This window comes from Chelatococcus sp. KU-N122, from assembly GCF_055391085.1.
In genome coordinates this window covers 1391281-1446580 of the sequence record NZ_AP043981.1, presented here as the reverse complement: position 1 = coordinate 1446580, position 55300 = coordinate 1391281, and the positions used below count along the sequence as shown (strand labels likewise).

Below are 55300 nucleotides of genomic sequence, written 5' to 3'. Positions count from 1 at the left end.
ACCCATGGGCGTGCGCCTGACGCCGCGGCTGCGGTCCGTCAACGGAGGCTCGCATCGGCGCGCGATGCGCCATAGATTAGGCGCGAACGGCGTGCCGTCACGCGCGGCAGGAAGCGGCAACGCCCCATCGGTAGAACAGCGGAGTTCGCATGGCACGTCGGCGGCTTTCCAATGGGGCGATCGCGGCCCTCGTCGGCTCGGCATTGCAGGCGGGTGCGCTCGCGGTCCCGGTCGGGGCGTCCGCCCAGACCGTTCAACCGGCGCCCGCGGCGGGCGAGACCGCGCCCAAGCCGCCGGCGGCCGCTCCGGCGCCCACCCCGCCGAGCGCCGACCAGCCGCCGGCACCGACGCCTGCGCCCGCGCCGCCCGCGGCCGCCGACGCAGGTCAGCCACAGGCCGCCGCCGGTCTGCCCACGCTGGTCCCCGGCCCGACCGATTCAGGCAATATCGACGAGGTGGTGCTGCCGGCGAAGCCCGTGGCGGTGCTCTCGGGCAAGGCCACCTGGGACGAGGGCTTCAAGACCATCTTCGATTCGTTCAAGACCATCGAGGCGGAGCTCGCCAAGGCCGGCATCAAGCCCGCCGGGCGGCCGCTCACCGTCTTCATCAACACCGACGACAACGGCTTCAACTTCGAGGCCATGGTGCCGATCGCGGCTGCGCCGGAGGGCAAGACCGAGCTCACGCCCACCATCAAGTTCGGCACCACGCCGTCGGGCAAGGCGCTGCGCTTCACCCACCGCGCGCCCTACGACGATATCGACAACACCTACGAGGCGATCACCGCCTACCTCGACGCCAAGGACATCGCCGTCAAGGATTCGTTCATCGAGGAGTACGGGACGGACCCGAAGGACCCGAGCGACCCGGACCTGCAGATCAACATCTTTGTCCAGCCAAGCGAGTGAGCGCGGGGTCGCGTCTTGAGTTGATGGATGGCCGGGTCAAGCCCGGCCATGACGCGGCTAGGTGCGGGCCCTTCGCTCCCGCCGTCATGGCCGGGCTCGACCCGGCCATCCATCCTCCAAGGAAGCCGTCCCGTTCTCCAGCGCCGGCACCTCCATCACTTCACCCGGCCTGAGCGCGCGGAACCGCTCGGGGGCGATGCCGGCGGCGGCGAGCGCCTGGGCCAGCGCCTCCGGCGGCCGCTCGATGCCCTCGGCCGTGAGGCGGAAGGTGCCCCAATGATGGCCGGCGGCGGAGCCGGCGCCGCAGGCCTCGAAGATCGCCACCGCCTCGGCCGGCTCGACGTGCTGGTCGCGCATGAACCAGCGCGGCTCATAGGCGCCGATCGGCAGATTGGCGTGGCGGATGCGGCCGAACCGGCGGCGGACTTCGGCAAAATGGCGGCCGTCGCCGAAGCCGGTGTCGCCGATGTGGTAGATCGCGCCGTCGGGCGTCTCCAGCACGAAGGCCGCCCACAGCGCCATGCGCCGGTCGCGGACGCCGCGGGCGGACCAATGCACCGCCGGCACCAGGTTGAGCGTCACGTCGGCGCTCAGGGCGACGCGGTCGCCCCAGTCATAGGCCTCGGCTTGGAGCGCGGCGCCGCGCGCCATGATCGCGTCGTTGCCGAGCGGCGTCACGATCCGCGGCCGGTGGCGGCGCGCGACCTCGGCCAGCGTCGCCAGATCCAGATGGTCGTAGTGGTTGTGGGTGACGAGCACGACGTCGATGGGCGGCAGGTCGTCCAGCGCGATGCCGGGCGGGTTGACCCGCCTGGGGCCGGCGAAGCGAAACGGCGAGACGCGCTCCGACCAGACCGGGTCGGTCAGGATGTTGAGGCCGCGGGTCTGCATCAGCAGCGTGGCATGGCCGACCAAGGCGACGCGCAGCCGGCCGCCGTCGACCCGCGCGGGTGGCCGATCGCGAAACGGGCTCGGGAAAAGCTTCGGCCACGGTTCCTTCGGCGCCAGCGTCAGGGCGCGGACGGCCTGCGCGAAGGTCTTGTTCCAGGGCTGCTCGGGATTGAAGAAGCGCGCGCCGTCGAAATGGTCCGAGGCCGGGCCCCGGTAGTAGGGTGGGGTCGCCGCGGCGCGCCGTCTGGACGAGATGGTGTGATCCGCCATGGCGCTAAGGTATATGGGAGCGGCGTCGGAACAAGACGGGAGAGCGCCGGTGATCCGCGTGAAGCGTGTCTATGCGCCGGCCACGGCGGAGGACGGGGCGCGGATCCTCGTCGATCGGCTGTGGCCGCGCGGCTTCGCCAAGGCGTCCGCGCCCTGGGAGCGCTGGATGAAGGAGATCGCGCCGTCCGATGCGCTGCGCAAGCGCGTCCACGCGCTCTCCGAGGCCGGACATGCGGAGCAGGCCTGGGCCGAGTTCGTCGCCGCCTACAGTGAGGAGCTGGACGACCGGCCCGCCGCCGTCGAGGAGCTGCGGACGATCGCCGCCGAGGGGCCGGTGACGCTGCTCTATGCGGCCAAGGACGAAGAGCGCAACAATGCCGTGGCATTGGCGAACTATATGAAGCGGAGGGGGCGCCGCGCCGACTGATCCGGCCGGGATGCGGGCGTGCCGCGGGAAGACCGTCGAACCAGGGAGCAAACGCATGTCGGACACCCAGGGCCGTTTCGTCTGGTACGAATTGATGACCACCGACCGTGCCGCCGCAGAGGCGTTCTACCGCAATGTCGTCGGCTGGGGCGCGCAGCCCGCGCCCAACTCCGAGATCCCCTACGTGCTGTTCACGCACGCGGATATGCCGATGGCCGGGATGATGGACCTGCCGGAAGAGGCCCGCGCCATGGGCGCCCCTCCGGGCTGGATCGGCTACGTCGCCGCCGCCGACGTGGACGCCATGACCGACAAGGTCAAAAGCTTGGGCGGAGCCGTGCACGTGCCGCCGCGCGACATCCCCAACGTCGGCCGCTTCTCCATGGTCGCGGACCCGCAAGGCGGCGCTCTCGGCCTGTTCAAATGGGCCAACCCGATGCCGGAGGCCACGGCCGCGATGGGCGCGCCCGGCCATATCGGCTGGCACGAGCTGATGGCGGCCGACTGGCCGAAGGCCTTCGCCTTCTACAGCGAGCTGTTCGGCTGGACCAAGTCGACGCCGGTCGACATGGGACCGATGGGCACCTACCAGCTGTTCCAGATCGCCGGCACCGATGCCGGCGGCATGTTCAACAAGCCCGAGGCGGTGCCGCAGCCGTTCTGGCTCTACTACTTCAACGTCGACGACATCGACGCGGCCGCCGCGCGGGTGACCGCCGGCGGCGGCCAGATCGCCAACGGGCCGATGGAGGTGCCCGGTGGCGGCTGGATCCTGCAGGGCATGGACCCCCAAGGCGCCATGTTCGCGCTGTTCGGCCCCAAGGCCGGCTGACACGGCAGCGTGCGGACCGGCGAGGACGACGCTGCCTTCGAGCCGTATCTGGCGCGCTGGCGCCTGGTACCGGACGGGGAGCCGATCGTCACGCCCAGCAGCCGGCTGCTGCCGGTCATGCGCGACGGCGAGCCGCTCATGCTCAAGGTCGCCGTCGCGGCCGACGAGAAGTCAGGCAACCGCCTGATGTCCTGGTGGGACGGCGTCGGGGCAGCGCGCGTGCTCGCCGCCGCCGGCGCCGCCATCCTGATGGAGCGCGCCACCGGCGAAGGCTCGCTCGCGCGCATGGCCCGGGACGGACGAGACGAGGAGGCGACGCGGGTGATCTGCGCGGCGGCGGCGCAGGTGCACGCGCCGCGGGCCGTGCCGTGGCCGCAGCTCGTGCCGCTCCCTCAGTGGTTCCGCACGCTGGGTCCGGGCGCGGCACGGCACGGCGGCATCCTCGATCGGTGCGCCGCGGCCGCCGGCGAGCTGCTGGCCTCGCCGCGCGACGTCGGCGTGCTGCACGGCGACATCCACCACGGCAACATCCTCGATTTCGGCCCGCGCGGCTGGCTGGTCATCGATCCCAAGGGGCTCGTGGGCGAGCGCGCCTTCGATTTCGCCAACCTGTTCTGCAACCCCGATCACGCCGTGGCCGCCGATCCGCGCTGCTTGCGCCGCCGCCTCGCCATCGTCGCCGCGGCCGCCCGGCTCGAGCCTCGGCGGCTGCTGCAATGGCTGCTCGCCTGGGCCGGCTTGTCGGCGGTCTGGTCCATGGAGGACGGCCTGTCGCCGGCCACCGCTCTGGCCGTGGCGGAGCTCGCGGCCGCCGAGCTGGCGCGCTGATCCGCCCGAAGAGCAAGGCGTTGCTTGACTTTGCCGGCGCGAGCTTCCATAGAGCCGCGATATTTGCCCGAACTTCCCGTTCGCGAGCCGCCGACCGGTTTGGCCCCAGGCCTGCCGGAGGTCAACGTCCGACAGCGCGTTGCGCCCTCGGGCGCGATCGGTGTTTGGGCCAGAGCATTTCGCCCGCGGATGGTCCCATCCAATGGCGAAACGCTCATAACGTCTTGAGTCTGGAGCGCTTCTCTTGCGATTGGGTGATCCCGCCCAATCGCAAAGCGCTCCGGGGCATGGATCTTCGGGCCGGACACCTGCGCAGGCGGGGCCGAAGGCCTATATGCCCGTTTCGAGAGGTCGGCGAGGCGCCAACGTGGATACGAAGCCGCAACTGCGGATCGAGGACGCCGTGAACGAGACCTGTCCGTGGTCGGGACGCCCGATCGCGGCGGATTCGCTCACGCGCTATCGCGGCGCCGTGGTCGGCTTCTGCAATCCGGGCTGCCGCGACAAGTTCGAGGCGGCCCTGCGCCACTTCGAGGACGCGCTGGCCGCGCGCCGGGCCGAAACGGCAGGGAACGCCGAATAATGTTCGAGACGCTTTCCGAGAGACTATCCGGCATCCTCGATGGGCTGACCCGCCGGGGCGCGCTGACCGAGGCCAACGTCAACGACGCGTTGCGCGAGGTGCGCCGTGCGCTGATCGAGGCGGACGTGGCGCTCGAGGTGGTGCGCTCGTTCACCGACCGGGTGCGCAGCCGGGCCGTGGGCGCCGAGGTGGTGCGCTCGGTGACGCCCGGCCAGATGGTCGTCAAGATCGTCCACGACGAGCTCGTCGCCATGCTGGGGGCCGACGGCGCCACCATCGATCTGGATGCCGTCCCGCCGGTGCCGATCCTGATGGTCGGCCTGCAGGGCTCGGGCAAGACCACCACCACCGGCAAGATCGCCAAGCGCCTCACCGAGCGCGGCAAGCGCAAGGTGCTGCTCGCCTCGCTCGATACCCGCCGCCCGGCCGCCATGGAGCAGCTCGCCGTGCTCGGCAAGCAGGTGGGCGTCGACACCCTGCCCATCGTCGCCGGCCAGTCGGCGGTGCAGATCGCCAGGCGGGCGCTCGAGGCGGCCAAGCTCGGCGGCTACGACGTGGTGATGCTCGACACCGCCGGCCGCGTCACCATCGACGAGGGGCTGATGGCCGAGGCGGCCGAGGTCAAGGCCGCGACCCAGCCGCACGAGGTGCTGCTGGTCGCCGACGCCCTGACCGGCCAGGACGCCGTCAAGACGGCGCGCGCCTTCGAGGACCGGGTCGGCCTGACCGGCATCGTGCTGACCCGCATGGACGGCGACGGCCGCGGCGGCGCCGCTCTGTCCATGCGTGCGGTGACCGGCAAGCCGATCAAGCTGGTCGGCACCGGCGAGAAGCTCGACGCGCTCGAGGAGTTCCATCCCTCGCGCGTCGCCAACCGCATCCTCGGCATGGGCGACATCGTCTCGCTGGTGGAGCGGGCGGCGGAGACGATCGACGTCGAAAAAGCCGAGCGCATGGCGCAGAAGATGCGCAAGGGCGCCTTCGACCTGGAGGACATGGCCGAGCAACTGGCGCAGATGGAACGCGTCGGCGGCATGAAGGGCGTGCTCGGCATGCTGCCCGGCATCGGCAAGATGAAGGCGCAGCTCGACAACGCCAACCTCGACGACAAGGTCTTCAAGCGCCAGCGCGCCATCATCATGTCGATGACGCCCAAGGAGCGGCGTAACCCCGACCTGCTCAAGGCGTCGCGCAAGAAGCGTATCGCCGCCGGCTCCGGCACCAAGGTCGAAGACGTCAACAAGCTGCTCAAGATGCACCGGCAGATGGCCGACATGATGAAGGCCATGGGCAAGGGCGGCCGCGGCGGCCTGGGCGCGGCGCTCGGCAACATGTTCGGCATCGGCGGTGGCATGCCGCAGCCGACGCCGGAGATGCTGGAGCAGGCGCAGAAGGCGATGGGCAAAGGCGGTCTTCCCGGCCTGCCGGGTGGCGGCCTGCCGCCCATGCCGCCGGGCCTCGCCGGCAAGGGCCCGACGATCCCCGGCTTCCCTGGCCTCGGCAAGCCCGGCCTGCCCGGTCTCGGCGGCTTTCCCCTGGGCAAGAAGAAATAGGCTTTGGCGGATCCGCGGCCCGCGTTGCCGCCGACCGCATCCATGCAACCCCGAACGCGACGTCCAAAGACACCGAAGGAGTAACTCATGTCCCTGAAGATTCGCTTGGCCCGTGGCGGCGCCAAGAAGCGTCCCTATTACCGCATCGTCATTGCCGACGCCCGGTCGCCGCGCGACGGCCGCTTCATCGACCGCATCGGCGCGTACGATCCGCTCAAGGCCAAGGACGATGCGGCCCGCGTCGTGCTCGACGTCGAGAAGGCCAAGGACTGGCTCGCCAAGGGCGCGCAGCCGACCGACCGTGTCCTGCGCTTCCTCGATGCGGCCGGCGTGCTGAAGCGTCCCGCCCGTAGCAACCCCAAGAAGGGCGAGCCGGGCACCAAGGCGAAGGAGCGCGCCGCGGCCGCCGCCAAGGCCGCCGGCGGCGAAGAAGCCGCCGCGTAAGCCCCCCCGCGCCCGTGCGCTCGCGCCGTCCGCCGACCGCCAGGCCCGCGCCCAGCGGCGACGCCGCGCGCCGTCCGGTCCGCGCGGGGCCGGGCGCCGACGCCGCTGCGCCGCAGCCCGGCGTCGATCTCGCCGGGCATGTGGTGGTGGCCGAGTTCGGCCGCCCGCACGGGGTGCGCGGTGAGCTCCGGCTCAAGTCGCACACCGCCGACCCGATGGCCGCCAGCGGCTACGGCCCGCTGCTTGGCCGGGACGGGCGCAGCTTCGTCCTCAGCGACTGGCGTCCGGCGCCCGGCGGCGAGGGCGACATGTTCGTCGTGCGCGTCGCGGGCGTGGCCGACCGGACGGCGGCGGAGGCGCTGACACGGCTGACGCTCCACGTGCCGCGCGAGCGGCTGCCGGCCTTGACGGACGAGGACGAGTTCTATCTCGCCGATCTGGTCGGGCTCGCCGTGGAGCATGGCGGGGAGCGGCTCGGCCGCGTGCTGGCGGTGCATGACTTCGGCGCCGGCGACGTGCTCGAGATCGCCCGCGCCGACGCCGGCGCCGATGCTCGACAGACCAGCGTGATGGTGCCCTTCACCAAGGCTTTCGTGCCGACGGTCGACATCCCCGGCGGGCGCCTGGTGGTGGCGGCCGACCCATTCGCGGCCGCTGAGACGGCGGAGCGCGAATAGGGCGATCCGCCCCTGACGTCGACTTGCAGGCGCAACGCAAGCTGGACCGCCCCCACCCTGACCCTCCCCGCCGGACGGGTGCTTGAGGCAGCCGCCTCAGCGCGCCGGCTCGGGGCCGCAGATCAGGCCGATACCGGTCTCCGCGATCGCCTCCAGCTCGGCGCGGCCGTCGCCGGCGCGTGAACGGACGGCGAGGGTATGCAGGATGGCGGAGGCGATCTTGGCCAGGCTCGCCGGATCCGCCGTCGCGGCGATCTCGCCCCGGTCCCGCGCCAGCCCCAGGCGCTGCTCGAAAGCATCGTCGATCTGGCGCAACGCATCGCCCAGAAACGCGCGCACCTCCTGCCGTTGCACGGCCTCGGCCGTCGCCGTGCCGATCATGTAACAGCCGGGGGAAGGCTCGCGGTGGAAGTAGAGGTGCAGCGCATGGCCGTAGACGCGGCGCAGGCCCTCACGCACCGGCAGCTCCGGGGCGAGCGCCTGCGCCATCCCCACGGCAGCCTGGTCGCGGTAGCGCTCCAATGTCCTGAGGTAGAGCGCGTGCTTGTCGCCGAAGGCGCCGTAGAGGCTCGGCCGGCTCAGCTTCGTCGCGGCGCTGAGGTCGTCCAGCGACGTGGCACCGTAGCCGCTGCTCCAGAACGCTGCCGTCGCGTCGCCGAGCGCGGTGTCGGCGTCGTAGCTCGGCGGGCGTCCGCGACGCCCTTTTTCATTTTGTACCATATCGCATAAAATCCTTGACGCTCCATTTATGTGCGATACGGTACAAAAATGAAAGAGGAGGACGTCATGGAGCTGTTCTATTCCCCGCTCGCCTGTTCCCTGGCCAGCCGTGCCGCATGCTACGAGGCCGGGGCGCAGCCGACCTTCACCGCCGTCGACCTCAAGACCAAGCGCACGCGGGCGGGCGAGGATTATCTCGCCATCAATCCCATGGGGCAGGTGCCGGCGATCCGCACCGACAGCGGCGAGATCCTCACCGAGAACCCGGTGGTGCTGCAGTATGTGGCTGACCGCCACCCGGACGCTCATCTGGCGCCCACGGATCCGGCGGGCCGCGCCCGGCTGCAGCAGTGGCTGAGCTTCATCGGCACCGAGCTGCACAAGGTGGTGTTCACCCCGCTGCTCGATCCCGCCGCGCCGGAAGATGCCAAGCGCTATGCGCGGGCCAAGGCGGGACCGCGCTTCGCGGTGCTCGACCGGCACCTGGATGGCCGCGACTACCTGCTCGACCGCTTCAGCGTCGCCGACGCCTATCTCGCGGCGATCCTCAACTGGGCGTCCTTCGTCAAGATCGATCTCGACGAATGGCCGGCACTGAAGGCCTACCGCGACCGCGTCATGGCGCGTCCGTCCGTGGCCAAGGCGCTCGCCGAGGAATACACGCAATACCAGGCGGCCTGACGTGAGCCGTGCAGGCCTGGTGCGCGGCGGTTTGACCGCGCGCGCCCGGCGCGCCACAAGGCGGGCATGAGCGGAGACGACATCCCTTTCGCGGGCGATGACGCGCCTGGCGCGATCACGCCCTGGCGGGCAACGGTGCTGACCCTGTTCCCCGACATGTTTCCCGGCCCGCTCGGCCAGTCGCTCGCGGGGGAAGCGCTGCAGCGCGGCGTGTGGCGGCTCGACGCCCGCAACATCCGCGACCACGGGCTCGGCCGGCATCGCGCCGTCGACGATACGCCCTTCGGCGGCGGCCCGGGCATGGTGCTGCGCGCCGACGTGGTGGCGGCGGCGATCGACGCGGCCTGCCCGGCCGGCGACGCGCGGCCGCGCCTGCTGATGACGCCACGCGGCCGCCCGCTGAAGCAGGCGCGGGTGCGCGAGCTCGCCGCCGGGCCCGGCGTCGCCATCATCTGCGGCCGTTTCGAGGGCGTCGACGAGCGCGTGATCGCCGCCCGCGGGCTCGAGGAGGTGTCGATCGGCGACTACGTCCTGTCCGGCGGCGAGATCGCGGCGCTCGCCGTGCTCGACGCCTGCGTGCGGCTGCTCCCCGGTGTCATGGGCGCGTTCGCCTCCGGCGCCGACGAGAGCTTCGAAGGCGGCCTGCTCGAGTACCCTCACTACACGCGGCCGCGGGACTGGGACGGCCTTGCCGTGCCGGAGGTGCTGATGTCCGGCGATCATGGCCGAATCGAGCGCTGGCGGCGGCAGCAGTCTCTGGCCGTGACCCGCGCCCGCCGGCCGGACCTGCTCGGTGCCGAAAACGCCGCGGGCACGCCGTCGAAGCCCGATTAGGTCGTTCGACCGTTGCACGGCGAACACGCCGCCCGGGAAGATGTCCCGGGGGGCCGCGATCGGACCGTTTATTTACGGATCTGACATTTCTCGCCGGTACAGAGCATGTCATGGGAAGGGCGTGGCGGGGCTGCCGCGAACGTCCTCCCGAGACAGCGACTCGCCCAACAAGAGAGCGCCTCAATGGCCGTCAATACCGCTTGTTTTGCCTTGATCACCCTCGTTACCCTGGCCCTGATCCTCGTCCCGCGTCTGCTGCCGGCCCTCGGCTGATCTCAACGCCCCCGGAGCATTTGCCGATCGGACGCGTTCATCCGATCGGATGGGACATGCTCAAGATCCTTGAAACTGGAGCGGTTCTTTCGCGCGCGGGTGATTCCACCCGGGCGTAAGACGTTCTAGAGCGCCGGGCCCAGAAGTCGACGCCGGTTTTGGGTTCGACGCCAAGATTAAAGCGTTAGAGCGGCTGCTCCAATTCCATCGGAGCTGCCGCTCCAACAGCTGCCTCCGGCGTGCGCGTTCCCTGTCCAGGCCGATTCGAGCTGGGCCTGGCATGGAATTGCGAAATGCTCCAGGCGCGCAAAAATCGGGCACCGCTCTTGCGGCCGGTCGCCGGGACAGCGACATAGGCGAGAGCCCGGATGCCGTTGGAACACCTGCCGCCATAGGCGGTGTGGAAATCCCACGGCTGCATTTGTTGCAGTGCGGCAATCCGGAAAACGTGCTAATGTCGGCCTATGAAACAAAATCGCAAAAGCCCTGAAAATCTGCCGCCTATCAAAGTTCGGCACGAGCCTCCGACCATCGAGGAGGCGCTGGCCGCGGCGAGCGATCTCAGCGACGATTTCGAGCAGCGCATCGAGATCGCCGCCGGGCTCATGGGCATCTCGATGGACGAGGTCCGGCCCCATGCCGCCATCGCGAGGCGGCCCAAGGCACCGACCGTCACGATCGCCCATCGCACTTCCGTTCGCCAGGTCGTGGTGGAGCGCAAGCCCAGCCGCTCGATCGGCTCGCGCCTGCGCTGAGCGTCGGCGCCCGACCAGAAGATAGGTCCCACGACTTTCTGTCCGCCGCAGGAGAGGTCATTGGCCGGCCGGACGACACCCATCGGCACGGACATCGTCGCGAGGGCGCCTCCCGGGCAGCGCATCTACGCCATCGGTGACGTGCATGGCCGCGCCGACCTGCTCGAACGCCTCCTCGGGCTGATCGCCGCGGATCTGCGCCAGGCCGGCAAGCCCGGGCTGATCGTGCCGCTCGGCGACTATATCGACCGCGGCCCGGCGTCGGCCGAGGTGCTGCGCCGGATCGTCGAGGCGGACTTTCCCGCGCCGATCCACCCCTTGTGCGGCAATCACGAGGAGATGCTGCTCGACTTCCTGGAGGACGCCGCGGTTCTGGAGCATTGGGGTCGCAACGGCGGGCTCCAGACGCTCGAATCCTTCGGCATCGACGGTGCGGACCTGGTGCGCCGCGGCGGCTACGAAACGGCGCGCCGGGCTCTGCTGGAGCGGCTCGGACCCGCCGCCATCGCCGTTCTGCGCGCGCTGCCGCGGAGCCTGCGACTCGGCGACTACTTCTTCTGCCACGCCGGCGTCAGGCCCGGCGTGCCGCTGGACGCGCAGCAGGCGGACGACCTGGTGTGGATCAGGCACGAGTTCCTGCTGTCGACCGAGGCGTTCGGCGCCGTCGTCGTGCACGGGCACACGCCGGCGGCACAGCCCGAAGTGAGGCCCAACCGCATCAACATCGACACCGGCGCCTTCGCCACCGGCGTCCTCACCGCCCTGGTGCTCGACGGCGCCGATCGCGGCTTTCTGTCCACGGGATCGTGAGCGGCGCAGCCCCCGACTTCGTCCCGCTCAGCAGCGCAGACATCAAACCGCGGCGACGACGCCCGTCTTGAGGTCGTAGACGGCGCCGACCACCTTCACCTTGCCCTCGCTGACCATTGGCGCAAGGATAGGTGTTGCCTCCGCCAGGCGCTTCACGTTGAGGCGCACGTTCTCGGCGATGGCTGCTTCCAGCGGGTCTTTGGCGGTCTTGGCGGCCTCGGCCGCGGGCCTGATCGCGGCGACGAGGGCGGGCAGATGCCCTGGCAGCTCGATGCCGTCCTTCACCGCCTTGAGGGTCGAGTCGACGGCGCCGCAATTGCTGTGGCCGAGCACCATGATGAGCGGCACGCCAAGGACCTTGCTGCCGTACTCGAGACTGGCGAGCCCGTCCTCGTTGACGAAGTTGCCCGCCACGCGCACGACGAACAGCCTCCCCGGCCCCTGATCGAAGGCGAGCTCAGGCGCCACGCGCGAATCGGCGCAGCTGAGGATGGCGGCGAACGGGTACTGCACGCGCGCCCGCGCTGCGCGCCCGGCGGAAAAATCCTTGTTGGCCGACGTATTCTTCGCGTAGCGCTTGTTGCCGGCCATGAGCCGCTTGAGCGCCTCGTCGGGGCTGATGGCGTTGGGCGCGTCGGGCAGCGCCGGCGCTTCCGCCCAGGCCGGAAGGGCGAACGCCCCCGCGCAGGCTGCCGTCGCTCCCCCCAGCAGCAGACGCCGTCGTGACAGGCCGATTCGATGATGTTCGCACATGGCGGATCCCCCCTTTTTCCGGTCGTGTGCCGGATCGGCTCAATGTGCTCCCCTGCGATTTCAAGCTCAAGCGCGACCGATCGATCGACTTATATGCTATAGTTGTAGACAAGCTGAATCAGGCGCGCTCCGCGTCCGGATGAGCGGCGCCAGACGCGAAACGCTCTCGACAATCGGGGCCGGGCGTCGGGCGCGTGCGTGGGGGGAGACGGCGTCATGGTCTATCTCGTGGCCGCGGTCGCGGGGCTGGCGGGCTTCCTGTTCGGCTTCGACGAAGGCATCATCGCCGGTGCGCTGGGGCTGCTGCGCAGCCAGTTCGGCATCACCCCGTTCGTCGAGGGCGTGGTCACCTCCGCCGTCCCCTTCGGCGCCCTGTTCGGGGCGCTGGTGGCAGGCTCGCTCGCCACGTCCCTCGGCCGGCGCAAATCGCTGCTCGTCGCCGGTCTCATCTTCGTCGCGGGCGCCGTGCTCGCGGGCGCCGCCAACGGCGTCTGGACGCTGGCCGCGGCCCGGCTCGTCCTCGGCTTCGCCATCGGCCTCGCGGCGATCGTCGCCCCGCTCTACATTTCCGAGAACGCCCCGGCCCGGCATCGCGGCATGCTGGTCTCGATCTACCAGCTCGCCATCACGCTCGGCATCCTCGGCGCCTATCTGATCGGCTACGCCTTCTCGGAGTCCTGGCGCACCATGTTCACGTTGGGCGCCGTGCCGGGGCTGGCGCTGGCGCTCGGCATCTTCGCCATGACCGATACGCCGCGCTGGCTCGCCTCCAAGGGGCGGCTCGGCGAGGCGCGCGCCGCCATCGCCCGCATCCGCGGCACCGATGCCCAGGATGCCGCGGTCGATGCGGAGATGAACGCCATCGCGCAGACCGTCCAGGCCTCGGCGGCGGAAGCAACCTGGTCGGACCTCTTCGCCCCGCTGGTGCGTCCGGCTCTCGTCGTCGGCATCGGCCTGTTCCTGCTGCAGCAGGTGAGCGGCATCAATGCCGTCATCTACTACGCCCCCACCATCTTCCAGGCGGCCGGTTTCACGTCGAGCTCGGCGCAACTCCTGGCCACGGCGGGCATCGGCGTCGTCAACGTGCTGATGACCTTGGTCGGCATGGCCCTGATCGACCGGGTCGGGCGCCGCCGGCTGCTGTTCCTGGGCTTCGCCGGCACCGCCGTCGGCCTCGGCCTGATCGCCGTCGGCGCGCTGACCGACATGCAGGCGCTCGGGCCGCTGGCCCTCGTCGGCCTCGCGCTGTTCATCGGCTCGTTCGCGGCCAGCATCGGCCCGCTGCCCTGGGTGATGATGTCGGAGATCTTTCCGCTCAAGGTCCGCGCGCGCGGCATGAGCATCGCGTCGCTGGCCAATTGGGGCATGAACTTCGTCATCGTTTTCTCGTTCCCCACCCTGATCGCGACGCTCGGCCTCGGCGGCGTCTTCACCATCTATGCCGCCGCCTGCGTGCTGGGCCTGATCTTCACCCATCTCAAGGTGCCGGAAACCAGCGGCGTCTCGCTCGAGGCGATCGAGGCGCACCTGCGCTCGGGCCGGCCTTTCCGGACCCTCGGCGAGCCTCCCTCCACGCCGCTTCCCCCGGGTGGGCCGATGCTCGCTCCCAAGGCGTAGCCGGCGGCCCAAGGATCGACCATGTCTCGCCTGATCCTCGCGACTGTGGCCGCGGTCGCCGCGCTGGTCGCCCCGCCCGCCCGCGCGGACGATGCGCAGACGCTGTTCGGCGATTGGGGCGGCCTGCGCACGGCATGGGCGCAGCGGGGCGTGGCGTTCCAGATCGGCTACACCGAGGAGGGCGCCGGCAACGTGAGCGGCGGCGAGCACCGCTACGTCCGCGGCGCCGGCCAGCTCGCGCTCGGCACGACGCTCGACTTCGGGCGGCTGTTCGGCATCACCGGCGGCACGTTTCAGCTGACGCTGACCAACCGCAACGGCCGCAACCTGTCGTCCGATGCGGGCCTCGACACGCTGCAGCTGGTGCAGGAGGTCTACGGCCGCGGCAACATCTGGCGCCTCACGCAGATGTGGTACGAGCAGCAGCTGTTCGAGGGCGCCATATCCTGGAAGCTCGGGCGCATGACCTTGGGCGAAGACTTTGCCGCCTTCGCCTGCGACTTCCAGAACCTGACGTTCTGCGGGGCGACACCGGGCAACCTGGTGGGCAATTACTGGTACAACTGGCCGGTCAGCCAGTGGGGCACGCGGGTCCGCTTCGGCTCGCCCCAGGCCTACGTGCAGGTCGGCGCCTACCAGATGGACCCCAAGAACATCGCCGACGATCACGGCTTCTTCCTCGGCGGCAGCGGCACGACCGGGGCGTTGATGCCCCTCGAGATCGGTTGGCAGCCCACCTTCAACGGCCTGGCCGGCAGCTATAGCGCCACCATCTGGTACGACAGCTCCCACGCCGACGACGTCTACTACAACGGCTACGGGCTGCCGCTGGCGCTGGCCGGGGCCCCGCCGCTGCTGCGGCAGGGCCGCTACGGCATCAGCTTCCACTTTCTTCAGCAGGTCCTGCGGGTCTCGGCCGACGACCCCAAGCGCGGCCTCGCCGCCTTCGTCAACTTCACCCAGACCGATCGGCGCACCTCGCAGATCGACAACCAGGTCGCGCTCGGCCTCGTCTACACCGGCCCCTTCGACAGCCGGCCGCACGACGTCATCGCGCTGGCCTTCGGCCGCACCCAGGTCAACAGCCGCTACGCCCGGACGGAGGCCCTGACCAATCTGGCCAGCCCGGGCTCGACCAAGGTGCAGGGCGCCGAATACGTGCTGGAGGCCTACTACAACGTCGAGCTCGCCCGCGGCCTGGAGCTCAGGCCCAACGTGCAGCTGATCCGCTATCCCGGCGGTGTCACCAGCGCCAAGGACGCCGTCGTGCTCGGCATCAAGGCGATGGTCAACTTGTGACATGGCGGCCTTGAGGAGAAACGCCTCGACGTTTTTTCTCAGGCAGTCTCATCGGTGACGTCGGCATCCTGCCGGAGTACTGGTATGATCGAAGCTGCTGCTCGCGCTCAGCCCCAGACATCTTTGCTGGAGTCGCCCCATGTCGATTGTTTACAGGCCAGCTCGGGTGGACGATTTAGTCACGGCCGATGCTCTGGTTGTCGGTAGCATCAACGATCTGACGGTTCGGCATGGCTTCGGCCCGATCGCGACGGTCAGTCCTCCCAACTTTCAGCAGTTTTCGCTCGCGGACGACCCTGACGGCCTATGGGTCGCCGAGGATGGCGACGAGATCCTTGGCTTTGCCTGGAGCTGGGTGTGCGGGGACGTCTGGTTCCTCGCGCAGCTGTTCGTCGATCCCGCACGGCAGGGCCAGGGCATCGGACAGGAGCTTTTGGAACGAACCATGGAGCACGCCCGCACGTCAGGGGCAGCTCACAAGGCCCTTATTACGTTCACCTTCAATCGTGTCTCGCAGGGCCTCTATATGCGGTACGGCCTCTTTCCCAAGATGCCGATTTACGTCTTCAACGCTGCGCGCCAACGGGTGACGCATGAGTTGCCGGAGCCGCCGTTGCGAGCCATCGCGATCGACGACAGCGCCGCGACCATCGAGAAACTTGTCGAGATCGATCGCCGCGCCATAGGCGTCTCGCGCGAAAAGCATCACCGCTACTTGCTCAACGACCGGGCGACCACCGGGGTTTTGCTCTGCGCCGGCAGCGACTGCATCGGCTACACTTATGTCGGCTCCAACGGGCACATCGGCCCCCTCGCCGTCGCGCGATCTGACGCTCTTCGCGATGCCTTTGCGACTGCATTGAAGCTGGCGGCAGACGGCTCTGCCGAGACGATCTCGGCATTCCTGCCCGGCACATGCGACAGCGCCTTGAGCCTTGCGATCGATCAAGGCATGCGGATCAGCTTTCCGATGTTGTTGATGGCTTCGCCCGGCTATGGCGACTGGACCCAGTATCTGCCGAGAAATCCGGGCTTCATGTGATCAGCCGCCTGAACGTCGGCGCAAGTCGAGTGCGCGCGACTTGCGTTGACGGGGGCGAGGGCAGCAGCAGGTTCCGGCGGCGTCGAGGCGAGACCCCGACCTGTCCCTTCCGCTTCGCTTCGCTCCGCACGGGACAGCCTCCCGGCAAGGGGAGGCTGTTCGGCTGGCCGTCCGCCAACTCTCCAACGGTTGTAAGCGTGGGTTCCTCCCTCCCCCCGCGGCGAAGCCGTGGTGGGGAGGGGCAGAGGTGGGGCAGTGCGGCTTGCGTTGCGTCTTCAGAACTTCGGCCTCGTGCCGCAAGCCACCACAGCTTTCGGACGCCTCAGTTCTTCTTCGGCGGCGTGGCCGGCCAGGACTTGATCAGCGTGTCGTAGTCGATCGTCTCGCCCTTCGGCTTCTCGTTCGCCAGCTTGGGCTGGGGTGCGATATTGCCGTCGGCCTTCGACTTGGCGAACCAGGCTTGCGCCGTCTGCTTGGGGTTCAGCTTCGGTCCGCATTCGCCTTGCACGCCGGAGCGCTCCAGCCGCTCGAGCACCGAGTCCTGGGCGGCGGCGAGCGAATCCATCGCCGCCTGCGCCGTCTTCGCGCCGGAGGAGGCGTCGCCGATGTTCTGCCACCAGAGCTGGGCGAGGCGCGGATAGTCCGGCACGTTGTTGCCGGTGGGCGTCCACTGCACGCGCGCGGGCGAGCGGTAGAACTCGATCAGCCCGCCGAGCTTCGGGGCCCGGTCGGTGAAGCTCTTGTCCCAGATGTCGCTCTCGCGGATGAAGGTGAGGCCCACATGGCTCTTCTTCAGGCTCACCGTCTTGGAGACGATGAACTGGAGGTAGAGCCAGGCCGCCTTGCGCTTCTCGATCGGGGTCGAGCTCAGCAGGGTCAGCGAGCCCGCATCCTGGTAGCCGAGCTTCATGCCGTCGCGCCAATAGGCACCCTTGGGCGACGGCGCCATCCGCCATTTCGGCGTGCCGTCGGGGTTCACCACGGGCAGGCCGGGCTTCACCATGTCGGCGGTGAAGGCGGTGTACCAGAAGATCTGCTGGGCGATGTTGCCCTGCGCCGGCACGGGGCCCGACTCGGAGAAGGTCATGCCGCGCGCCTGGGGCGGCGCATACTTGTTGAGCCAGTCGACATATTTCTGCACGGCGTAGACGGAGGCGGGCCCGTTGGTGTCGCCGCCGCGATCGACCGATGAGCCGACCGGCCGGCAGCCCTCCATGCGGATGCCCCATTCGTCCACCGGCAGCCCGTTCGGGATGCCCTTGTCGCCATTGCCTGCCATGGAGAGCCAGGCATCGGTGAAGCGCCAGCCGAGCGACGGGTCCTTCTTGCCGTAGTCCATGTGGCCGTAGACGCGGGCGCCATCGATCTCCTTGACGTCGTTGGTGAAGAACTCGGCGATGTCCTCGTAGGCCGACCAGTTCACGGGCACGCCGAGGTCGTAGCCGTACTTCGCCTTGAATCTGTCCTTCAGGTCGGGCCGCGCGAACCAGTCGTAGCGGAACCAGTAGAGGTTGGCGAATTGCTGGTCGGGCAGCTGGTAGAGCTTGCCGTCCGGGGCCGTGCCGAAGGACTTGCCGATGAAGTCGTCGACGTCGAGCATCGGATTGGTGACGTCCTTGCCGGGCCCCGCCATCCAATCGGTCAGGTTGGTGGTCTGCTTGTAGCGGAAATGCGTGCCGATCAGGTCAGAATCGTTGATCCAGCCGTCATAGACGTTGCGGCCGGACTGCATCTGCGTCTGCAGCTTCTCGACCACGTCGCCTTCCTGGATCAGATCGTGCCTCGCCTTGATGCCGGTGATCTCGGTGAAGGCGCGGGCCAGCGTGCGGGCCTCGTACTCGTGGGTGGTGATCGTCTCGGAGACGACGTTGATCTCCATGCCGGCGAAGGGCTTTGCCGCATTGACGAACCACTCCATCTCCTTGACCTGGTCCTCCTTTGAGAGCGTCGAGGGCTGGAACTCGCCGTCGATCCAGCGCCGCGCCGCGTCCATGTCGGCGAAGGCCGGTACCGCGCCGAGCACGACGCACAGCGCGGTGGCGGCCAACAGATGCTTTTTCATCGTTTCCTCCAACTGTGATCGTTCTTGTTCAGGGCCTTGGCGGCTTCTTGTTGCGAAGGCGGCAGGTTCTCGATGCCTCCGTGATGGTTAGACGAAGCGGAAGACCGCTGCGGCGTAGAGAAGTGAAAGGCCTGTCGCCCACCAGAGCTGGCCGCCGGCGAGGCCGAGCCAGGCGAGGTGGATGAAGGCGGCCCCGAGCAGGCTCAGGAACAGCCGGTCACCGCGCGTCGTCGGGATGCCCAGCATGCCGACGCGCGCGAGCTCGGGCAGCCGGATGGCGAGCCCCGCCATCACGAGCAGCAAGCCGAGGATCGTCGCGAAGAACAGCGCCGTCGGCAGGGTCCAGGCCATCCAAGAGAGATCTGGCCAAGAGAAATCTGGCCAAGAGAGATCCGGCATCACACCCTCCCCAGGGCGAAGCCCTTGGCGATGTAGTTGCGGACGAACCAGATCACGAGCACGCCAGGGATCAGCGTCAGCACCCCCGCCGCCGCGAGCAGCCCCCAGTCCATGCCGGCGGCCGAGACGGTGCGCGTCATCGTGGCGGCGATCGGTTTGGCGTTGACCGTGGTCAGGGTGCGGGCCAGCAGAAGCTCGACCCACGAGAACATGAAGCAGAAGAAAGCTGTGACGCCGATGCCGTTGGCGATGATCGGCGCAAAGATTTTTGCGAAGAAATGCGGGAAGGAATAGCCGTCGAGATAGGCCGTCTCGTCGATCTCGCGCGGCACGCCCGACATGAAGCCTTCCAGGATCCACACCGCCAGCGGCACGTTGAACAGGCAGTGGGCGAGCGCCACCGCAAGCGGCGTATCGAACAGCCCGATGGCCGAGTAGAGATTGAAGAAGGGCAAGGCGAAGATCGCCGGCGGTGCCATCCGGTTCGTAAGCAGCCAGAAGAACAGATGCTTGTCGCCGAGGAAGCGGTAGCGCGAGAACGCATAGGCAGCCGGCAGCGCCAGCAGGATGGAGATCACCGTGTTCATGACCACGTAGGTCAGGGAGTTGATGTAGCCCGAGTACCAGGACGGGTCGGTGAAGATCGTCCGGTAGTTGTCGAAGGTGATCTCGCGCGGCCAGAGCGTCATGCCGGCGTTGATCTCGGCGTTGGTCTTCAGGCTCATGATGACGAGCCAGTAGATCGGCAGGATGAGAAAGATCAGGTAGAGGCCGAGCGTCAGGCCAGCGCCGTGCAGCCGGACCGCGGCGCGCGCCTTCCGCATCACACCCGCGGCGGGGAGCGAGGCGGTCGCGGGCATGCTCTCCGCGGTCATCGGCGGCTCCTCACCGGTCCGCCGGCAGGCGCCGGCGCTCGACGTCGAGATTGGTCATCACCGTGTAGAACACCCAGCAGACGGCAAGGATGATCAGGTTGTAGACGATCGACATGGCCGCTGCCTTGCCCAGGTCGAACTGGCCGAGCGCCAGCTTCACCAGCTCGATGGAGAGGAAGGTGGTCGAGTTGCCCGGACCGCCGCCGGTGACGACGAAGGGCTCGGTGTAGATCATGAACGAGTCCATGAAGCGCAGCAGAACGGCGATGATCAGCACGCGCCGCATCTTCGGCAGCTGGATGTAGCGGAACACGGCCCAGCGGCTGGCGCCGTCGATGCGCGCCGCCTGGTAGTAGGCGTCCGGGATCGACTTCAGCCCAGCATAGCAGAGCAGCGCGACCAGCGAGGTCCAGTGCCAGACATCCATCACGATGATGGTGATCCAGGCGTCGAGCGGATCGGCGACGTAGTTGTAGTCGATCCCCAGCCGGTTGACCGTATAGCCGAGGAGCCCGATGTCGGCGCGGGCGAAGACCTGCCAGATCGTGCCCACCACGTTCCAGGGCACCAGCAGCGGCATCGCCATCAGCACCAGCGTCGCGGCCACCTTCCAGCCCGCGCGTGGCATGGCGAGCGCGACAGCAATGCCGAGTGGCACCTCGATGATGAGGATGATCGCGGAGAAGACGATGTTGCGCCACAGCGAGTCGAAGACGCGTGAGCCGAGATCCGTCGACGGGTCGAGCAACTCCCGGTACCAGCCGGTGCCGTTCCAGAAGAACTGGTTGTTGCCGAAGGTGTCCTGCACCGAATAGTTCACGACCGTCATCAGCGGAATCAGTGCCGAGAAGGCGACGATGGCGAGCACCGGCAGAACGAGGAACCAGGACCGGTTGTCGTAGGGCTTGTCCATCACGCCCTCCCGCTCAGACGTTCGCCGTCGGCATAGACGTGGACCTGTCCGGGCTGCAGGACCACGCCGGCAGCCGAGCCGATGTCCGTCAGCGTCTCGGGGACGCTCGCCGCAAAGGCGTGGCCAGCGAGCCGTAAGCGCGCCAGCCTGGCGCGGCCGAGATCGTCGATGCGCTCGACCGTGGCCGCCAGTCCCTCGCCCTGCGGTGCCAGGCGGGCGAATTCGGGCCTGACGCCGATCTCGATGCGCTTGCCGGCGGGGATGTCGTAGCTGCGGCCGAGGTCGATCGCTCCGCCGTCGACATAGGCGCGGCTGCCCTCGACCCGGGCCGGCAGCACGTTCATGCCGGGCGAGCCGATGAAGTAGCCGACGAAGGTGTGCGCGGGCCGCTCGAACAGCTCGTCCGGTCGCCCGGCCTGCACCACCTTGCCGTCGTGCATCACCACCACCGTGTCGGCAAAGGTCAGCGCCTCGGTCTGGTCGTGGGTCACGTAGATCATGGTGACGTCGAGGGCGCGGTGCAGCGCCTTGAGCTTGGAGCGCAGCTCCCATTTCAGCTGCGGGTCGATCACCGTCAGCGGCTCGTCGAACAGGATCGCCGCCACGTCGGGCCGCACCAGCCCGCGGCCGAGCGAGATCTTCTGCTTGGCGTCGGCGGTCAGCCCGCGCGCCTTACGGTCGAGCTCGCCCGTCAGGTCGAGCAACTCGGCGATTTCGCCGACACGCCGGTCGAGCGCCTTGCCTGTCAGCCCGCGGTTGCGCAGCGGGAAGGCGAGGTTCTCGCGGACCGTCATGGTGTCGTAGACGACCGGGAACTGGAAGACCTGCGCGATATTGCGCTTCTCCGTCGGCAGCCCGGTGACGTCGCGTCCGTCGAACAGAACCTGGCCGTGAGACGGCGCCAGCAGGCCCGAGATGATGTTGAGCAGCGTGGTCTTGCCGCAGCCGGAGGGCCCGAGCAGCGCATAGGCGCCGCCCTGGCGCCAGGTCAGGTTCATCTGCTTCAGGGCGAAATCGCTCGGTTCCCGCGCCCCGGGCTTGTAGGAATGGGCCAGATTCGAAAGCTCGATGCGGGCCATGGCTTATCCTCAGGCGGCCGAGCGGAAGGTGGGCGCATAGGCGAGCCCGCCGTCGGGGGCGAAGGCGAAGATCTCCGCTGGATCGATATGGACGGTGACGGCCGCGCCGGGCTCGAGCTCCTGCACCCCCGGCACGAGCGCCACCCAGCGCAAGCCGGCGCATTCGACATGGACATAGCTTTCCGAGCCGGTGATCTCGGCCACCGTCACCGTGCCGCCGAAATCGAGGCTCGGCGCGCGGCCGGCGCGCAACGTCAGCTGATGCGCCCGGAAGCCGAGCCGGTAGTCGCCGTCGGCCAGCCCGGCCAGCGCCCCGCTCGCGGGGGCGCTCGCGCCGCCGGGCAGCTCGATCATGGCGCCGCGCTTGCTCACGGGCAGCAGGTTGAGCGGCGGGTCGGAGAAGATCTGCGCGGTGGTGAGGTCCACGGGGCGGCGATAGACTTCGGCGCTGGGGCCGTACTGCGTCACGCGGCCCTGCCAGAGCGACGCCGTGGTGTCGCCGAGCAGCAGCGCCTCCTGCGGCTCCGTCGTGGCGTAGACCACGGTCGCCTGCGAGGCGCGCACGATCTTCGGCAGCTCTTCGCGCAACTCCTCGCGCAGCTTGTAGTCGAGATTGGCGAGCGGCTCGTCGAGCAGCACGAGGTCGGCGCCCCTGACCAGGGCGCGCGCCATGGCCGTGCGCTGCTGCTGGCCGCCCGACAGGTTGAGCGGCAGCCGCTCGAGAAAGGGCTCGAGCTGCAGCAGCCGCGCCATGGCGCGGACCTTGTCCTCGATCTCGGCCTTGGGCAGGCCTTTCACCCGCAGTGGCGAGGCGATGTTCTCGAAGACGCTGAGGTTCGGGTAGTTGATGAACTGCTGGTAGACCATGGCCACGGAGCGCTCGCGCACGGCAACGCCGGTCACGTCGGTCTCGGACCTGCCGTCGGTCACGAGGATGCGCCCGGCGGTCGGCCGGTCGAGCCCGGCCATCAGCCGCATCAGCGACGTCTTGCCGGCGAGCGTCGGGCCGAGCAGCACGGTCATGGTGCCCGGCATCAGGCGCAGGCTGGTCTCGTAGATATAGGTTTCGGCGCCGACGTCGCGCCGCACCCCGTCGAGGATCAGGCCCACGCGAACCTCCCTTGCGCTCTGCGCCGGCTGGAGCCGGTCGGATTGCGCCCATTCGCCTTCGAGCCTGCCGTCTCGCCCGCGGAGGTGAATGCCGCCTGCGGGGCAGGCCCAGGAGCTTCTCCTGATCAGATGGGATCATCCGATCGGAAGGACATGCTCCAATGTGTCAATCTGGAACGCTTTGTTTACGATTGGACGTCTCCGCCCAGTCGCTGCGCGCTCCAGAGGTCCTGTTCAGTGCCGCCCGCTGCGCCGTGGCGCCGGAGGTGCCGGCAGCGGCCCGCATGAAATCGTCCAGCGCCTCGCACTGTGTCTCGGACAGCCGCAATCCGAGCTTGCTGCGGCGCCACAGCACGTCCGCGGCCCGCCGTGCGAATTCGGCGCGCATGAGGTAGCGTACCTCCAGCTCGTAGAGATCGGCGCCGAAATGCCGACCGAGGTCGGAGACAGCCTGGGCGCCGGCGAGCATCTCGCGTGCTTTCGTCCCATAGGCGCGGGCCAGCCGCGCGACGGCGGCGCTCTCCAGCCAGGGATGCTCGGCGCCGACCGCGGCGGCCAGCGCATCGAGACCGTCCATGGGGAAGTCGCCGCCCGGCAGGCGCGCCTCCTTGGTCCAGGCCGGCCGCCGTGCCCAGTCCGCATGGGGTGCGAGCTTGTCGATCGCCGCCTCGGCGAGGCGGCGATAGGTCGTGATCTTGCCGCCGAACACGGAGAGCAGGGGCGCCTCGCCCGCCGGCGCATCGAGGGTGAGCACGTAGTCCCGCGTTGCTTCCTGCGCCTTCGACGCACCGTCGTCGTAGAGCGGCCGCACGCCGGAATAGGTCCAGACCACCGTCTCGCGCGTCACGGGCGCGCGAAAGTACTCACTCGCTGCGGCGCAGAGATAGTCGATTTCTTCGGGGCTGATCGAAACGGCGGCCGGGTCACCGTGGTAGTCAAGGTCGGTGGTGCCGATCAGCGTGAAGTCGTGCTCATAGGGAATGGCGAAGACGATGCGCCCGTCGGCGTTCTGGAAGATGTAGCAGCGATCGTGCTCGAAGATTTTGCGAACCACGATATGGCTGCCCTTGACCAGACGTACCGCCGCCTCGGTGCTGGACCGGACGATGCCGCCGAGGACGCTGCCGACCCAGGGGCCCGCTGCATTGACCAGCGCCTTCGCCTCGACCGTCGTGCGCCGTCCGCCAGCCTCGGCCTCGACCCGCCACAGCCCGCCGACGCGTTCGGCCGAGATGACCTTCGTGCCGGTCAGGATGTCGGCGCCGCGCTCGGCCGCATCGGCCGCGTTCAGCACGACGAGCCGCGAATCCTCGACCCAGCAATCGGAGTATTCGAAGGCCCTGGCCCGGCTGTCCTTCAGCGGTTGCCCGGCCGGGTCGTGCGCAAGGTCGAGCGAGCGCGTCGGCGGCAGCCGCTGGCGCCCGCCGAGGTGATCGTAGAGGAAGAGGCCGAGGCGCAGCAGCCACGCTGGCCTCAACCCCCTGTGGTGAGGCAGCACGAAGCGCAGCGGGCGGATGATGTGGGGCGCCATCCGCCACAGCACCTCGCGCTCCCTCAGCGCCTCGCGCACCAGCCGGAACTCGTATTGCTCGAGATAGCGCAGCCCGCCATGGACCAGCTTGGTCGAGGCGGAGGAGGTCGCGCTGGCGAGGTCGTTCTGCTCGAACAGGACAACTGCCGCGCCGCGCCCGGCTGCATCGCGCGCGATCCCGCAGCCATTCACGCCGCCGCCGATGATGCAGAGGTCGAACGCGGCGCCGGTATGGGAGCGAGCGGCGTTCACGGCATCTCCTCATCGGGGGCGTCAATGGCCTCGATTTTCGTTTGATGCGTGAAGAGACAATAAGTGAAATTAAATACGAAAGCAATCTGCATGTGGTGAAACCGAAATGGGCCGAGGCGCGCGCAATCGCGCGTCCCGATCAGTCCTGATGTCCCACTTCGACGAGCTCTACGGCGTCCGTCTTGCACAGTGCGCGCAGGGGCTGAGAGGGCAATTCGTCGGTGACGAAGACATCGACTTCGCTGAGATGGCCGATGCGGATTGGAGCTGCGCGCTCGAGCTTCATCCGGTCGGCGACGAGCATGACCCGGCGGGCATTGTCGATGATGGCGCGGGAGACCCGCACCTCGCGAATGTCGAAATCGAGCAGCGCGCCGTCCTCGTCGATGGCGGACGCGCCGATCACGGCGTAGTCGACCTTGAACTGCTTGATGAAATCGACGGCGGTCGAGCCGATCAGCGCGCCGTCCGCCCGCCGCACCGGGCCGCCGGCCAGGACGACCTCGATGGTCGGCTGGCGGTAGAGCAGGGTCGCGACGTTGAGGTTGTTGGTGATGACGAGCAGCCCCTCGTGCTGCATCAGGGCGCGCGCCACCTCCTCCGTGGTCGTGCCGATATTGATGAAGAGGGAGGCGTTGTTGGGGATGAGGCGCGCCGCGGCTTCGCCGATGGCGCGCTTCTCCGGCTGCGAGATGAAGCGGCGCGCCTCATAGGCGACATTCTCCACGCCGGAGGCGATCACCGCGCCGCCATGCACGCGCGTCATCAGCCGGCGGTCGCACAGCTCGTTGAGGTCCTTGCGGATCGTCTGCGGCGTGACATCGAAGCGCGCCGCCAGCTCGTCGACGCTGACCCTGCCCTGCACCCTCGCCGTGGCGAGGATATCCGCCTGCCGCGGCGTGCCGAACTCGTCCATGGCTCTCGCTCTCACATCGGTGCTTTCGGTTTGTACCAGAGCCGAGCACGGAACGAATGTGAAATCGAAAGTCCTACTGCACGCGCCACCTGGTCGTGCCGTATGAGGTCGAGCCACGGCAACGACTTGGGTTCTTGAAGTCGATGGATGGCCGGGTCAAGCCCGGCCATGACGTTGAAGATAAAAGCCTTTCGGGTTCAGTTCGTCATGGCCGGGCTTGACCCGGCCATCCATCCGCCCATCCATCCGCTTAAGGACTCCAAACCTTTGTGCAGAGCTGCGAGCGCTTCGTTCGCGCATCCTCTTGCTCAACTTGGCCGACCGAGCTAACCCTTCACCATGACCGTGCTCTTCGCCCTCTCGTCGCGAATGACCCGGCCCGACCGCAGGAGGTCCGGCCGGAGAGGGTGATGCGCGTCCAGCGCGATCGAGGCGAGAGCGCCGAACCCAGCCCTTCCGTGCCGCGCGGGAGGGCTTTTTTGTTGCCGCGGGTTCGGCGCGCCCACCTCTCCGCACGGAACGCACCCCATGTCACGCCGTATCCTCATCACCAGCGCGCTGCCCTACGTCAACGGCATCAAGCACCTCGGCAACCTCGTCGGCTCGCTCCTGCCCGCCGACGTGCACGCCCGCTTCCATCGCCAGATCGGCAGCGACGTCCTCTTCATCTGTGCCACCGACGAGCACGGCACGCCGACCGAGATCGCCGCCGCGCGTGCCGGCCAGTCGCCGCGCGCCTTCTGCGACGTCCAGCATGCCCGGCAGGCCGACATCTACCGGCGCTTCGGCCTGAGCTTCGACCACTTCGGCCGCTCCTCGGCGCCGTCGAACCACGCCTTGACCCAGCACTTCTACCGTCGCCTCGACGAGGCCGGCCTCATCGCGGAGCGCAATGTGCCGCAGATCTGGTCGCCGGCGGACGGACGCTACCTGCCCGACCGCTACGTGCTCGGCACCTGCCCGCATTGCGGCGACGGGAGCGCGCGCGGCGACCAGTGCGACGCCTGCGGCAGCCTGCTCGATCCGGTGGATCTCGTCGCGCCGCGGTCGGCGCTCTCCGGCGACGCGCGCCTCGAGGTGCGCGAGAGCCGTCACCTCTTCCTGCGTCAGTCGGCCCTCGTCGACGCGCTGAGCGGCTGGCTCGACACGCGCGCCGGCTGGCCGCCCTTCGTGCTCTCCCTGGCGCGCAGCTGGCTCACGGCAGACCTGAAGGACCGCTGCATCACCCGCGACCTCGCCTGGGGCGTGCCGGTGCCGCGGCGGGGCTTCGAGGGCAAAGTGTTCTACGTCTGGTTCGACGCGCCCATCGCCTATATCGCGGCAACGCAGGACTGGGCGGCTACGGCGCCGGCCGGCGACTGGCGCACGTGGTGGTGGGGCGAGGCCGCCCGCGAGACGCACTACGTGCAGTTCCTCGGCAAGGATAATGTCCCCTTCCACACCGTCAGTTTCCCCGCCACGCTGCTCGGCTCAGGCGAGCCCTGGCATAGCGTGGACGTGATCAAGGGTTTTCATTGGCTCACGCATGCCGGCGGCAAGTTCTCGACGAGCCAGGGCCGCGGCATCTTCTGCGATCGGGCGCTCGACGTGCTGCCCGCCGACCTCTGGCGCTGGTGGCTGATCGCCAACGCGCCCGAGACGGCGGACACCGACTTCCAGGCCGTGCGCTTCGTCGCCGACGTCAACAAGGATCTCGCCGACGTCTTCGGCAACCTCGTCCAGCGCACGGTGCGCTTTGCCCAGGGCGCCTTCGACGGCCGCGTGCCGGGCGGCGGCGAGCCGGGGCCGGCGGAACGGACGTTGGCCGCCGACGCAGCGGGACATGTCGCAAGGCTGCGCGCGCACCACGAAGCCCGGGAGTTCCGACGTGCGGCGGCGGAGACACGCGCGCTCTGGTCGCGCGCCAATGCCTATGTGCAGACGGCCGCGCCGTGGAGCACGCTCAGGACGGACCGGGCGCAGGCTGCGCTCGCCACACGCACGGCCTGCAACCTCATACGGCTCTGCGCGACGGTCGGCTGGAGCATCGTGCCGGACCTTGCCGAGCAGGTGCTAGGCACGCTTGACCGAGGAACGGCGAGCGGCATTCCACCCTGGCCTGACCAGATCGAGCAGGCTGTCCTGGACGGGGGTGCGGCAGGACAGCCGCTGTCGTCGGTGGGGCCGCTGGTGACGAAGGTCGAGCTCGCGCAGCTCGCCTTCGCGGAAGCGTAGCCGACGGCAGCGTTGCGGCGGTTGGACCGACCCCCACCAGTCCCTCCGCTTCGCACGGGACAGTCTCCCCGCAAGGGGGCGGTCCTGCTTGCGTTCCGCTGTCAGAACAGAACAAGAGTTCAGAACATGATCCCCAAAGTGGATACCGGCTCCTGGACAAGATCAGGCTCAGAACGGAGGCCTGGAGCGGGATGATTCGAAGAAAATCACCCCGCTCCAGCTGCTGCTCCTACTGCTGGTTCTGGCCCGACAGGAGCGGCGTGATCCGGCGCACGGTGACGCGCCGGTTCTCCTCGGACGAGCCCTGCGTCGCCACCTTCAGATATTGCTCGCCGTAGCCCTGCGTCGTCAGGTTCTCCGGCGGGATCTGGTAGTTCTGCGTCAGGATCTCCGCGACCGAGGTGGCGCGGCGGTCCGAGAGCGACAGGTTGTCGACGGGCGCGCCGACCGCGTCGGTGTGCCCCTCCACCAGGAACACCTCGTTGGGGTTGCGCGCCAGGGCGCGGCGGATGCCCTCGGCGATGCCCGCCAGCTGCTGCACCTGGTCGGGCCTGACCGCCCAGGAGCCGCTGTCGAAGGTGATCGTGTTCACGTCGATGCTCGGCATCCGCGCCCTGAGGTTGGGGGTGTAACGGATCTCGTCGAGCGTGTAGCGGCGGTCGATGCGGGCGACCGGCGGGGCGACCAGCACCTCGTCGATCATCTGCTGGGGGGCGCTGCCGGCGTCGACGATGTAACGGTCGCGCGGCATCCGGATGACCGGCGGCGGCACATCGACGAAATAGCCGGCCACGGACCCCACGGGCCGCTCGAACGAGTTGTCGATGATCACCACCTCGCGCCCGTCCCGGTAGCGGCGTGCGCGCCTGAGCAGGCCGCCGTCGGGGCCGACGGTGGTGACCACCTGGGTGCCGTCCGGAGCGTCGTAGATGTTGATGTAGTCGTTGCCGCGGCGCTCGTCCCGGTAGGCGCGGCCGGGCAGACGGAAGCGCTCGGTCTCGTCCTGGCGGATGATGGTGCGGCCGCCTTCCTCGATGATGACGCGACCGGGCTCCTGGATGATGGTGCGCCCGCCCTGCTCGAAGGTGCGGCGATCGCGCTGCAGGTCCTGCAGCCGCCGCGGCGGCGGGAGCTGGCCGATCTGCCCGGCCGGCCCCGGCTGGCCCGCGGCAACGGGCGGCTGCCCCGGACGCTGGCCCGGAGCCGGGACGCCTGGCGCAGGCGCCGGTGCGGCGACCGGCGGCAGCACGCCCGGCACGCCGGCGCCGGGCGCGGGCATGGCCGGCGGGGCGGCCGCCGGCGGCTGGACCGAGGGCGGCAGGCCGGGCTGTGCGGGTGCAGGCGGCACCGCCGGGGCCGGAGCCATGGCCGGCGGCTGCGCCTGCGGTTGCCCGAGCGGCGCTGCCGGCTGAGCAGCGCCGGGCGCCGGCGGGGTCGGCGGGATGCCGGCCGGACGCCCTGCACCCGCGGGCGGCAGCGGTGCCGGCGCGGGCGCGCCGGGAGCGGCGGACGGCACCGGCGGCACCGGAGGCAGTGGGCGTGCCGTGGGCGGCGTCGGTGCACGCTCAGGGGGAGCCGGTGGCTGTCCTGCTGCCGGCGGAGGCGGTGGCCGCCGTGGCGTCCCGGGCTCGGGCAGCGGCGCCGGAGCGGCCGCGCCGGGCGCGGCTGATGGCACGGGGGGAGCAGGAGGCAGCGGGCGAGCGGCCGGCGGCGCGGGAGGCCGCTCGCCCGGAGCGGGCGGCTGGCCGGCAGCTGGTGGGATTGGCGGCCGCCGTGGCGTCCCGGGCTCTGGCAGCGGTGCCGGTGCGCCGGGAGGGGCGGACGGGACGGCGGGAGCCGAAGGCAATGGGCGAGCGGCCGGCGGCGCGGGGGGGCGCTCGCCCGGAGCCGGCGGCTGGCCGGCGGCCGGCGGGATTGGTGGGCGCCGTGGCGTTCCGGGCTCGGGCAGCGGCGCCGGCGCACCGGGGGGCACCGGCCTGGCGGCTGGCGGCCGCTCCGGCCGGCCTTCCTCGGGTGCATGGGGGCGCCGCTCCGGCGGTGCCGGCGGCACGGCGGATGGCGCCGGCGGGGACGGCCTGGCGGCCGGCGGCGTCGGCCGGCGCGGGGCCTGCTCCGGCGCACCACCGGGCTCCTGATCGGCGCCGCCGCCGCGCTCCGGCGCCGGCCGTGGCCCGTGCTCCGCCCCGCCGGGCGGCCGCGGGGCGCCCGGCGCCCGCTCCTGTCCCGGCCCGCGCTCCTGTCCGCGCTCCTGCCCCGGCGGCCGTCGGCCGGGCCGCTGCTCGCCCTCGCCGGGCTCCTGGGCCGGCGCCTGGGCGAAGCGATACGCCGTCGCGTCCCGCGTGCCGACGTCGATGTCCGTGAGCCGATGGGCGAGGGAGGGTCCGTCGGCCATGGCCATCGTCGACGAAACGAGGACCGGCATGACCGTGCCGGTGAGCAAGAGCCGCTTGCGCGTCATGATCTCTCCTGTGCCGCCCCGTTGCCCCACCCCCGAAGCCCTCGGGGGGCGCCGCTTGTTCCTCCCAACATCGTCAGCAAGATGGCGGCCCGGGGCTTTTCGCAAATCGCGACGGCCCGTCCCGATCCGCCATTGCAAAACGCCTCGGCCGATCGCGATCCGCGTCACTTCGACTGAATTCATTGGCTTTTTCGGCCCGGCAGGACTGGCCGCGGGCTTGCAACGATGTCGGCACGCCGCCGCAACGCCCTCGGGCCCGACGCAAAGGACAATGCCGATGACCGCTCTTCGCTCCGCCGTCTCGATCCTCTTCGCCACGCCGATCGGCTGGTCGGCCATGGCCGTCGGCCTCATCGCCTTCACCTCCATGCGGGCGGCGGGCGTCTGACCATGATCTCCGACCGTTGGCTGGCTGACGCCCGGCGGGCGCGCCTCATCCACTACTACGACCAAGCCGTCGTCGCCCTCATCATCGTGGCGGCGGCCGGCGCCGGCGTTGCCGCCGGCCTGCTTCTCGGCGGGTGAGCACGGCGGTGTCGGCCGCGGTCACCCGCCGCGACGAGCCATCCGGCCGGAACGGGAGCTATGCCGCTTCGGCGGCGCAACATCTTCCAAGCAGGCGACGCAGAAGGGAATAGAATTCCCTCCAGCTCAATCGAGTCTATAGATATGCCGCGGCGCAAAAAATAATCCTCCGCCAGCGCGCGAATACGCAAAGCTGTTCGCCTTGACCTTGCGTGTCGGCCGCTCCCATCATCGGTCGATGAACAAGCCCCTGACCCCTCTGGTGTCGGTCGACGCCCTCGCCGCGGAATTTGCCGGCGATGCAGCGCGGCACGACCGCGAGGGGTCGTTTCCCACGGTCCATTTCGATCGCCTCTGGGAGGCCGGCTTGCTCACCCTGGCCACGCCGAAGGAGCTCGGTGGCCGCGGCGCCGGGCTGGCCGAAGCCAGCACCGTGATCGGGCGGATCGCCCACGGTTGCCCGGCGACGGCGCTGGTGCTGAGCATGCAGTACCTGCAGCATTCGCGGCTCGCCTCGCCCGACTGGCCGCGCCACCTGGCGGCTCGCGTCGCAGGCGATGCCCTGGCCGGGCCGGCCCTCATCAATGCCCTGCGCGTCGAGCCCGAGCTTGGCTCGCCGTCGCGCGGCGGGCTGCCGCAGACCGTCGCCCGGCGCGACGGCGAGCGCTGGCTGATCAGCGGCCACAAGATCTACGCGACCGGCATCCCCGTGCTCCACTGGCTCGCGGTCTGGGCCCGCACCGACGAGGCGGAGCCCCGCATCGGCACCTTCCTCGTGCCGGCGGCCGCACCGGGGATCCGCGTGGTCGAAACCTGGGACCACCTCGGCCTCAGGGCCAGCGGCAGCCACGACGTCGTGCTGGACGAGGTGGCGATCCCGCTCGATCACGAGGTCGACGTCCGCCCACCGCAGGGCTGGCTGGCCCAGGAGCCCGAGGCCCAGGCGTGGAGCGCGGCCCTGATCGCCTCGCTTTATGACGGTGTCGCCCGGGCCGCCCGCGACTGGTTCGTGGGCTTTGCCAGGACGCGGACGCCGGCCGGGCTCGGCGCGCCGCTCGCCACCCTGCCGCGCTTCCAGGAGGCGATCGGCGAGATCGAGCGGCTGCTCGCCGTCAACGAACGGCTGATCCGCAGCCTGGCCGACGAGGTCGACCGCGGCGCGCGGCCGGCAGGCATCGACAGCGGCATCGTCAAGATGACGGCTTCGGCCAACGCCATCGCCGCGGTCGAGCAGGCCGTGGCGCTGACCGGCAACCCCGGGCTCACCCGCGCCAACCCGCTGGAGCGGCACCTGCGCGACGTGCTGTGCGCGCGCATCCACACCCCCCAGGACGACAGCGTGCGCGCTGGCGCCGGCCGCCGCGCGCTCGGCCTCTGACGGCCCCAAGGAGAGCGTCATGAGCATCGATTTCATCGGCTTCATCGGCTCCCGGCACGGCTCGGAAATCCATCCGGCCGAAGGCCCCGTCGTCGACAAGGCCTACATTGCCAAGCTGGCGCAGGCGCACGAGGCCGGCGGTTTCGACCGGGCGCTCATCGCCTTCCACTCGACCAGCCCGGATTCTCTTCTGGTCGCGGCCCATGCGGGCTTCGTCACCGAGCGTCTGGGGCTGATGATCGCGCATCGGCCGGGCTTCATCGCGCCGACGGTCGCCGCCCGGCAGTTCGCCACCCTCGACCAGCTGACCGACGGCCGCGTCGCCGTGCATGTCATCACCGGCGGCGACGATGCCGAACTGGCGCAGGACGGCAGCTTCATCGGCAAGGACGAGCGCTACGCGCGCACCGACGAGTACCTCGAGGTGCTCAAGCGCGAGTGGACGAGCGAGGCGCCGTTCGACCACGCCGGGCGCTACTACCGCTTCGACAAGGCCTTCTCGACGGTGAAGAGCGTGCGGCCGCCGCGTATCCCGCTCTACTTCGGCGGCTCGTCCGATGCGGCCCTCGAGGTCGGGGGCAAGCACGCCGACGTCTATGCGCTGTGGGGCGAGACGCACGAGCAGGTGCGCGAGACCGTGGCCCGGGTGCGCGCTGCCGCGGCCAAGCACGGCCGGACGGTCCGTTTCAGCCTGTCCATGCGGCCGATCCTGGCCGACACCGAGGAGCAGGCCTGGGCGCGGGCGCAGTCGATCCTCGATCGCGCCCGGGCGCTCCAGAACGTCACCGGCTATGCCCGCACCAAGGAGCCCGAGAACGCCGGCTCCCAGCGGCTCCTTGCCGCCGCGGCCCGCGGCGCCCGGCTCGACAAGCGGCTGTGGACGGAGCTCGCTGCGCTCACCGGCGCCAAGGGCAACTCCACGGCGCTGGTGGGCACCGCCGAGCAGGTCGCCGACGCACTGCGCGACTACTACGACCTCGGCGTCACCACGTTCCTGATCCGCGGCTTCGACCCCTATGAGGACACGGTTCAGTACGGCCGGGAGCTCTTGCCGGCGACGCGCGAGCTGATCGCGCGGACGCGTCCGGCCGACGCGGTGGCGGCATGAGGCGCCTCGGCCTGGCCTTACTGCTGGCGCTGGCAGCGGTCGTTCCGGCGTTCGCCCAGACCGTGCTGCGCGTCGGCGACCAGAAGGGCAACGTGCAGGCGGTGATGGAGGCGGCCGGCGTGCTCGACGGCGCGCCCTACCGCATCGAATGGCGCGAGTTCGCCGCGGCCGCGCCCCTGCTCGAAGCGCTCAACGCCGGGGCGATCGAGACCGGCGTCGTCGGTGACGCGCCCTTCACCTTCGCCGCCGCCGCCGGCGTGCCGATGAAGGCGATCGCGGCGATCCGCGGCAAGCAGGCGGGGCTGGCGATCCTGGTGCGCAAGGACAGCCCCGTCACCAGCTTCGCCGACCTCAAGGGCAAGACCATCGGTACCGGCAAGGGCTCGATCGGCCACCAGCTCGTGCTGGCCTGGCTGGAGAAGGCCGGGCTGACGCCGGCCGACATCAAGCTGGTGTTCCTGTCGCCGGCTGACGCCAAGGCCGCCTATTCGACCGGCTCGATCGACGCCTGGTCGACATGGGAGCCCTATGTGGCCCAGGAGGAGATCCTGTTCGGCGCCCGCCGCATCGCCACGGGCGAGGGGGTGACGCCCGGCCTCGGCTTCCAGGTGGCGCGCGACGACGCGATCCGCGACAAGCGCGAGGCGCTCACCGACTTCATCCACCGCTACGCCGCCGCCCGCGCCTGGGCCGTCACCAACGTGGCGAGCTATGCGGGCACGTGGGCCAAGCTCATGGGGCTCAAGCCCGAGGTGCCGCTGCTGTGGCTGAGCCGGGCCGAGCCGGTGCTGGTGCCGATCGACGCCGGCGTCGTCGCCGACGAGCAGACCACCATCGACCTCTACGCGCGCAGCGGGCTGATCTCCAAGCCGCTGAAAGCGGCCGACGTGCTTGACAGCTCGTTCAACGGGGCCATCGCTTCGGGGCAGGCCAGCCTCGAAGCGAAGCGAGAGACCCGATGACCAAGCAGTCCCCATCCGCGCATGGGCACGACCACGCTCATTCGCACGATCACGGCCATGCGCATGACCATACGCATGGCGAGCCGCGCTGGAAGCACGACGGCGTGCGGGTGATCCCGGGCGACAAGCTCGACCCCAACACGGCGCAGACGCCAGGGATGTTCCGCCAGGCGGCGATCAACCATGCCCGTGTCGGCGCCCAGAAGATCTGGGCCGGCACCGTCTCGATCGAACCCGATGCGAAGACTGGCGTGCACCACCACGGCGAGCTGGAAAGCGTCATCTACGTCGTCAGCGGCAAGGCGCGCATGCGCTGGGGCGACCGGCTGGAGTTCGTCGCCGAAGCGGGGCCGGGCGACTTCATCTTCGTGCCGCCGTTCGTGCCGCACCAGGAGATCAACGCCGACCCGGAGCAGCCCCTGCAATGCGTGCTGGTGCGCTCGGACAACGAGGCGGTGGTCGTCAACATCACCGACGTCGACCCGGTGGAGAAGCCCGAGGCCGTCTACTGGGTCGACCCCATTCATCGCCACCCCGGCAAGCCGTAGGCGCGGGGGCGCGAACGATACCGAGAGCGTGAAGATGAGGCGAGACTAGATCATCACGCTCTCCAGTCCTCGCCGATCGGACCGACCGGTCTGCTCGGACGGCAGTTGCTGAAGACGTTGACGCCGGGGCGTTTCGCTCCGTTCGGGTGAGGCCCATCCGACCGGCGGCGTCGCCGCGCCTTGATCAGCACGGTTCTGTTCGTCGCCGCGGAGCGCCGCTTCCGCGAATGCCTTGTCTTGTCCGCAGGAGCCTCCATTATGTCCAGCGCCGACCCGCATTCCCGCAACCCGTCGGAGGCGCTCGTCAGCCGCCGCAATCTGCTGGCCCTAGGGGCTGGCGCCGCGGCGGCAGTGCCGTTGGGGGCGATCGGCGCCCTCGCGCTGCCCGGTGGCCGGCCGCCGCTCGATTTCCCCATCTGCGACAGCTCGCTCAAGCTCGCCGCGGTGGAGGGGCCGGCGCAGCGCACGGCGCTGACGGTGGCCTGGAACCCGACGGCGATCTGCACGGCGGCGGCGCCGGTGGCCAAGGAGGCCGGCTTCTTCGAGAAGAACAACCTCGATGTCAGCTTCGTCTCCTTCGGCAGCTCCACCGAGCAGCTGCTGGAGTCGATCGCCACGGGCAAGGCCGACGCCGGGCTCGGCATGGCGCTGCGCTGGCTGAAGCCGCTCGAGCAGGGCTTCGACGTCAAGATCACCGCCGGCATCCACGGCGGCTGCATGCGGCTGATCGGCTCGCAGCAGGCGGGGACGACGACGCTCCAGTCGCTCAAGGGCAAGGTCATCGCGGTGAGCGACCAGGCCAGCCCCGACAAGAACTTCTTCTCCATCGTGCTGGCCAAGAACGGCATCGACCCGACCAAGGACGTGGAGTGGCGCCAGTATCCGCTCGATCTCCTGGCGCTGGCGGTGCAGAAAGGCGAGGCGCAGGCGCTGACCGCCGGCGATCCGCTCGCCTTCCTCTGGCGCAAGGACCCGGCGCTGGTCGAGATCGCCAACAACCTGTCGGGCGAATATGCGCAGCGCACCTGCTGCATCATCGGCGTCCGCGGCAGCCTGCTGCGCAGCAACAAGCCCGCCGCGGCGGCGCTTACCCGGGCGTTCCTGGAAGCCGGCAATTTCGTCGCCGAGAAGCCGGACGAGGCGGTCAAGATCTACGCCAAATACGGCATGAAGGGCTCGCCCGAAGACCTGGCGGCGATGCTGAAGAGCCACACGCACCACGATCATCCGCTCGGCGGCGACCTCAAGGGGCAGATCGCGGCCTACGCCGACGAGCTCAAGAGCGTGAACGTGTTCAAGCCCAGCACCGACACGGCCAAGTTCGCCGACCGCGTCTACGCCGACGTGCTGACCTGAGGCCTTCGCAGCTCCGGGGTCGTGGCCGGGCGTGTGGGGAGCGCCTGTTCCGCGAGCGCCTTGGCGGCCGGCTGCCTCGCCAACGCTCCCGCGTCATGGCCGGGCTTGACCCGGCCATCCATCCGCTAAGTAAAGACCACGTATAGGCGACCACGGCTGGACGTTTTGTTGAGTTGATGGATGGCCGGGTCAAGCCCGGCCATGACGGTGGCACGGTGGCAGCGCCATCAAGAGAAAGGACGTTGCATGAGTGCGGTCGGAGGCGATCACACCAATAGTCTGGCGCTGGCGGCGCCCCCGCGGCCGTGGCGCCTCGATACCTTGGCCCTGATCGCCGGGCTCGGCTGGATCGCCGTCGGCGTGTTCACCATCCGCTGGCCGGAGGAGGGCGACTTCGCCCGCACGCCCGAGTTCGGCATCGCAGCCATCGGCTTCGGCCTTCTGCTCGCCGTGCTGAGCGTCGGCGCCGGCTGGTCGAGCACGATCGCGGCGCGGCTCAAGGGGGCGTCGCGATGGCTCCTGGTGCTCGCCGTCTGGTTCGGCGTCTGGGAGGCGGTGACGGCCAAGTTCGCGCTGCTGCCGATGCCGTTCTTCCCGCCGCCCCAGGCCATCCTCGAGGTGTTCCTCGACGACTGGCGGCGCCTGGGCGAAAGCCTCTGGCGGTCGTTCCTGCTGCTGGGCGGCGGCTATCTCGTCGGCGCCGCGGTCGGCTTCATCACCGGCGTCGCCATCGGCTGGTCGCGCGCCGTCGGCTATTGGGTGCACCCGCTGCTGCGCTTCGTCGGGCCGCTGCCGGCCACCGCCTGGCTGCCGCTGGCCTTCTTCCTGTTCCCGTCGAGCTGGAGCGCCAGCACCTTCCTGATCGCGCTGGCCACCGGCTTTCCCGTCACCGTGCTGACGTGGTCGGGCATCGCCGGCGTCAGCAAGGCCTATTACGACGTCGCCCGCACGCTCGGCGCCAGCGAGCGCTTCCTGATCCTCAAGGTGGCGATCCCGGCGGCCATGCCGCACGTCTTCGTCGGCCTGTTCATGGGGCTCGGCGGCTCCTTCGCCGTCCTGGTCGTCGCCGAGATGCTGGGCGTCAAGGCCGGGCTGGGCTGGTACCTGCAATGGGCGCAGGGCTGGGCCTCCTACGCCAACATGTATGCGGCGCTGGCGGTGATGGCGCTGGCCTGCTCCGGCCTGATCACGCTGCTGTTCAAGTTGCGCGACCGGTTGCTCTCCTGGCAGCGGGGGCTGGTGCAATGGTAGCCCCAGCCCGTGCCGTCGCCGCCGACGCGACCGTCGGCAGCACCCTGGAGGTGCGTCACGTCAGCCACGCCTTTGCGCTCGAAGGCGCGCCGCTGCCGGTGCTCGACGATGTGAGCTTCACGGTGGAGCCGGGCGAGTTCGTGGCGCTGCTCGGCCCCAGCGGCTGCGGCAAGTCCACCCTGCTGCGGCTGGTGGCCGGCCTGGAGCCGCCGACGGCGGGCAGCCTTGCCACCGACGGCCGCCCGATCGCCGGGCCGCATCCCTCCCGCGTCGTGGTGTTCCAGGATCCGACCCTGTTTCCCTGGCGCACGGTGAAGGCCAACGTCGCGCTCGGCCTGGAGGCGCAGGGGCTGCTCAAGACCCAGGCCGCCCGCATCGGCGAGGCGCTCGAGCTGGTCGGCCTGACCGGCTTCGAGAACGCCTATCCGCACCAGTTGTCCGGCGGCATGGCGCAGCGCGTGGCCCTGGCCCGGGCGCTCGTCAACGAGCCGAGCCTGCTGATCCTCGACGAGCCGCTGGGCAAGCTCGACTCGCTCACCCGCCTCGCCATGCAGGCAGAGCTGGTGCAGCTCTGGCAGGAGGCCCGCTTCACCGCCCTGCTGGTGACGCACGACGTGGAGGAGGCGCTGATCATGGCCGGCCGCGTCATCGTCTTTAGCGAGCGGCCGGCTCGCATCAAGGCGGACATCCGCTTCGACCAGCCCTATCCGCGCCACCGCGACGACCCCGCCCTGGTGCAGACCCGGCGCGAGATCCTGGCGCTGCTCGGGGTAGCCGATTAGGGTATTTCGCCATTGGATGGGACCATCCAATGGCAGAGAAACGCTCATCACCTTTTGATTCTGGAGCGCTTCGCTTGCGATTGGGTGGTTCCGCCCAATCGCAAAGCGCTCTGGCGGGCTTTCCCACCGAGGACAAGATCGACCGCGTGTGCGGCAATCCCGCGAAGCTGCGCCTCATCACCGAAGGCGCGCTCCAGCACCGCCAATCCACGCGTAACGGTAGTAAGGTGCAGTGCGGCGATCTCGGGGGCTCCGCCGAACTCGCCTCGCTCGGCGCCCTCGGACAGGGCCTGCTGGATCAGCCCGGTGATGCGAGCGATCAAATCCGCAAAAGCCTGCCGCGCGTTCTCATCCAGCCCCTCGCCCTCGACCGAGGCCAGCTCCATCAGCCCCCGCGTGGTCGGGCATCCGCGGGGCGGCGAGCCGGAGCGGAAGTTGTCGATCACGACCTCGAAAAACGCCGTGAGGCGCTCGCGCAGCGTGCCCGAGCCGAGCGCCTTCTGCACAAGGCTCAGATAAGCGCTGGCATAGCGCTCGTAGGCGCAGAGAAACAGCGCTTCCTTGCTGCCAAAGGCATTGTACAGACTGCCGCGCTGAACGCCCGCCTCGCGCGCGATGTCGGAGAGCGAGGTTCCACGCACCCCTTTGCGCCAGAATTGGTCGAATGCAATGCGCAAGACCTCGTCGTGGTCAAACTCTCGCGGCCTCACGTCTCGCTCCTCCGCACGCCATAGGTCCTATTTCGCGTCTCGACGCACCCAGAAACATATTTGACATTGCGTCAAGAACATGGTTTTAAACATAGTGTCAAAAACTAACTGGGCTGGATAGCTCCTGTCGTCGACGGGGTGAAGCATCGGCCCGGGAGCCGCCACGGCGTGTGCCCTGCCGGCTGCTTTCGGACGAGCGTGACGGGGGGCCTGCAATGACGATCAACGTCATCCCGAAGGCCGACGACCACGGGAGCGATCGTCGGCGGGAGGTCATGACGGCCTTCGGGCTGTCGACCGGTGCCGCCGTCGCCCTGGGCTTTTCTCGCTTCGCGTACGGCCTGCTGCTCCCGCCGATGCGCGCGGACCTGGGATGGACCTACGTCGAAGCCGGCGCCCTCAACACGGCGAACGGCGCGGGCTACATCGTCGGCGCGCTCGTCGCGGCATGGACGGCCAACCGGTGGGGTACCGCACGCGCCTTTCTCGCGGGCTTCCTGGTGAGCGTCGCGGTCCTGCTGCTGACGGCGGCGACCGCCAGCTTCTCCGTCCTCGTCGCTCTGCGGACCGTCGGCGGCATGTCGACGGCGCTCACCTTCATCCTGGGCGCCGCACTGGCCGCCGCCATCTGCCCCACGCAGAATCCGCGCCGGCGCGGCACGCTCGTCGGCCTGTATGTCGCGGGCGTCAGTATCGGCCTCCTCCTGGCCGGCGCGGTGATCCCGATCATTCTGCAGCGTGGCGTGCAGCGATGGCCGGACGGCTGGATCGTGCTCGGCCTCATGAGCGCCGCAGCGCTGCCGCTGGCCTGGCGGGCGGCGCGCAACGTGCCGGAGTCCGTGGGCGGCAGCATGGCCGTGCTGAAGATTCGCGAACTCCGTCAGCTGGCGCCCACCTTCGTCGGCTACGGCCTCTTCGGTGCCGGCTACGTCGGCTATATGACGTTCATCATCGCCCTGTTGCAGAAGCAAGGCGGCAGCAGCGAACAGGTGATCTGGTTCTGGTTCGTTCTCGGGTTCGTGTCGGCCGTATCGACTCTGCTGTGGGGACGCGTTCTCGGCGCTTTTCGCGGCGGCCGCGGGCCGGCCCTGGTCTTCGCGACGGCCATGCTGGGCGCCCTGCCTGTTCTCATCCATCCAGGGGCGGCCGCGATGTTCGTGTCGGCGGTCCTCTTCGGCGGCAGCTTCCTGGCGGGCCCGACATCGATCACCATCGTCGCGCAGCGCCAACTGCCGGTGTCGTCCTGGACGGCGGCCATCTCGCTCCTGACCGTCGGATTCGCGTTCGGGCAGACCGTCAGCCCCATCCTGGCGGGCGCGATCACCGACGCCACCGGAAGCATCGCTGCCGGCTTCTGGGTATCGCCGGTTCTGCTCGGCCTCGCCGCGTGCGTGAACCTGCTGCAGCGGCCACCGACGCCGCTTTAGATCTGAGCCTCGACGGCGGATTTGTCTATCACGGACCAGACGTGGGCGATCTTGTCCGCGCGAAATTCATAGAAGACATTTTCCGAGAACGAGACCCGCCTGCCGTTCACGGCGAGGCCCAGGAATTCCCCCTTCGGGGTGCAGTCGAAGTCGATCCGGCTGGCGACGAAAGGCGGGTCCGAGATCAGCAGGCGAACGTTGAACCAGAGATCGGGAATGTCATCGAAGTCCCTCTCCAGCATCGCGAGATAGCCCGACAACCCAAGCCGCCGACCGTTATGGATCACGTCGTCATGAACGAAGCGTCCGAGGTTCGGCCAGTTCTGCCCGTTCAGGCAGGCGATGTAGTCGCGGTAGACGTCCGCCAGGGCGATCCTCGTCACGGCTATTGTCTCGATCGTGTTCCGGGTCACGCTGGTCCGGAACAGGGGCCCCGGTGAAGGCCGCCTCTTGCAGCACGGCACCGAGCGCATAGTGTCCCATAGCCGCAATGCGCGCAAAGTCGCGCTCGCACCATAAGCGACGCCGGAGGAGCCCGAGATATGAGCGCACTCGACTATCCCCGTCCCGCCGGACTGCTGCCGAACCCGGCGTTCTCGCAGGTGGTCGTCGCCACGGGGACGCGCACGATCTATACGGCCGGCCAGGTGTCCATCGACGAGGGCGGCGCGCTGGTCGGCGGCGGCGACCTCGCGGCGCAGACGGCACAGGCGATGCGCAACGTCGGCCTGGCCCTGGCCGCGGCCGGCGCGAGCTATGCCGACATCGTGAAGATCACCACCTACGTCGTGAACTACAAGCCCGAGCAGCGCGTCGTCATCGGCAGGGCGCGGGCGCCCTTCTTCGCCGATCGGACGCCGCCGGCGAGCACCCTCGTGGGAGTCAGCGCGCTGGCGCTGCCGGAATGGCTCGTCGAGATCGAGGCCGTCGCCGTCGTCGGCTGACTTTCGCGGCCGCCGCGAGCGCGGCGACCGGTGAGGGGGCTGGAGCGTAAGCTATTTCCGCCGCCGCCGCTGCGCCACGGCGGGCCTTGGTGTCGTCCGGGATGCCGCGAGCGACGAATGCCAACGGGCACGTTGCAGTCGAGGCCGCCATTCGTTTAGGTAGGGGAAACTGGTTAGGTATTGGAGCCGGTTCGACCCGATGCCTGCTCGTTCCCATCGCCGCTGGTACATCGCCGGGCTCGCGCTGGCAGCTGTCGCCGCGCTCATCGTCGGCGTCTATGTCTGGTCGCCGCGGGCGGCGCTGACGATCACGACCGGGCCGCAGGGCACGGCGGCGCAGCAGCTCGTCACGGCGCTGCGCACCGTCATCCAGGCGCAGTATCCCTTCATCCGGCTCGATCCGGTCGATATGCGCGACCTCGGCACGTCGGCCAAGGCCATCGATGCGCATACGGTCGACATCGCCATCGTGCGGACCGACGTGGCGCCGATCAATGGCCAGACCGTCGCCTTTCTGCGCCGCGATGCGGTCGTCCTCGTGCTGCCGCCCGGATCGAGCATTTCCAACTGGCCCGACCTCGCGAACAAGTCGGTGGTGATCCCCAACGGGCCGCTGGCCACCTACAACTCGGCGATCCTCGACCTGATCCTCAACTATTACAATGTGCCGACCGCATCGGTGAAACGGCTCATCCTGCCGATGGAAGAGATTGGGCAGCACGTGCACCGGCGCTACGCCCACGCCGTCTTGGCGGTCGGTCCTGTCGGCCCCGGCGAGATTGCTGCGGTGACGACGGCTGTGGCGAAAGCGACGCGGGGGACTCCGACCCTGCTCACCACCGACGATGATACCGACGCTGTCGTCCAGCGGTTTCCTGCATTCGAGTCGCTCGATATCCCCCAAGGCGCCTTCAAGGCGAACCCGGCGGTGCCGAGCGACAGCGCCACCACGGTTGCGGTGTCCTATCGCTTCGTCGTGACCAACACGATGCTGAACATCGTCGCCGGGGCGGTGGCCCGCGCCGTCTTCAGCACCAAGGCCAAGGCCATGGCGCTGACCCCGGCGGCGGCGCAGATCGAGGCGCCGGACACCGACGCCACCTACGCGATCCTGCCGGTTCACCCGGGGGTCAGCGCCTACCTGTCCAGCGGCGAGCAGAGCTTCCTCGACGAATTCCAGCAGTATTTCTATCTCGGCGGCATGCTGCTCAGCGTCCTCGGGTCGGGCTATGCCATCATATCGGCGCGCATGCGGGCGCGACGGTCGGACGAGGAGCTCGACCGCACGCGCATGATGATCCAGCTCGCCGAGCGCGCGACGACGGCGGACCCGCAGGAGCTCGTCGGCATCGAGCATGAGCTGAACGCGCTGGCGGCCTGGTTTCTCAACCGGCAAGCGGACGGCGCTATCTCGGCAGAGGCCTTCTCGGCCTTTTCCGTCGGGCTGAGCCATGCCCGCCATACGGTGGAGACCCGCAAGGTATTCCACGCCGGCACCACCGGTGCCGCCAGCCCGCGCACCGTCAGCACGGACATTCTTTAGGGAGCGCGCCGGTCTTCCGTCAGCGGGCGGCTTGCGGTCCGACCATACACCTCGCCCTGCCTGCGGCTATCGGATTCACAGATCTGTGGCAGCGGCGGTCGGGCTCCTCGCCCCACTTGTGGGGAGAGGTCGCCTTGCGCGCCAGCGCAAGGCAGGTGAGGGGGCCGCTGGAGAAGGCTCAAGGCCGGTCACGGCGCGCCGCAAGCTCCTTCACCCTGCCATCCCCCCGCAAGCGGGGAGAGGAGAGCCTCGCGGCTCCGGCGGTGCCGACGCTACCCGCCGAACACCAGCGCCCGGATCTCGATGCTCTCCCGCGGCTTGGCGTCGGCCGGGATGTCCGGGGCGATGAACGCCGTGTGCGGGGCGAAGCGGGCGCGCCCGTCGACGGCGCTGTCATAGCATTTCAGCAGCAGGACTTCGTCCGGTTGCATGGCCGAGAGGTAGAACCAGGACTGGTTCGGGTTGAACTTCACCGAATAGGTTTCGCCGACACGGTCGGGATAGATCAGGTCCGTCGGCACGAGGTCGTCCGGTGCGACGGTGCGCGCGTCGGCGACCGCGAGCGGCCGGTCGAGCACCGGGCCGCGGATGGGCCGCCACAGGTTGACGATCTGCACGCGGCCGCGTGAGAGCGCGTCCGCGTCCTCGCCCAGGTGCAGGAACACGCGTGCGGCGCCCGACTTGGCCGTCTGGTCCACGTGCACGCGCGTGACCGGCTGGCGCGGTCCCGCGGCCGGCCGATCCGGGCTGCCGGGGATGTGCCGGCGTATGGTGTGGTCGAAGATGAAGACGCGGTCGGCGCCGGTGGCCGCTCGCAGCAGCGCCTCGCTCTCGGCGTAGTACGGGCCGGCCGTCACGCTGGCTTCGGTGAATTCGTGCTCGGCGCTGGCGTGCCGCAGCACGGCGAAGCCCTCGCGGTCGAGCGTGGGCTCCACGTCCCGCCCACGCAGGTCGTGGATCTCGACCACGTGCGCGTCGATGCCGTAGTTGGGCTCGGGCTGGCCGCCCGGCGGCTGGTAGGTGTAGTTGCGCGGCTTTTCGCCGGTCGGGCGGATGTAGTTCAGCTCGGCCGTGACCGAGCGTGCATGCCCGGAACCCACTCCGTCGATGTACATGTGCTCCTCCTGCGCCGCGTCGGCCCCGATCCGGGCGCCAAGCTGCGGCTTCTGCGTCTCAGCTCACATCCCGACCACTCGGCTGTCGTTTCCAGTTGATGTTAGTCGCGAGGGAGGCAGTTTCAATGCAGATCGAACGGGGAAATACACATTGGAATAAGAATCTCGGCAAGATATGCTTTTTAAAATATTATTTCAACTTCGGCGGTCCCGACCTAAGCTCCGTTCTGAAAGCGAATCGCAAGCTGAACCGCCCCCCACCCCTACCCCTCCCCGCCGCTTCGTGGGGGGAGGGAGGTGCGTTTGTTTGTTGGCGTCGAGAATGGCCCGGCCACAGTTTCTACGTTGGCAAAATAGAGCTCCTCCCGCCCAAGGATCTCGGGCCTGCCCGAGATCCCCAGTCCTCGTGTGCAAGTCGGGCAGGCCCGACTTGCATGGGCGAAGCCGTGGCGCGGAGGGGTAGGGGTGGGGGGCGGTCCAGCTTGCGTTGCGCGGTCCGAACAAGCCCGTCGCTTCAAGCCGCGCTCTTCAGCTACAGCAGCCCGCCGGCCGGGGCAGGGCGCGCCCGCTGGTTGTAGAGCAGGGCGGCACGCCGGTCGCGTTCCTCCTGCGGCAGCGTCGCCGGGTCCTCGGCGAAATCGGCGCCGACGGCCATGCCGCGCTGCACCGCCGGGCGGGCCCCCACCTCCGCAAGCCAGCGCTTGAAGTAGGGGAATTCTTCGATGTCCTGGCCCTGGGACTGCCAATTCACCGCCCACGGATAAGAGATCATGTCGGCGATGGTATAGTCGTCGCCGGCCAAGTAGCGGCGGTCGTAGAGGCGGTTGTTGAGCACGCCGTAGAGCCTGTTGGCTTCGTCGGTGAAGCGGCGGACGGCATAGGACTGATCGCCCTTGCTGTCACCCAGCCGGCGGAAGTGGCCGCATTCGCCCAGCTTCGGCCCCTGGTTCGCCATCTGCCAGATCAACCATTGGGTGACCTCGGTCCGCGGCCGCACGTCCTGCGGCAGGAAGGCGCCGGCCTTGTCCGCGACGTACAGCATGATCGCGCCCGATTCGAAGACGCTCAGCGGTGCGCCCTGGTCGGCGGGCGCGCGGTCGACCAGCACCGGCATGCGGTGGTTGGGGCTCAGCTTCAGGAAGTCGGCCGTGAACTGGTCGCCGCGGCCGATATTGCAGGGAATGATCCGGTAATCCGCCCCGATTTCCTCGAGCAGGATAGTGACTTTCTTGCCGTTCGGCGTCGGCCAGAAGAAGAGATCGTACATCGTCGGGTCCCCGTGCCATCGTGGGTCGGGCGAGGCTGCCACGATCGAGCCGGTCGGCTCGCAGCCTCGACGCCGCCCCGCTTAGCTATGGACGGGATGCCGCATCGGAAACCATCTCGCCGGCGACGCGACGCAAAAGAGATGACGGATTTCAGCGAACGCCCGCCCGGTAGACGAAAAATCTACGACAGCCGGTCGCCCGCCGATGATGCCCGGGGTCCACGTCAGGAGGCTCGGGCCGCCGCCGCCTCAGAAGTGATAGGCGATGCTCATGAACGGGCCGTGCTCGGTCACCTTGTAGACGAAGCCGCCGTCCTTGTAGTCGGTATAGATGGCGCGGTAGCCGAGCGCGGTCGACAGGCTGGCGGTCCACATATAGCCGACCGAGCCGAAGCCCTGCGCGGTGAGCCGCGAGCCGGCGCCGAAGCCGCCGACGTCGGCGAGCGCGTTGACGAACCAGCGGTCGTTGATCCGGTAGTGGGCGAGCAGGCCGAACACCGGGTCCGTCCACTCCTTGACGCTGCTTCGGTCGATCGACAGGGGCACGAAGCCCGGCTGGATCTTCGTCGTCACCGTGAGCCGCTGATAGCGCACGCCGGCCGTGAGGCTCAGATCGAGATCGGGCACCCCGACCGGCAGACGGTAGCCGACGAGCGCGCTGGCGATGAGTTGGCGCAGGCCGAGCTCGACGCCGGTGCCGCCGCCGGCGTTGATCACCGTCTTGTCGGAGAGCTTGGCCCAGACCAAGTCGGTCATCACCGTCCACGTGCCGTTCGTCGCCCAGAGCGACCCCATCAGCCCGCCATCGAGATTCTTCAGGATCTTGGAGAAGGGCACGTCGACGTGGGCCGGCGGCAGGTGCTTCACGCCCACGTCGCCGGTCATGGAGGTGGCCCAACCGTAGCCGGTGAGCTGAAAGCGCCATTCCGGCGCAAGGGGGGGAGGGGCCGGCTCGGCACTCGGCGCCAGATCCGCCGCCGCGGCCGCGACCGGCAGCATGGCCAAGCCGACCACGGCCAGCAATCGCCGCACGAAGCCCCAGGTCATGCCCTCTTCGTCCATACGCCCAGCCTCCCCTGACGGCGTTTCCCGGTCGTCCGTTGGAAACGCGCCATGCCCTTCGAATTTCGGAGCCCCCGCCCCGCGCCCTGGCGATCGATCGACCGATCGCGAAGCACTCGAGCATACACTATCAGGCCGCCGATCGGGCAATTGTGCAAAAGCGGTCAAAGTGTTGACAAAGTCGACGCGCGCGCGGCCCGTGCCCGATCGGACAGCGAATAGGGCTCGACAAGGCCTGCGCACTTGTGGCCTGAGGTGGGCCGCGATCGCGTCGAGTCGCGGCTTGGCGCGCAAGAGCAAAGACCCAAGCCCTTTGAACGCGAAGCGCTCAGGCGCCCGAGGAAACCCCCATGATCAAGCCCATCCTGTTCGTCGCTGCCGCGGCCGGCCTGCTCGCCGCATGCCAATCGTCGGGGCAGAGCCGCCAGCAGCAGCTCGCGACGCTCTGCGCCGATCCGAGCAACCGGGCGCCGGGCAGCGACTACTTCATGGAGTGCCAGTCGCTCTACCCGCTGAGCAACGCCCAGCGCGAGAAGCTGTACCAGCAGACAGCACCGGAATAGGCCGCCCGCCGGAGGCGGGGGCCATTCCGGCCGCACTTTACCCGGCCGGTGCGAACATGGGCACCGGCTGGCCGTCACCGCTCGGCTTGAAGACGACGCGCACGCGCTGGCCGATGCGCACCTCGTCGAGCGGGCAGTCGACGATGTTGCTCATCATGGTCGGGCCTTCGTCCAGAGTGACGAAGGCGATGGCGTAGGGCGCCGCCGCCTTGCGGGTGATGCTGAAGCTGTAGACCTTGCCGTTGCCGCTCGCCTCCTCCCAGGCCGTCTCGCCGTAGCAGAACGGGCAGAGCGCGCGCGGGTAGAAGTGCAGCTGATGGCAGGCGATGCAGCGCTTGAGCAGCAGCCGGCCTTCGCGGGCAGCGTCCCAGTACGGCTGGGTCTCGACGTTCGCGACCGGGGTCGGAATTGCGCGTTGCAGATCGGACATCGGTTTACTCCCGCTCGAGGATGACGGTGGCGGCGCCGTGGCGCGTGCCGAGCGAGCCGCCGGTGCCGTTGGCGAGCGCCAGGTCGCAATTGGGCACCTGCACGGCGGGCTGGGCTTCGCCGCGCAGCTGGCGCACCGCCTCCAGCACCTTGGTCAGCCCGCCGCGGTTGGCCGGATGGTTGCTGCACAGGCCGCCGCCGTCGGTGTTGAACGGCAGCTTGCCCACCCCCGCGATGAGGTTGCCGTCGGCGACGAAGCGGCCGCCCTCGCCCTTCTCGCAGAAGCCGAGGTCCTCGATCTGCAGCAGCACCGAGATGGTGAAGCTGTCGTAGATCGAGGCGTACTTGATGTCGGCCGGCGCCACGCCCGCTTCGGCGAAGGCGATGGGGCCGCTCACCGCGGTGCCGGTGTAGGTGAGGTCGACGCGCCCGCCGTTCAGGTGCTTGGGCGCCTCGCCGGCGCCGCGCACCTTCACCAGCGGCCGCTTGAGGCTTTTGGCGATTTCTGGCGTGGTCACGACGATGGCGCCGCCGCCGTCGGTGATGACGCAGCAGTCGAGCCGGTGCAGCGGGTCGGCGATCAGGGGCGAGGCCAGCACGTCCTCAACCGTCACCACCTCGCGGCGCAGCGCATGCGGATTGTGCTGGGCGTGGTGGGAGGCGGCCACCTTGATCCAGGCCAGCTGCTCGGAGGTGGTGCCGAACTGGTGCATGTGGCGCATGGCGCACATGGCGTACATGTTGGCGATGACCGGGCCGTAGGGCGTCTCGAACTGGGCGTCGGGCACCACGGCGGGGAAGGCGAACGGCCGCGTGCCCGTCGCCATGCCTTCGGCTTTCGGCCGGCCGGCGAGCGTGATCAGGGCGACGCGGCACTTGCCGGCGGCGATGGCCTGGGCCGCATGCGACACGTGCACGCCGTAGGACGAGCCGCCCGTCTCCGTCGAATCGATGTGGCGCAGCTTCAGGCCCAGGTACTCCGCCATGGAGATGCCCCCCATGCCCGGCGCATCGCCGGCGCAGAAGTAGCCGTCCACGTCGGCCCGGGTCAGGCCGGCGTCCTCGAGCGCGCCCTTGGCCACCTCGGCGTGCAGCTGGGCCACGGTCTTGTCGTGGGCCAGGCGTGTCGGATGCTCGTAGATGCCTGCAATGTAGGCCGCGCCGTTGATGCTCAACCCGTCTCTCCCTGTCGCGCCGCGGCCCGGGCGGGCTCGCCGCGCCGCCGCGTCGTCCGCCCTCGGTCGTCGGACCTGAAACGCGTTCCAATAATTCGCACGGTTGCGTGCGAGCGCAAAGCGCGTGCCGCGCGATGCCGGACGACGGGGCGTGAGCTGCGCGCGGGGCAGCGACGGGCGCGCGAGCGCTTACGGATGTGCGGCTGCGTCGCGCGCGGTCAGTTCGGCGGTCGGCTGCGCCTGCGTGAGCGCCCAGCCTTTGACGAGCGCGTAGATCGCGGGGATGACGACGAGCGTCAGCACGGTGGAGGAGATCATGCCGCCGATCATCGGCACGGCGATCCGCTGCATCACCTCCGAGCCGGCGCCGGTGCTCCACAGGATCGGCACGAGGCCGGCCACGATGGCGACCACGGTCATCATCTTCGGGCGCACGCGCTCGACGGCGCCCAGCATGATCGCCTCGTGCAGGTCGGTGCGCGTGAACGCCCGGCCTTCACCGGCGCGTCGGGCTCTGACCTCCGCCAGGGCGTGATCGAGATAGATCAGCATGACGACGCCCGTCTCGGCCGCAACGCCGGCCAGCGCGATGAAGCCGACCGCCACCGCGACCGACATGTTGAAACCGAGCCACCACATCAGCCAGACGCCGCCGACGAGGGCGAAGGGCAAGGACAGCATGACGATGAGGGTTTCGGTCAGCGCCCCGAAGTTCAGATAGAGCAGCAGGAAGATGATCAGCAGCGTCAGCGGCACGACGATCTTGAGCCGCGCCTCGGCCCGCTCCAGGTATTCGTACTGCCCGCTCCAGCCGACCGTGATGCCCGGCGGCAGCTCGACGGATGCGGCCACCGCCTTGCGGGCATCGGCGACATAGCCGCCGAGGTCACGGCCGGCGATATCGACGTAGATGTAGGTGGCGAGCTGGCCGTTCTCGGTGCGGATCGAGGTCGCGCCGCGGGCGAGCTGAACCTTGGCCACCTCGCCGAGCGGGATCGCGCCGCCGCCCGGGAGCGGGATCTCCACGTCCGCGGCGATGGCTTGTGGGCTCGATCGGAGGTCGCGCGGATAGCGGATGGTGACGCCGTAGCGCTCGCGCCCCTCGACGGTCGTCGTCACCGTCTTGCCGCCCAGCGCCGTGGCGATGACGTCCTGCACGTCGCCGATGGCCAGGCCGTAGCGGCCGAGCGCCGCGCGGTCCGGCGCGATGTCGAGGTAGTAGCCGCCGATGACCCGCTCGGCATAGGCGCTCGACGTGCCCGGCACGGTCCGCAGCACGGCCTCGATCCGGCGTGCGATCGCCTGCATCTCGGCCAGATCGCTGCCGAACACCTTGACGCCGACGGGCGTGCGGATGCCCGTCGAGAGCATGTCGATGCGGGCGCGGATCGGCATGGTCCAGGCATTGGAGACGCCGGGGAACTGGAGCGCCCGGTCCATCTCGGCCTTCAGCCCGTCGAGCGTCAGGCCCGGCCGCCACTGGTCCTTCGGCTTCAGGTTGATGACCGTCTCGAACATCTCCGTCGGAGCAGGATCGGTGGCTGTCGCCGCCCGTCCCGCCTTGCCGTAGACCGACTCCACTTCGGGGAAGGACTTGATGATCCGGTCCTGCATTTGCAAAAGCTCGGCCGCCTTGGTGATGGAGATCCCGGGCAGGGTGGTCGGCATATAGAGCAGCGTGCCCTCGTTCAGCTCCGGCATGAACTCGGAGCCGAGCTGGCGTGCCGGCCAGATGCTGAGCGCGAGCACCGCGAGAGCGAGCAGGATGGCGAACGTCTTGGCCTTCAGCACGCCGCGGATGATCGGCCGATAGGCCCAGATCAGCAGCCGGTTGACTGGATTTTTCCGCTCCGGAACGATGCGCCCGCGGACGAAGACGACCATCAGCATCGGCACCAGCGTCACCGACAGCAGCGCCGCCGCCGCCATCGCGAAGGTCTTGGTGAAGGCGAGCGGACCGAACAGGCGCCCCTCCTGCGACTCCAGCGTGAAGATCGGCAGGAACGAGACGGTGATGATGAGCAGGCTGAAGAACAGGGCCGGGCCGACTTCGCCCGCCGCATCGATCAGGATCTGAACGCGCGGCTTGTCCGGTGGAGCGCGCTCCAGATGCTTGTGGGCATTCTCCACCATGACGATGGCGGCATCGATCATGGCGCCGACCGCAATGGCGATGCCACCCAGGCTCATGATGTTGGAGCCGAGCCCGACGAGCCGCATGCCGATGAAGGCGATCAGGATGCCGACGGGCAGCATCAGGATGGCGACGAGCGCGCTGCGCAGATGGAGCAGAAAGACGACGCAGACGACCGCGACGATGATGCTCTCTTCGGTCAGCGTCCGCCTCAACGTCTGGACCGCGGCCTGGATGAGATGCGAGCGGTCGTAGACCGGCACGATCTCAGCCGTTCCCGGCAGGCTGCCGGCGATATCGGCGAGGCGCTGCTTGACGTTGTCGATCACCGTGAGCGCGTTGGCGCCGAAGCGCTGCAGCACGATCCCGCTCGCGACCTCGCCCTCGCCGTTGAGCTCGGTGATGCCGCGCCGCTCGTCCGGGCCGATCTCGACACGCGCCACGTTCCCGAGGCGAAGCGGCACGCCCTGGTCGCTCTTCAGCACGATGGCCTCGAGATCGGCGGCCGACTTGATGTAGCCGCGCCCGCGCACCATGAACTCGAACTCCGAGAGCTCGACCGTACGGCCGCCCACGTCCCGGTTGCTGTTGCGGACGGCATCGCGCACGGCGGCCAGCGAGACGCCTTGCGCGCGCAGCCGCAGCGGATCGACGACGATGTTGTATTGCTTGACGAAGCCGCCGACGCTGGCGACCTCCGCCACCCCCTCGGCCTTCGATGCGGCGAAGCGGATCATCCAGTCCTGCAGCGAGCGCAGCTCGGCCAGGGTCATGTTGCTGGCAACGAGCGCGTACTGGTAGACCCAGCCCACGCCAGTGGCGTCGGGACCGAGACCCGGCGTGACGCCGGCCGGGAGGCGTCGGGCGGCCGCGTTGAGGTATTCGAGCACGCGGCTGCGCGCCCAATAGGGATCGGTGCCGTCGTCGAAGATCACGTAGACGAAGGACACGCCGAAGAACGAGAAGCCGCGCACCACCTTGGATTTCGGGACGGTCAGCATCGCCGTCGTCAGCGGATAGGTGACCTGGTCCTCGACCACCTGCGGCGCCTGCCCGGGAACGTCGGTGTAGACGATGACCTGGACGTCCGAGAGGTCGGGGATCGCGTCGAGAGGCAGCGTCCTGAGGGCATAAATGCCCGCCACCACCGCGAAGGCGGTGCCGGCGAAGATGAGGACCGCGCTGCGCGCGGACCAGGCGATGAGCCGGGCGATCATGGCGCCGCCTCCGCAGCGGCCAGGCCGCTCAGCGCCGCCTTCAGGTTGCTCTCCGCATCGATCAGGAAGTTGGCGGCGGCGACGACGCGGTCGCCGGCTGCGATCCCGCCGCGGACCTCGGTGAAGCCGCCGCCCTGGGCGCCGATCCTGACCTCGCGCGGCTCGAAGCGGCCTTCGCCCCTGTCGAGGATGACCACCTGGCGCGTGCCCGTGTCGATCACGGCGGCGTCCGGCACGGCAACGACCGGGGCACCCTTGCTGGCCGCGATCTCCACGTCGGCGTACATGTCCGGCCGCAGCAGCCCGTCGCGGTTGGCCAGGGCGATACGGACCCTGGTCGTGCGGGTCTCCTTGTTGACCTGGGGATAGATGGTCGCGACGCGGCCCTGAAACGCCTGCCCGGGCAGGCTGCGCACCCGGACCGTTGCGGGCTGGCCGGGCGCGACGGCGGCGAGCGCGTATTCGGGCACGTCGGCCAGCACCCAGACGGTCGACAGGTCGGCGATGCGGAACAGGACGTCGCCGGCCGCCATCTTCATGCCTTCCGTCGCGTTGCGCATCAGGACGACGCCATCGCGCGGCGCCGGCCAGACGAAGGCCAGCGGCACCTGGCGCGCGCGGACGATCTCCGCCGTCACCTCCGGCGGGACGTTGAGGTTCTCGAGACGCCGATGGGTGCCCTCATACCCGGGGTTGATCATGAGCTGGGCCGCGGCAGCGGCGATCTCCGGCGAGCGGATCTGCAGGAGCGGCTGGCCCTTGCGCACCCGGTCGCCGGTGGTGACGTTCTCGACCTTGCCGACGAAGGCATCGGTCGGGACGGCGACGACGGAGACGAGGCGCTCGTCGGGCTGCACCGTGCCCGGGGCCCGCACGGTTCGGACGATCACGCGATCCGCGGCCGTCTCGGTGCGGACACCGGTTCGCTGCAGCTTGCCGGGGGCGACCTTGACGATGGATCCGTCCTCGTCCTCGCCGGCATGGACTGGGATGTAGTCCATCCCCATCGAATCCTTCTTGGGCACCGGCGAGGTGTCGGGCAGCCCCATCGGATTGCGGTAGTAGAGGATCTTCCTGCCGTTGCCGGCCGCCGGCGTGGCGGCTTCGGCGGCGGGCCCCGGCGCCTCGTCGAAGCTCACGTCCTCGCTCGCCCGGACAGCGAGAAAGGCGCGGCCGTCGGGCGTCGTGCGCGGCTCCGCCGCATAGATCGGGCGGCCGTCCGGATCGCGGTAGTAGATCACCGGTCCGGACGCCGCCGCGCCGGCCGGCGTCGGGGCGGGCGTGGCGCGATCGCCCCACGGGATCGCCGGCATCGAGGGGAGGGCGGGCAGCACGATGCCGCGCTGGCCCACCCAGTAGCCGCCTGTGCCCGCCGCCAGAACGGCGGCGAGGGTCAGGCCGGCGCGGCCGGGCCGGTTCACGGCACGGCCTTGAAGACGAGCTTGTTCTCGATCGAGCCGGTCTCGCCCTGGACCTTGGCGCCCAGCGAGAGCTGCCAGCCGCCGGCCATGCTGAGATTGGCCTTGAACTGGTAGACGCCGGGCTCGGCGGCGGGGACCGGCGTCAGCTTCGTCGCCATCTCCTGCATGCCGTCCGGCGCCATGTCGAGCCGGCTCGCGAAGATGACGGCATCGGGCACGGGCTTGCCGGTCACCTTGTTGATCAGGCGCACGGCGATGGCGGCTTCGCCCTTCTTGATCTCGCCTTTGACGAGCCGGAACTCATAGTCCTGGGTCGCGGCCCAGGCGCGCGAGCCCCCGCCGGCGCAGGCAAGGCCGATCAGCGCCGCGGCGGCGGCGCGCTTCATGTGCAACAGGTTCATTGTCCGAGATTCCCAAATTCATGTGTCCGGCCGCGCGGAAACGCGGGCCGGCAACCGGCTGCGCTGCGCAACCGGGCCGAGCGAACGCACCGCGTGGCCTTTGGCCATGCGGCGCGCGCAGCTCACAGGGAGCCGCAGATGAATTCAGGTTCGCGGAGGCTTGGGAGGAGGCGGGTCCGGAAAGAGCTCCTGCCAGATGTCGTCTGGCGGCGTCTTCACCTCGACCAAGGCGATACGGGCGAGGACGCCGGCGGAAGCAGGCGCAACCCCCGGACAGCATTTGGCCAGGCACAGGACGGCCAGCGGACAGTCCTTCGAACAATCCGGCACGGCGGGCTTCTCGTCCGGGCAGCACGGCATGGCCGCCATCTCGGACGTGGTCGCCATGGACATGTCATCCGCCGCGGCCGCGCGCGACGGCGTGGCCATCGGTGCGGTCAGCAGGCCCGCGATCGCGAGGATCGCGAGCAGGCGAGGGATGAAGGACGACAGCTGCACATGGACACGATGCCATGAGGCCGCGCACAAGAGAAGGCCGCGCGGGCGGCGGGCTGGCCGTGCGTCAGCGGTAGCGGCCGTGTCGTTGCAGCACCTCGATCTGGTAGCCGTCGGGATCGGCGACGAAGAAGAAGCGGGCGAGGAGGGCGCCGTCGCGGTTGAACTCCACGATCTGCCGCGGCTGGTAGCCGGCCTCCGTGAACCGCCGGTGCTCCGCATCGAGGTCGTCGACGCAGACGGCGAGATGGCCATAGCCGTTGCCGAGGTCATAGGGCTCGGTCCGGCCCTTGTTGACGGTCAGCTCCAGCTCGAAATCGGCCTCGGCGTTGCGCAGATAAAGCAGCGTGAACGTGTCGAATTCGAGCCTGTCCTTGACCTTGAGGCCGAAGGCCCCCTCGTAGAACGCGACCGACCGCGGCTCGTCGAGGACGCGGATCATGCTGTGGATCGCTTTGGCCATCTTGGTCTCGCTGGTGTTTGTCCGAAGGGGATCATGCCGCGGCTGCGGCGCGCCTGGGTGGTAGGCGGCTAGGTGCAGCGTTGCTAGCGCATTTCGTCATTGGATGGGATCATCCAATGACGGAGACATGCTCATAACCTTTTGAATCTGGACCGCTTTTCTTGCGATTGGGTGAACCCCCCAACCGCGAAGCGCCCCAGTCCGCAGGCGCCAGCCTGGCGCCCGCTCATTGCAGATGCTTGTAGACGGTGGTCCTGGACAGGCCGAGGCGGCGGGCGGCGATCGACACGTTGTGTCCCGAGGCCTGAACCATGCTTCTGATCTCCAGGCATTTGCGCATGCTGAGCGTATGGCCGCGACAGGCCGCACAGGCCTCCTGGCCGGCCGCGTCCGGCTCGTCCTCGAAGGAATCCTCGTCGACGTAGTCCAGGCGCCGCCGCACCAGGGCGCGCTGCAGCACCGCCTTCAGCTCGCGGATGTTGCCCGGCCAGGGGCGCCGCGCCAGCCGGGCGATGGCCGCATCGGTGATCGCCGCGCCGGGCGCGAGCGTGCGCATCAGGTGCTTGACGATGGCGGCGAAATCGGTCCGTGCCGCCAGCGGCGGCAGATGGATGGTCATGGCGTTGAGGCGGTAGAGCAGATCGGCGCGAAAGTGACGGGCCGCCACCATCTCCTTGAGATCGCGGTTGGTAGCCGAGACGATCTGCACGTCGACCTTGGCGCTCTTCTGCCCGCCGACGGCGCGGACCTCCATCGAATCGAGGAAGCGCAGCAGCACCGTCTGCGCGGCGAGCGGAATATCGGCGACCTCGTCGAGGAACAGCGTTCCTCCGTCGGCCGCCCGCGCCAGCCCCGGCGCCCCCTCGGTGCGGGCGTTGGTGAAGGCCCCGCGCTCGTGCCCAAAAATCTCCGCGACGAACAGCGCCTCGGGCACGGCGCCGCAATTGACCGCCACGAACTCGCCCCGGCGGCCGCTGACCGCATGGATGTGGCGGGCCATCAGCTCCTTGCCCGTGCC

Annotated in this window: 53 protein-coding genes (1 of these 53 cut by a window edge); 28 read left to right on the top strand and 25 right to left on the bottom strand. The window is 69.3% G+C overall.

Features of this window, described 5'->3' with window-relative positions; translation table 11 throughout:
* The first annotated feature begins 149 nt into the window (after positions 1–149).
* Positions 150–908, top strand: a complete 759-nt coding sequence (locus tag ACZ5PO_RS06460) for a GyrI-like domain-containing protein (RefSeq protein ID WP_464191458.1) — start codon at positions 150–152, stop codon at positions 906–908.
* Between the two features lie 84 nt (positions 909–992).
* Here ACZ5PO_RS06460 and ACZ5PO_RS06455 read toward each other — a convergent pair whose 3' ends face one another.
* Complete coding sequence (locus ACZ5PO_RS06455) at positions 993–2069, bottom strand: MBL fold metallo-hydrolase (protein WP_464191455.1); 1077 nt, start codon at positions 2067–2069, stop codon at positions 993–995.
* A 13-nt stretch (positions 2070–2082) separates the two neighbouring features.
* Between ACZ5PO_RS06455 and ACZ5PO_RS06450 the strand changes: the two genes are divergently transcribed.
* The 7 genes from ACZ5PO_RS06450 to rimM all read left to right on the top strand — a co-directional run bounded on the left by ACZ5PO_RS06450 (position 2083) and on the right by rimM (position 7413).
* Positions 2083–2496 (top strand): DUF488 domain-containing protein, encoded by a 414-nt coding sequence (locus tag ACZ5PO_RS06450; protein ID WP_464196708.1) that lies wholly within the window; start codon positions 2083–2085, stop codon positions 2494–2496.
* A gap of 55 nt (positions 2497–2551) precedes the next feature.
* Entirely contained in the window at positions 2552–3328 is a 777-nt protein-coding gene (locus tag ACZ5PO_RS06445; RefSeq protein ID WP_464191453.1) for a VOC family protein, read from the top strand.
* 9 nt (positions 3329–3337) lie between these two features.
* Entirely contained in the window at positions 3338–4156 is an 819-nt protein-coding gene (locus ACZ5PO_RS06440) for an aminoglycoside phosphotransferase family protein (RefSeq protein WP_464191450.1), read from the top strand.
* 367 nt (positions 4157–4523) lie between these two features.
* Positions 4524–4739: a glutathione S-transferase gene (locus tag ACZ5PO_RS06435; RefSeq protein ID WP_464191448.1), complete on the top strand. Its 216-nt coding sequence runs from the start codon at positions 4524–4526 to the stop codon at positions 4737–4739.
* Positions 4739–6292, top strand: a complete 1554-nt coding sequence (gene ffh / locus ACZ5PO_RS06430) for a signal recognition particle protein (protein ID WP_464191446.1) — start codon at positions 4739–4741, stop codon at positions 6290–6292. Before ACZ5PO_RS06435 ends, ffh begins: the two co-directional genes overlap by 1 nt.
* An 87-nt stretch (positions 6293–6379) precedes the next feature.
* Positions 6380–6736: a 30S ribosomal protein S16 gene (rpsP, locus tag ACZ5PO_RS06425; RefSeq protein WP_464191443.1), complete on the top strand. Its 357-nt coding sequence runs from the start codon at positions 6380–6382 to the stop codon at positions 6734–6736.
* 14 nt (positions 6737–6750) lie between these two features.
* Positions 6751–7413, top strand: a complete 663-nt coding sequence (rimM, locus tag ACZ5PO_RS06420; protein WP_464191442.1) for a ribosome maturation factor RimM — start codon at positions 6751–6753, stop codon at positions 7411–7413.
* A gap of 96 nt (positions 7414–7509) precedes the next feature.
* Here the strand turns inward: rimM and ACZ5PO_RS06415 are convergent, their stop codons facing one another.
* Positions 7510–8133 carry a TetR/AcrR family transcriptional regulator gene (locus ACZ5PO_RS06415; protein WP_464191440.1) on the bottom strand — a complete coding sequence of 208 codons (624 nt, stop codon included), beginning with the start codon at positions 8131–8133 and terminating at the stop codon, positions 7510–7512.
* A 66-nt stretch (positions 8134–8199) separates the two neighbouring features.
* Between ACZ5PO_RS06415 and ACZ5PO_RS06410 the strand changes: the two genes are divergently transcribed.
* The 4 genes from ACZ5PO_RS06410 to ACZ5PO_RS06395 all read left to right on the top strand — a co-directional run bounded on the left by ACZ5PO_RS06410 (position 8200) and on the right by ACZ5PO_RS06395 (position 11486).
* Entirely contained in the window at positions 8200–8814 is a 615-nt protein-coding gene (locus tag ACZ5PO_RS06410) for a glutathione binding-like protein (protein WP_464196706.1), read from the top strand.
* Positions 8815–8880: 66 nt separating this feature from the next.
* Positions 8881–9648 carry a tRNA (guanosine(37)-N1)-methyltransferase TrmD gene (trmD, locus tag ACZ5PO_RS06405; RefSeq protein ID WP_464191438.1) on the top strand — a complete coding sequence of 256 codons (768 nt, stop codon included), beginning with the start codon at positions 8881–8883 and terminating at the stop codon, positions 9646–9648.
* A gap of 737 nt (positions 9649–10385) precedes the next feature.
* On the top strand, positions 10386–10676 hold the full coding sequence (locus ACZ5PO_RS06400) for a hypothetical protein (protein WP_464191436.1): 291 nt from the start codon (positions 10386–10388) through the stop codon (positions 10674–10676).
* A 60-nt stretch (positions 10677–10736) separates the two neighbouring features.
* The gene (locus ACZ5PO_RS06395; protein ID WP_464191434.1) at positions 10737–11486 is read left to right on the top strand and encodes a metallophosphoesterase; all 750 of its coding nucleotides are present in this window, start codon (positions 10737–10739) and stop codon (positions 11484–11486) included.
* Between the two features lie 42 nt (positions 11487–11528).
* Here the strand turns inward: ACZ5PO_RS06395 and ACZ5PO_RS06390 are convergent, their stop codons facing one another.
* Entirely contained in the window at positions 11529–12239 is a 711-nt protein-coding gene (locus ACZ5PO_RS06390) for a carbonic anhydrase (protein ID WP_464191432.1), read from the bottom strand.
* Positions 12240–12455: 216 nt separating this feature from the next.
* Between ACZ5PO_RS06390 and ACZ5PO_RS06385 the strand changes: the two genes are divergently transcribed.
* The 3 genes from ACZ5PO_RS06385 to ACZ5PO_RS06375 all read left to right on the top strand — a co-directional run bounded on the left by ACZ5PO_RS06385 (position 12456) and on the right by ACZ5PO_RS06375 (position 16197).
* The gene (locus tag ACZ5PO_RS06385; RefSeq protein WP_464191430.1) at positions 12456–13856 is read left to right on the top strand and encodes a sugar porter family MFS transporter; all 1401 of its coding nucleotides are present in this window, start codon (positions 12456–12458) and stop codon (positions 13854–13856) included.
* A gap of 21 nt (positions 13857–13877) precedes the next feature.
* Positions 13878–15155: a carbohydrate porin gene (locus ACZ5PO_RS06380; protein ID WP_464191428.1), complete on the top strand. Its 1278-nt coding sequence runs from the start codon at positions 13878–13880 to the stop codon at positions 15153–15155.
* A gap of 139 nt (positions 15156–15294) precedes the next feature.
* A complete protein-coding gene (locus ACZ5PO_RS06375; RefSeq protein WP_464191426.1) occupies positions 15295–16197 on the top strand; it encodes a GNAT family N-acetyltransferase in 903 nt (300 codons plus the stop codon).
* 322 nt (positions 16198–16519) lie between these two features.
* On the opposite strand, the gene ACZ5PO_RS06370 is transcribed toward ACZ5PO_RS06375, so the two are convergent.
* From ACZ5PO_RS06370 to ACZ5PO_RS06335, 8 genes are all read right to left on the bottom strand, one after another.
* Positions 16520–18259, bottom strand: a complete 1740-nt coding sequence (locus ACZ5PO_RS06370; protein WP_464191424.1) for an ABC transporter substrate-binding protein — start codon at positions 18257–18259, stop codon at positions 16520–16522.
* Between the two features lie 87 nt (positions 18260–18346).
* Positions 18347–18610, bottom strand: a complete 264-nt coding sequence (locus tag ACZ5PO_RS06365; protein ID WP_464191422.1) for a DUF2160 domain-containing protein — start codon at positions 18608–18610, stop codon at positions 18347–18349.
* A 47-nt stretch (positions 18611–18657) separates the two neighbouring features.
* Entirely contained in the window at positions 18658–19482 is an 825-nt protein-coding gene (locus ACZ5PO_RS06360; protein ID WP_464196704.1) for a carbohydrate ABC transporter permease, read from the bottom strand.
* Positions 19483–19543: 61 nt separating this feature from the next.
* On the bottom strand, positions 19544–20446 hold the full coding sequence (locus tag ACZ5PO_RS06355; protein WP_464191420.1) for a carbohydrate ABC transporter permease: 903 nt from the start codon (positions 20444–20446) through the stop codon (positions 19544–19546).
* Positions 20446–21525, bottom strand: coding sequence for an ABC transporter ATP-binding protein (locus tag ACZ5PO_RS06350; protein WP_464191418.1), 1080 nt, complete (start codon positions 21523–21525; stop codon positions 20446–20448). Before ACZ5PO_RS06350 ends, ACZ5PO_RS06355 begins: the two co-directional genes overlap by 1 nt.
* 9 nt (positions 21526–21534) lie before the next feature.
* Positions 21535–22635 (bottom strand): ABC transporter ATP-binding protein, encoded by a 1101-nt coding sequence (locus ACZ5PO_RS06345; protein ID WP_464191416.1) that lies wholly within the window; start codon positions 22633–22635, stop codon positions 21535–21537.
* 166 nt (positions 22636–22801) lie between these two features.
* Positions 22802–24418, bottom strand: a complete 1617-nt coding sequence (gene glpD / locus ACZ5PO_RS06340; protein WP_464191414.1) for a glycerol-3-phosphate dehydrogenase — start codon at positions 24416–24418, stop codon at positions 22802–22804.
* Between the two features lie 139 nt (positions 24419–24557).
* Positions 24558–25334: a DeoR/GlpR family DNA-binding transcription regulator gene (locus ACZ5PO_RS06335; protein ID WP_464191412.1), complete on the bottom strand. Its 777-nt coding sequence runs from the start codon at positions 25332–25334 to the stop codon at positions 24558–24560.
* A gap of 528 nt (positions 25335–25862) precedes the next feature.
* Here ACZ5PO_RS06335 and metG point away from each other — a divergent pair.
* A complete protein-coding gene (gene metG / locus ACZ5PO_RS06330; protein WP_464191410.1) occupies positions 25863–27548 on the top strand; it encodes a methionine--tRNA ligase in 1686 nt (561 codons plus the stop codon).
* Between the two features lie 229 nt (positions 27549–27777).
* Here the strand turns inward: metG and ACZ5PO_RS06325 are convergent, their stop codons facing one another.
* Entirely contained in the window at positions 27778–28914 is a 1137-nt protein-coding gene (locus tag ACZ5PO_RS06325) for an OmpA family protein (protein WP_464191408.1), read from the bottom strand.
* Between the two features lie 1482 nt (positions 28915–30396).
* Between ACZ5PO_RS06325 and ACZ5PO_RS06320 the strand changes: the two genes are divergently transcribed.
* The 8 genes from ACZ5PO_RS06320 to ACZ5PO_RS06285 all read left to right on the top strand — a co-directional run bounded on the left by ACZ5PO_RS06320 (position 30397) and on the right by ACZ5PO_RS06285 (position 37916).
* On the top strand, positions 30397–30531 hold the full coding sequence (locus tag ACZ5PO_RS06320; protein WP_464191406.1) for a hypothetical protein: 135 nt from the start codon (positions 30397–30399) through the stop codon (positions 30529–30531).
* 238 nt (positions 30532–30769) lie between these two features.
* Complete coding sequence (locus tag ACZ5PO_RS06315; protein WP_464191404.1) at positions 30770–31909, top strand: acyl-CoA dehydrogenase family protein; 1140 nt, start codon at positions 30770–30772, stop codon at positions 31907–31909.
* A 19-nt stretch (positions 31910–31928) separates the two neighbouring features.
* Positions 31929–33017, top strand: a complete 1089-nt coding sequence (locus ACZ5PO_RS06310; protein WP_464191401.1) for an LLM class flavin-dependent oxidoreductase — start codon at positions 31929–31931, stop codon at positions 33015–33017.
* Entirely contained in the window at positions 33014–33979 is a 966-nt protein-coding gene (locus ACZ5PO_RS06305) for an ABC transporter substrate-binding protein (RefSeq protein ID WP_464191399.1), read from the top strand. Before ACZ5PO_RS06310 ends, ACZ5PO_RS06305 begins: the two co-directional genes overlap by 4 nt.
* Positions 33976–34527: a cupin domain-containing protein gene (locus ACZ5PO_RS06300; protein ID WP_464191397.1), complete on the top strand. Its 552-nt coding sequence runs from the start codon at positions 33976–33978 to the stop codon at positions 34525–34527. Before ACZ5PO_RS06305 ends, ACZ5PO_RS06300 begins: the two co-directional genes overlap by 4 nt.
* 258 nt (positions 34528–34785) lie before the next feature.
* The gene (locus ACZ5PO_RS06295) at positions 34786–35883 is read left to right on the top strand and encodes an ABC transporter substrate-binding protein (protein WP_464191395.1); all 1098 of its coding nucleotides are present in this window, start codon (positions 34786–34788) and stop codon (positions 35881–35883) included.
* A 246-nt stretch (positions 35884–36129) separates the two neighbouring features.
* Positions 36130–37134, top strand: coding sequence for an ABC transporter permease (locus tag ACZ5PO_RS06290; protein WP_464191393.1), 1005 nt, complete (start codon positions 36130–36132; stop codon positions 37132–37134).
* Entirely contained in the window at positions 37128–37916 is a 789-nt protein-coding gene (locus ACZ5PO_RS06285) for an ABC transporter ATP-binding protein (protein ID WP_464191391.1), read from the top strand. The genes ACZ5PO_RS06290 and ACZ5PO_RS06285 overlap by 7 nt, the downstream gene beginning before the upstream one ends.
* 47 nt (positions 37917–37963) lie before the next feature.
* On the opposite strand, the gene ACZ5PO_RS06280 is transcribed toward ACZ5PO_RS06285, so the two are convergent.
* Positions 37964–38626 (bottom strand): TetR/AcrR family transcriptional regulator, encoded by a 663-nt coding sequence (locus ACZ5PO_RS06280; protein WP_464191388.1) that lies wholly within the window; start codon positions 38624–38626, stop codon positions 37964–37966.
* A gap of 215 nt (positions 38627–38841) precedes the next feature.
* On the opposite strand from ACZ5PO_RS06280, the gene ACZ5PO_RS06275 reads away from it, so the two are divergent.
* Positions 38842–40053 (top strand): YbfB/YjiJ family MFS transporter, encoded by a 1212-nt coding sequence (locus tag ACZ5PO_RS06275; protein ID WP_464191386.1) that lies wholly within the window; start codon positions 38842–38844, stop codon positions 40051–40053.
* On the opposite strand, the gene ACZ5PO_RS06270 is transcribed toward ACZ5PO_RS06275, so the two are convergent.
* Positions 40050–40436, bottom strand: a complete 387-nt coding sequence (locus ACZ5PO_RS06270) for an ester cyclase (protein WP_464191384.1) — start codon at positions 40434–40436, stop codon at positions 40050–40052. The two genes, ACZ5PO_RS06275 and ACZ5PO_RS06270, sit on opposite strands and share 4 nt — an antisense overlap.
* Positions 40437–40595: 159 nt before the next feature.
* On the opposite strand from ACZ5PO_RS06270, the gene ACZ5PO_RS06265 reads away from it, so the two are divergent.
* Positions 40596–40997, top strand: coding sequence for a RidA family protein (locus ACZ5PO_RS06265; RefSeq protein ID WP_464191382.1), 402 nt, complete (start codon positions 40596–40598; stop codon positions 40995–40997).
* A gap of 199 nt (positions 40998–41196) precedes the next feature.
* Positions 41197–42540 carry a TAXI family TRAP transporter solute-binding subunit gene (locus tag ACZ5PO_RS06260; protein ID WP_464191380.1) on the top strand — a complete coding sequence of 448 codons (1344 nt, stop codon included), beginning with the start codon at positions 41197–41199 and terminating at the stop codon, positions 42538–42540.
* Positions 42541–42812: 272 nt separating this feature from the next.
* Here the strand turns inward: ACZ5PO_RS06260 and ACZ5PO_RS06255 are convergent, their stop codons facing one another.
* The 3 genes from ACZ5PO_RS06255 to ACZ5PO_RS06245 form a co-directional block, all read right to left on the bottom strand.
* Positions 42813–43655: a CmcJ/NvfI family oxidoreductase gene (locus tag ACZ5PO_RS06255; RefSeq protein ID WP_464191378.1), complete on the bottom strand. Its 843-nt coding sequence runs from the start codon at positions 43653–43655 to the stop codon at positions 42813–42815.
* A 532-nt stretch (positions 43656–44187) separates the two neighbouring features.
* Positions 44188–44922 carry a glutathione binding-like protein gene (locus tag ACZ5PO_RS06250; RefSeq protein ID WP_464191376.1) on the bottom strand — a complete coding sequence of 245 codons (735 nt, stop codon included), beginning with the start codon at positions 44920–44922 and terminating at the stop codon, positions 44188–44190.
* A 249-nt stretch (positions 44923–45171) separates the two neighbouring features.
* Entirely contained in the window at positions 45172–45984 is an 813-nt protein-coding gene (locus ACZ5PO_RS06245; RefSeq protein WP_464191374.1) for a hypothetical protein, read from the bottom strand.
* A 350-nt stretch (positions 45985–46334) separates the two neighbouring features.
* On the opposite strand from ACZ5PO_RS06245, the gene ACZ5PO_RS06240 reads away from it, so the two are divergent.
* Positions 46335–46547 carry a hypothetical protein gene (locus tag ACZ5PO_RS06240; protein ID WP_464191372.1) on the top strand — a complete coding sequence of 71 codons (213 nt, stop codon included), beginning with the start codon at positions 46335–46337 and terminating at the stop codon, positions 46545–46547.
* Between the two features lie 37 nt (positions 46548–46584).
* Here the strand turns inward: ACZ5PO_RS06240 and ACZ5PO_RS06235 are convergent, their stop codons facing one another.
* The 8 genes from ACZ5PO_RS06235 to ACZ5PO_RS06200 form a co-directional block, all read right to left on the bottom strand.
* Positions 46585–46977 carry a Zn-ribbon domain-containing OB-fold protein gene (locus ACZ5PO_RS06235; RefSeq protein ID WP_464191370.1) on the bottom strand — a complete coding sequence of 131 codons (393 nt, stop codon included), beginning with the start codon at positions 46975–46977 and terminating at the stop codon, positions 46585–46587.
* Positions 46978–46981: 4 nt separating this feature from the next.
* Complete coding sequence (locus ACZ5PO_RS06230) at positions 46982–48151, bottom strand: thiolase domain-containing protein (protein ID WP_464191368.1); 1170 nt, start codon at positions 48149–48151, stop codon at positions 46982–46984.
* A gap of 189 nt (positions 48152–48340) precedes the next feature.
* Positions 48341–51502 carry an efflux RND transporter permease subunit gene (locus ACZ5PO_RS06225; RefSeq protein ID WP_464191366.1) on the bottom strand — a complete coding sequence of 1054 codons (3162 nt, stop codon included), beginning with the start codon at positions 51500–51502 and terminating at the stop codon, positions 48341–48343.
* On the bottom strand, positions 51499–52923 hold the full coding sequence (locus ACZ5PO_RS06220) for an efflux RND transporter periplasmic adaptor subunit (protein WP_464191364.1): 1425 nt from the start codon (positions 52921–52923) through the stop codon (positions 51499–51501). The genes ACZ5PO_RS06225 and ACZ5PO_RS06220 overlap by 4 nt, the downstream gene beginning before the upstream one ends.
* Positions 52920–53324: a FixH family protein gene (locus ACZ5PO_RS06215; protein ID WP_464191362.1), complete on the bottom strand. Its 405-nt coding sequence runs from the start codon at positions 53322–53324 to the stop codon at positions 52920–52922. Before ACZ5PO_RS06215 ends, ACZ5PO_RS06220 begins: the two co-directional genes overlap by 4 nt.
* Positions 53325–53468: 144 nt before the next feature.
* Entirely contained in the window at positions 53469–53711 is a 243-nt protein-coding gene (locus tag ACZ5PO_RS06210; protein ID WP_464191360.1) for a hypothetical protein, read from the bottom strand.
* Between the two features lie 175 nt (positions 53712–53886).
* A complete protein-coding gene (locus ACZ5PO_RS06205; RefSeq protein WP_464191358.1) occupies positions 53887–54282 on the bottom strand; it encodes a VOC family protein in 396 nt (131 codons plus the stop codon).
* A gap of 226 nt (positions 54283–54508) precedes the next feature.
* Positions 54509–55300, bottom strand: partial view of a sigma-54-dependent Fis family transcriptional regulator gene (locus ACZ5PO_RS06200; protein WP_464191356.1) — the end only. It continues 1065 nt past the right edge of the window; the window shows 792 of its 1857 coding nt (coding positions 1066–1857); its start codon lies off the right edge, out of view — the gene reads right to left on this strand; the stop codon is at positions 54509–54511.

Excerpts from the sequence above, each read along its gene's own strand:
- ACZ5PO_RS06460 (WP_464191458.1), top strand. The coding sequence starts at position 150 with ATGGCACGTCGGCGGCTTTCCAATGGGGCGATCGCGGCCCTCGTCGGC.
- ACZ5PO_RS06455 (WP_464191455.1), bottom strand. The coding sequence starts at position 2,069 with ATGGCGGATCACACCATCTCGTCCAGACGGCGCGCCGCGGCGACCCCA.
- ACZ5PO_RS06450 (WP_464196708.1), top strand. The coding sequence starts at position 2,083 with ATGGGAGCGGCGTCGGAACAAGACGGGAGAGCGCCGGTGATCCGCGTG.
- ACZ5PO_RS06445 (WP_464191453.1), top strand. The coding sequence starts at position 2,552 with ATGTCGGACACCCAGGGCCGTTTCGTCTGGTACGAATTGATGACCACC.
- ffh (WP_464191446.1), top strand. The coding sequence starts at position 4,739 with ATGTTCGAGACGCTTTCCGAGAGACTATCCGGCATCCTCGATGGGCTG.
- rpsP (WP_464191443.1), top strand. The coding sequence starts at position 6,380 with ATGTCCCTGAAGATTCGCTTGGCCCGTGGCGGCGCCAAGAAGCGTCCC.
- ACZ5PO_RS06415 (WP_464191440.1), bottom strand. The coding sequence starts at position 8,133 with ATGGTACAAAATGAAAAAGGGCGTCGCGGACGCCCGCCGAGCTACGAC.
- ACZ5PO_RS06410 (WP_464196706.1), top strand. The coding sequence starts at position 8,200 with ATGGAGCTGTTCTATTCCCCGCTCGCCTGTTCCCTGGCCAGCCGTGCC.
- trmD (WP_464191438.1), top strand. The coding sequence starts at position 8,881 with ATGAGCGGAGACGACATCCCTTTCGCGGGCGATGACGCGCCTGGCGCG.
- ACZ5PO_RS06400 (WP_464191436.1), top strand. The coding sequence starts at position 10,386 with ATGAAACAAAATCGCAAAAGCCCTGAAAATCTGCCGCCTATCAAAGTT.
- ACZ5PO_RS06390 (WP_464191432.1), bottom strand. The coding sequence starts at position 12,239 with ATGTGCGAACATCATCGAATCGGCCTGTCACGACGGCGTCTGCTGCTG.
- ACZ5PO_RS06385 (WP_464191430.1), top strand. The coding sequence starts at position 12,456 with ATGGTCTATCTCGTGGCCGCGGTCGCGGGGCTGGCGGGCTTCCTGTTC.
- ACZ5PO_RS06380 (WP_464191428.1), top strand. The coding sequence starts at position 13,878 with ATGTCTCGCCTGATCCTCGCGACTGTGGCCGCGGTCGCCGCGCTGGTC.
- ACZ5PO_RS06375 (WP_464191426.1), top strand. The coding sequence starts at position 15,295 with ATGTCGATTGTTTACAGGCCAGCTCGGGTGGACGATTTAGTCACGGCC.
- ACZ5PO_RS06370 (WP_464191424.1), bottom strand. The coding sequence starts at position 18,259 with ATGAAAAAGCATCTGTTGGCCGCCACCGCGCTGTGCGTCGTGCTCGGC.
- ACZ5PO_RS06365 (WP_464191422.1), bottom strand. The coding sequence starts at position 18,610 with ATGGCCTGGACCCTGCCGACGGCGCTGTTCTTCGCGACGATCCTCGGC.
- ACZ5PO_RS06360 (WP_464196704.1), bottom strand. The coding sequence starts at position 19,482 with ATGCGGAAGGCGCGCGCCGCGGTCCGGCTGCACGGCGCTGGCCTGACG.
- ACZ5PO_RS06355 (WP_464191420.1), bottom strand. The coding sequence starts at position 20,446 with ATGGACAAGCCCTACGACAACCGGTCCTGGTTCCTCGTTCTGCCGGTG.
- ACZ5PO_RS06350 (WP_464191418.1), bottom strand. The coding sequence starts at position 21,525 with ATGGCCCGCATCGAGCTTTCGAATCTGGCCCATTCCTACAAGCCCGGG.
- ACZ5PO_RS06335 (WP_464191412.1), bottom strand. The coding sequence starts at position 25,334 with ATGGACGAGTTCGGCACGCCGCGGCAGGCGGATATCCTCGCCACGGCG.
- metG (WP_464191410.1), top strand. The coding sequence starts at position 25,863 with ATGTCACGCCGTATCCTCATCACCAGCGCGCTGCCCTACGTCAACGGC.
- ACZ5PO_RS06325 (WP_464191408.1), bottom strand. The coding sequence starts at position 28,914 with ATGGCTCCGGCCCCGGCGGTGCCGCCTGCACCCGCACAGCCCGGCCTG.
- ACZ5PO_RS06320 (WP_464191406.1), top strand. The coding sequence starts at position 30,397 with ATGATCTCCGACCGTTGGCTGGCTGACGCCCGGCGGGCGCGCCTCATC.
- ACZ5PO_RS06315 (WP_464191404.1), top strand. The coding sequence starts at position 30,770 with ATGAACAAGCCCCTGACCCCTCTGGTGTCGGTCGACGCCCTCGCCGCG.
- ACZ5PO_RS06310 (WP_464191401.1), top strand. The coding sequence starts at position 31,929 with ATGAGCATCGATTTCATCGGCTTCATCGGCTCCCGGCACGGCTCGGAA.
- ACZ5PO_RS06305 (WP_464191399.1), top strand. The coding sequence starts at position 33,014 with ATGAGGCGCCTCGGCCTGGCCTTACTGCTGGCGCTGGCAGCGGTCGTT.
- ACZ5PO_RS06300 (WP_464191397.1), top strand. The coding sequence starts at position 33,976 with ATGACCAAGCAGTCCCCATCCGCGCATGGGCACGACCACGCTCATTCG.
- ACZ5PO_RS06295 (WP_464191395.1), top strand. The coding sequence starts at position 34,786 with ATGTCCAGCGCCGACCCGCATTCCCGCAACCCGTCGGAGGCGCTCGTC.
- ACZ5PO_RS06290 (WP_464191393.1), top strand. The coding sequence starts at position 36,130 with ATGAGTGCGGTCGGAGGCGATCACACCAATAGTCTGGCGCTGGCGGCG.
- ACZ5PO_RS06285 (WP_464191391.1), top strand. The coding sequence starts at position 37,128 with ATGGTAGCCCCAGCCCGTGCCGTCGCCGCCGACGCGACCGTCGGCAGC.
- ACZ5PO_RS06275 (WP_464191386.1), top strand. The coding sequence starts at position 38,842 with ATGACGATCAACGTCATCCCGAAGGCCGACGACCACGGGAGCGATCGT.
- ACZ5PO_RS06265 (WP_464191382.1), top strand. The coding sequence starts at position 40,596 with ATGAGCGCACTCGACTATCCCCGTCCCGCCGGACTGCTGCCGAACCCG.
- ACZ5PO_RS06260 (WP_464191380.1), top strand. The coding sequence starts at position 41,197 with ATGCCTGCTCGTTCCCATCGCCGCTGGTACATCGCCGGGCTCGCGCTG.
- ACZ5PO_RS06255 (WP_464191378.1), bottom strand. The coding sequence starts at position 43,655 with ATGTACATCGACGGAGTGGGTTCCGGGCATGCACGCTCGGTCACGGCC.
- ACZ5PO_RS06250 (WP_464191376.1), bottom strand. The coding sequence starts at position 44,922 with ATGTACGATCTCTTCTTCTGGCCGACGCCGAACGGCAAGAAAGTCACT.
- ACZ5PO_RS06245 (WP_464191374.1), bottom strand. The coding sequence starts at position 45,984 with ATGGACGAAGAGGGCATGACCTGGGGCTTCGTGCGGCGATTGCTGGCC.
- ACZ5PO_RS06240 (WP_464191372.1), top strand. The coding sequence starts at position 46,335 with ATGATCAAGCCCATCCTGTTCGTCGCTGCCGCGGCCGGCCTGCTCGCC.
- ACZ5PO_RS06235 (WP_464191370.1), bottom strand. The coding sequence starts at position 46,977 with ATGTCCGATCTGCAACGCGCAATTCCGACCCCGGTCGCGAACGTCGAG.
- ACZ5PO_RS06225 (WP_464191366.1), bottom strand. The coding sequence starts at position 51,502 with ATGATCGCCCGGCTCATCGCCTGGTCCGCGCGCAGCGCGGTCCTCATC.
- ACZ5PO_RS06215 (WP_464191362.1), bottom strand. The coding sequence starts at position 53,324 with ATGAACCTGTTGCACATGAAGCGCGCCGCCGCCGCGGCGCTGATCGGC.
- ACZ5PO_RS06210 (WP_464191360.1), bottom strand. The coding sequence starts at position 53,711 with ATGGCGACCACGTCCGAGATGGCGGCCATGCCGTGCTGCCCGGACGAG.
- ACZ5PO_RS06205 (WP_464191358.1), bottom strand. The coding sequence starts at position 54,282 with ATGGCCAAAGCGATCCACAGCATGATCCGCGTCCTCGACGAGCCGCGG.